Below are 57,349 nucleotides of genomic sequence, written 5' to 3'. Positions count from 1 at the left end.
GCCAACCTCAGGTACGGTGACACGATAGCTTGCGGTATAGGTGAGCTCTTTTTCTGCGGCACGCGCGTTTTGGTAGAGCGAAAGGGTGCGCTCTTCGATATCTTCCGAGCGCAGATGCACATTGGAGACCTCTGAGCTGGGCGGGACTAAGACAATGTTATTGATGTCCAACTCAGCTTGAACGTAGCGGGTAAGCGTGCCGTACTTATCGAAGCTGGTCAGTGACAACTGGTGTAGCTCTTCGGGTACTGTGTACTCGCCGCGCAGCTGAAAGCCACACGCAGTCAGCATGGAGGTCAGTAACACCACCAGCATAAGACGAAGAGAAGATAGGGACTTAGTTTGCATAGAGATCGCTCTGCTATCTTGTTGAGTGATTTATCCAAACAGACTGATCGCGCGCCATTTGGGTGGGGCGGTGGCTCATCGGGTTGATGAGATTAAATCTGCTTGGATAAATAATCAGGGTGACAAGTCACCCTGATTCAATTTTAGCCTGCTTTGGTGAGACAGACGATTAATTTGCTACGATATTCAACAGTTTGCCAGGTACGTAGATCACCTTACGAACCGTTTTGCCTTCAGTAAATTTCGTCACGTTTTCATCGTTTAGACCAAGTTCTTCCACTTGCTCTTTCGAGGCGTCAGCCGCCACAGTTAGCTTAGCGCGTAGCTTGCCGTTAACCTGAACAACGATCAGTTTCTCGTCTTCAACCAGCGCTTTCTCATCGTGCTGAGGCCACTGTGTGTTGTCGACATCTGATACGCCAAGTGCTGCGCCCATCTCAAATGAGATGTGTGGAGTGATAGGGTAAAGCATCACAACCACGGCTTTCAGTGCTTCATCAAGGATCGCACGGTCTTGCGCCGATTCTTGAGGTGCTTTGGCCAGCTTGTTCATCAGCTCCATGATGGCTGCAATCGCAGTGTTGAACGTTTGACGACGAGCGATATCGTCAGTCACTTTAGCGATGGTTTTGTGCACGTCACGGCGCAGGGCCTTTTGGTCGCTAGACAGGGCTGTTGTATCAACCGCTTCCGCTGCACCTTTCGCTGCGTGCTCATTAACCAGTTTCCATACACGCTTCAGGAAGCGGTTAGCGCCTTCAACGCCAGACTCTTGCCACTCAAGCGTCATATCTGCAGGTGATGCAAACATCATAAACAGACGCACCGTATCGGCGCCGTATTTATCCACCATCTCTTGAGGGTCGATACCGTTATTCTTCGACTTAGACATCTTGATCATGCCTGAGTGCGTCACGTCGCGGCCCTCGTTGTCTTTCGCTGAGGTGATGCGACCTTTGCCGTCACGCTCTACTGCAACGTCAGTAGGTGCAACCCACTCTTTACCGCCTTTGTCGTTCTCGTGGTAGAACGCATCAGCCAGTACCATACCTTGACATAGTAGCTGCTTGAACGGTTCATCAGAGGTTACGTAACCCGCGTCACGCAGCAGTTTGTGGAAGAAGCGTGAGTATAGAAGGTGCATACACGCGTGCTCGATACCACCGATGTACTGATCAACCGGAAGCCAGTAGTTGGCTTTCTCAGGGTCTAGAATATCATCCGCTTGTGGTGAGCAGTAACGTGCGTAGTACCAAGACGACTCCATAAAGGTATCGAAGGTGTCCGTTTCGCGCAGTGCTGGCTCGCCGTTGAAGGTGGTTTTTGCCCACTCTTTATCGGCTTTAATTGGGCTAGTTACCCCATCCATTACCACGTCTTCTGGCAGGATCACCGGCAGTTGGTCTGCAGGTACTGGGTGCACTTCACCGTCTTCAGTGGTCACCATTGGGATTGGTGCGCCCCAGTAACGCTGACGAGATACACCCCAGTCACGTAGACGGAAGTTAACCGTCTTAGTGCCTTTACCTTCTGCTTCAAGCTTCGCTGCGATCGCATCGAATGCCGCTTGGAAGTCTAGGCCATCAAACTCACCAGAATCGAATAGCACACCCTTCTCAGTGTACGCTTCTGCAGAGATATCTAGCTCGCTGTCGTCAGCTGGCTTGATCACAGGAACGATGTCTAGGCCGTATTTCGTGGCAAACTCGTAGTCGCGTTGGTCGTGCGCAGGCACAGCCATCACAGCGCCCGTACCGTAGTCCATTAGGACGAAGTTAGCCACGTAAACTGGCACTTCACGACCGTTCAATGGGTGAATCGCGGTAAGGCCAGTTGCCATACCCTTCTTCTCCATTGTCGCTAGCTCAGCTTCAGCTACTTTATTGTTCTTACACTCTTCAACGAAAGCCGCCAGCTCAGGGTTGTTCTCAGCGGCAATGGTCGCAAGAGGGTGGCCTGCAGCGATACCCACGTAAGTCACACCCATTAGCGTGTCTGGACGTGTAGTATACACCTCAAGGTCTTGTTGGCCTTTCACTTCAAACTTCAGCTCAACACCTTCAGAGCGGCCAATCCAGTTACGCTGCATGGTCTTAACCATCTCAGGCCAGCCGTCAAGGTTATCTAGGTCGTCCAATAGCTCTTGCGCGTATTCGGTGATCTTGATGAACCACTGTGGGATCTCTTTTTGCTCAACCGGAGTGTCACAGCGCCAGCAGCAGCCGTCTTCGACTTGCTCGTTAGCCAGAACGGTTTGGTCGTTTGGACACCAGTTAACTGAAGAGGTCTTCTTGTAAACTAGGCCCTTGTTGTACAGCTTAGTGAAGAACTCTTGTTCCCAGCGGTAGTACTCTGGCGTACAGGTAGCGAATTCGCGGTTCCAGTCGTAACCAAAGCCCAGCAGCTTAAGCTGGTTTTTCATGTACTCGATGTTCTCGTAGGTCCATGGTGCTGGTGCGGTGTTGTTTTTTACTGCCGCGTTCTCTGCAGGCAGACCGAATGCATCCCAACCGATTGGTTGCATAACGTTTTTACCTTGCAGGCGCTGGAAACGAGAAACCACATCACCGATGGTGTAGTTGCGCACGTGACCCATGTGCAGTCGACCACTTGGGTACGGGAACATAGATAGACAGTAGAATTTTTCTTTATTTGGGTCTTCACTTACAACAAAGGTCTTGTTGTCATCCCAGTGCTTTTGAACTTTTTGTTCAATATCTTGAGGATTGTATTGTTCTTGCATCGATGGCATCCGGTTAACTTGGAATTTGTGAGTTCGGTTAGAACAGACATTAATAGATCGTCATAGAATACCTAAAGGCAGAAGGTACAACAACCATTGTGTTGAGGGAGGTTCTCATGCCCAAACGAAAAGCAGGTTATGAAGAGATCATTGAGGACGTGATTGAGACCATCAAACACAGTCCCGAAGAGCTAAATCATGTTGTAGAGCAGTCAGGTAAAGTGGTTGATGCGGCGAATGATATGACCAAAGATGAACTTGCCCTCATCTCCGCCTACGTAAAATCCGACCTTAAAGAGTTTGCTGATAACTACGAAGAGAGTAAAGGCAGCCCTTTCTCATTGATGATTGCCAACTCGATATGGCAAGGGTTGCTTGAGATAACCGATAGAACCAAGGTTGAGTGGGTCGAGCTTGCCGCCGATCTGGACCGTCAAGGGCTGTATCAAGCCGGTGAAATGATAGGCCTTGGGGTGTTGATGTGTGAAAACTGCGGTCACAAGGTTCCGTACAACCACCCAACGGTGATCACGCCGTGTCCCAACTGTGGCAAAGGGGCTTTCAGTCGCCAACCGCTTAAACCCTAATCAATACCAACGCCCCAGCAGGGGCGTTGTTTTGTCGCGTTTACGACACCATTGATGTTAGCTGACTTGCTGCTTGCGGCGATTTAATCGCCAAGCCGCTGCGAGGCTCAATCCTGCCCAAAGATACAGAGGCCAACTACCAAAGCGATGGTAAGGGGTGCGTCCTTGAGTTGATACCACCTCGGCATCAAGGATGGCGGTCTCAAATTGGGGTACCTCAGCGACTATCGTGCCGCGGTAGTCGGTGATAGCCGTCACGCCATTATTGGTTGAGCGGATCACAGGCTTTCCGAGCTCAAGCGCACGCATGCGGGCAATCTCCATATGCTGCTGAGGTCCAATCGAGTCACCAAACCAAGCATCGTTAGATAGGGTGAGAATAAAGTCGGTCTCCTCGGTGACATTGCGTCGGATCAGTTCATTAAAGATGATCTCATAACACAGTGCGGCAGCGAGCAGGCGTCGATTCGCCAGCACATTCGGCTGAATATAATCCCCACGACTGAATGACGACATAGGCAGATTAAAGAATGGCGCCAGTGGGCGCAGGATATCCTCAAAAGGCACAAACTCACCAAATGGCAACAGGTGGTGCTTGTGATAGCGCTGCTCAGGGTTGTAGGTGTAATCGCCGCCATCGGTGTGGCCAATAGCGAGCACGCTGTTGTAGTAAAGACCAGAATCACTGCGGTTGATGATCCCGGTGATTAGCGAGCTTTCATATTCTTTGACTAGCGTGTCCAGATTTGCCAAGTAGGAGGCAATCTCATACTCAAACGCGGGGATTGCTGCCTCTGGCCAGATAATAATATCCGCATCCCAACTTTTTTTGGTTAGGTCGGTGTATTTGATGATGGTTGGCCAGCGCTCACTCGGCAGCCACTTTGACGCTTGGTCAATATTGCCTTGGATCAGGGCAAAACGAGTTTTGCTCTCAGGGTCTGGGGTCACCCAGTGAGCGGCGTTGAGACCAAAGCCAGTAGCAATAATCACCGCCGGGATCAGGCTGAGCATCGCACGGCGGCTAAGCAAGGCATAGGCGAGCAGCGAAGCGCTGATGACAACTGCAAAGGTCACCAACTCAACACCTCCAAGGGGCGCATAGTTGCCCAGCGGCGAGTCGATCTGGCTGTAGCCGAGCCATAGCCAAGGAAAGCCCGTCATGACCCAGCCTCGCAGCCAGTCAAACACCAGCCAGAGTGCGGGGATGACGATAGCATAGCGGCGCAGTTGCGAGTCTGGAAAAAAGCGATTGAGCGCAGCGGCAAAGAGTGCTGGGTAGATAGCCAGATAGCCAATCAGTAGCGCCATCAAAAACAGGCTTGCCACCTTGGGCATACCGCCGAAGGTGTCGATACTGACGTGTACCCAACTGATCCCCGTTGCAAAGCTCCCTAGCCCCCAAAGCCAGCCAAGCCAGGCTGACCATTTTACCGACCGCTTAGTGATCAGCAGTAGGAACACCAATACACTGATCAGCGCCGCTGGCCAGAGACCAAAGGGTGCAAATGCGAGAGTGGAAATAGCGCCGGCCAAAAGGGCAAGCATGCTGAGTAACAGGGGGTTATGTATCGCCACGGCCATGTATCTATCTTTGATTAGTCCATAAAACGATGGGCAAGCCGGGTCTCGGCTTGCCCATGATAGTGTTGCTTTACTTGGGTTTCGTCCACTGACGGCCCAAGTGTAGTTGCCAATGTTTGCAAGTTATTGAAGCGCCGGAGCGTTAGCTGTCAGACTCTTCAATTTGTGCCTCAGAGACCGGAATGGTCACCTGAAGTTGCATGATGCGGCGGTTGTCGGCGGCCATGACTTTAAACAGATAGCCCTCGATATCGACAATCTCTCCTCGAGAGGGAAGATGGCCAAATGCCGTCATTACTAAGCCACCAATGGTATCGACCTCTTCGGTACTAAAGCTGGCTGAAAACTCTTCGTTGAAGTCATCGATGGTGGTCAATGCCTTAACCGAGTAGGTGTGTTTACTTAACTTGCGAATGTCCAACTCATCCTCATCATCGAACTCATCTTCAATTTCGCCAACAATCTCTTCAAGAATGTCCTCAATCGTCACAAGACCCGACACACCGCCAAACTCATCAACGACAATCGCCATATGATAGCGCTCTTCACGGAACTCCTTGAGCAGTCGGTCAACCCGCTTGCTCTCAGGCACCACAACCGCGGGTCTCATTACCTGCTCCATGTCAAATGGGTCACTGTCTGAGCCAAGGTAGCGCAGCAGGTCTTTGGCAAGCAGTATGCCCTCAACGTGGTCTTTGTCTTCGCTGATCACCGGGTAGCGAGAGTGCTGAGCGTCGGTCATGAGGGTGACGATATCATCGAAGTTCTCATTACGCTCAATGGTGACGATTTGTGAGCGCGGGATCATGATATCACGCACACGTTGCTCTGAAATCTCCATCACGCCTTCGAGCATGTCGCGGGTGTCGTGATCGATCAAGTCGTTCTCTTCAGAGTCGCGGATCACATCAACGAGTTCTTGTCGGTCTTTGGGCTCACCTTGGAAAAGCTGCCCGATGCGTTCAAGCAGAGTCTTTCGACTCGGACCTTCAGATTTTTCTTTCTTGCTACTTTCGTTAGAAGAAGGAGGGTTATCTTCGTTCATTGTTTCTCAGTTAAGTAACGCTATCAAAGTGTGATAGCACACATCAGAGCTAGGCTGAGCCTAGCTCTGTTTCTCTGCAAGGTAAGGGTCTGTAAAGCCTAACTTTTGCATGATTTCGGTTTCGAGGGACTCCATCTCTTCGGCTTCGTCATCCTCGATATGATCATAACCTAGCAGATGCAAGCTGCCATGTACAACCATATGCGCCCAGTGTGCTTTCAAGGGCTTGTTTTGCTCAACCGCTTCACGCTCGACCACTTGTTTACAGATGATCAAGTCGCCAAGTAGGTCGAGCTCAATTCCCGGCGGCGCCTCGAAAGGGAAGGATAGTACATTGGTTGGTTTATCCTTGCCGCGATAGTCGAGGTTAAGCTGGTGACTCTCTGCTTCGTCTACCAAACGCACAGTGACTTCAGCCTGAGGCTGAAACGGCGTTATCGCCGAGTTGAGCCACAGTTGAATATCCTGCTCGCTTGGCAGGTGGATGCTATCTTCTACTGCGATTTGCAGGTCTAGTTCGATGCTCATGGCGTCTCTTAGGGCTTACTTCAAGGTTTAGTCACGTCAGCTTGTGTTGCCAGTTCTGCTTTCGCAGTTTCGAGCAGTTTCGCTTCGCGCTCCTCGCGGCGACGCTTCTCAAACTCTTTACGCTCTTTCTGATCCTGCGCTTCCCACTTCTCATACGCGTTGACGATACGTGCGACAACCGGGTGGCGAACCACGTCATCAGACTGGAAGAAGTTGAAGCTGATTTCATCGACCTCGTTGAGTACTTCAATTGCATGACGCAGGCCCGATTTCGCGCCGCGTGGCAGGTCAATCTGAGTCACGTCCCCGGTGATCACCGCACGCGAGTTAAAGCCGATACGGGTCAGGAACATCTTCATCTGTTCGACCGTGGTATTCTGGCTCTCATCTAGAATAATGAAGGCATCATTCAGGGTACGACCACGCATGTAAGCCAGTGGAGCGACTTCAATCACGTTACGCTCGATCAATTTCTCAACCCGTTCAAAGCCAAGCATCTCAAACAAGGCATCGTAAAGTGGGCGCAGGTATGGATCGACCTTTTGGCTCAAGTCACCAGGCAAAAAGCCGAGCTTCTCGCCAGCTTCAACCGCAGGGCGAGTGAGGAGAATACGGCGGATCTCTTGACGCTCTAATGCATCCACCGCAGCCGCGACAGCAAGGTAGGTCTTGCCGGTACCCGCAGGGCCAATACCAAAGCTGATATCATGCGTCACCATGTTGACCAAGTACTGAGCCTGGTTAGGCGTACGAGGTTTGATCACGCCCTTCTTGGTCTTGATAAAGACCTCTTTGCCATGCTCAATATTTGATTCGGTGTTCTGCTCTAAGATACCGGTCTCTTTGATCGCCAGATGGATCTCTTCAGGCTCGATATCAGGAATATTGCCGCGCACTGGGGCAGTATTAACGTAAAGCGTTTTGAGGATCTCAAGGGCTGCCGCAGAAGTGTGGGGCTTACCAACAATGGTAAAGAAGTTGCCACGGTAGCTAATTTCGACGCCGAGACGGCGTTCTAAGTGCTTGATATTATCATCAAAGGGACCGCAAAGGCTCGCAAGACGGCGGTTATCGGAAGGTTCTAGATCGATCTCTAGAGTCACAATTTTATTGCTCAAAGTTGCCTCTCATTTGTGGCGGTCCGATTTAGACCGGACCGCCTAAGATGTGTTTACCCTTCTAAGATGGTTACTCAGTCGGGTAATTTCAAGCTTAAGGCGTAAATGTCGCTACACCCAGCTCGTCTTCGCGCTTGGTTTTCGCCATCATTTGAGTTGGAGAGATCAGGCTGCGAAGGTCCATGTCTTGTTCAGTACGTACGATCTCACCACGCAGAGAGTTTGCAAATACGTCGGTAATTTTTACATCAACAAACTGGCCAATCAGGTCAGCACTGCCTTCAAAGTTCACCACGCGGTTGTTCTCGGTACGAGCACGCAGCTCCATCAGGTTCTTCTTCGATGGGCCTTCAACCAACACGCGCTGCTCGGTATCAAGCATTTGGCGCGAGTAGCGCATCGCTTGCGAGTTCACCACTTGTTGCAGCTCGTACAGGCGCTCTTTCTTGGTTTGCTCTGGCGTATCACACGGATAATCAGCAGCCGGAGTACCTGGGCGTGGTGAGAAGATAAAGCTAAAGCTCATATCAAAATCGACGTCTTTGATCAGTTTCATGGTGTCTTGGAAGTCTTTGTCCGTCTCACCTGGGAAACCAACGATAAAGTCAGAGCTGATGTGGATATCAGGACGCGCTTTACGCAGCTTACGGATGATTGACTTGTACTCAATCGCCGTGTGTGGGCGCTTCATTGCGGTCAGGATGCGATCGCTACCGCTTTGTACTGGCAGGTGCAGGAAGCTCACAAGCTCCGGCGTGTCTTCGTACACGGCGATGATGTCATCACCAAACTCCAGCGGGTGGCTGGTAGTGAAACGAATGCGGTCGATACCGTCGATAGACGCTACGAGACGTAGCAGCTCAGCGAAGCTGCAGATGTCGCCATCGTGCATTGGACCACGGTACGCGTTTACGTTTTGGCCCAGTAGGTTAACTTCACGTACGCCTTGCTCAGCTAGCTGGGCAATCTCAAACAGAACATCGTCCATAGGGCGGCTGACTTCCTCACCACGCGTGTATGGCACTACGCAGTAGGTACAGTATTTTGAGCAGCCTTCCATGATCGAGACAAACGCGGTTGCACCCTCAGCGCGTGGCTCAGGTAGGCGGTCAAACTTCTCAATCTCAGGGAAAGAGATGTCCATCACTGGCGCGTCATCATTTTGCGACTGCTTGATCATCTCTGGTAGGCGGTGCAGGGTTTGCGGGCCAAAAATCACGTCAACATACGGCGCGCGCTCACGAATGTGATCGCCTTCTTGAGTCGCTACACAGCCACCCACGCCAATCACAACGCCGGGTTTTTTCTCTTTGAGTGTTTTCCAGCGACCTAGCTGGTGAAATACCTTTTCTTGGGCCTTTTCACGGATAGAACAGGTGTTCAATAGCAGTACGTCTGCCTCTTCTGGGTCTTCGGTTAGCTCAAAGCCATTCGCCGCGTTAAGCAGGTCAGCCATTTTTGATGAATCGTATTCGTTCATCTGGCAGCCCCAGGTTTTGATTAGCAGTTTCTTACTCATCTTTGTTCGCTCGATCGTTAGTTTAAAATAAGGGAGCAAATCGCCCAGTGTCTATCCGCGCCCCCAGAGGGTAATCCTGTGGAAATTACAGGGGGTGTCGCGGCAAGCGGCGTATTGTACTGCTTTAGATAGCGCCATGCCAGTATTGATTTATGGTCGGTTTTAGCAAGGTTTGCCGGTCTTTTTTGCTTACTTTGCATGCGCGAAATCGTACAATTAAAAACGGATGTTAAATCAGCAAGATGAAGAACAGAAAATGAACAAATACGATATTGCCATTGTCGGTGGAGGCATGGTCGGCGCAGCCCTTGCTGTCGGCTTTGCCAAGCAAGGACGGCGCACCGCGCTGATTGAGGAGCATCGACCCAGTGCTTTTTCGTGCGAGCAGGCGATGGATATTCGCGTTTCTGCTATCTCGCAGGCATCGGTTGACCTGCTTGATTCTCTTGGTGCTTGGCAAAGCATCCAAGCGATGCGCGTCTGCCCTTATCGTCGTCTTGAAACCTGGGAGCACCCTCAGTGTCGGACCAAATTTTCAGCCGCCGAGTTGGGTCTTGAGCAGCTGGGTTATATCGTTGAGAATCGAGTGATCCAACTTGGCCTGTGGCAGCAGTTTGACCACTGGGAGTTTCTTGATCTGCTCTGTCCTGACAGCTTGGCTCGGCTTGAGTTTGGCGAGCAAGATAACACCTTGCACCTTAGCTCGGGCGAGCAGATTAGGGCCAGCTGGGTGATCGGTGCCGATGGCGCTCATTCTCGAGTGCGTGAGCAGGCAAAGATAGGCCTGACGGCCTGGGATTATCGCCATCACTGTATGCTGATCCATGTCGAAACAGAGCACGCGCAGCAAGACATCACCTGGCAGCAGTTTACTCCGCTGGGGCCGCGCTCGTTTCTCCCTCTGCCAGGCCAGCAAGGCTCACTGGTTTGGTATGACAGCCCTAAAAGGATCAGACAGTTGATGGCGATGAGTGCCGAGCAACTCGAGCAGCAGATTCACTTGGCGTTTCCCGCTGAGCTTGGCAAGGTCAAGGTAGTGCAAAAGGGCGCATTTCCTCTCACTCGCCGCCACGCTCAGCAGTACGTTGCCAACCGCTGTATCTTAGTCGGTGATGCTGCCCACACCATTAACCCGCTCGCAGGTCAAGGGGTTAACCTTGGCTTCAAAGACGCCGCTTGCCTGCTTGAAATCACCGACCAAGCCGAGCTGAGTGAGGCAACTCTTAAGCAATATATGTTGCGGCGTTATCCCGATAACCTGCTTATGCAGACTGGTATGGATGTGTTCTACAAGGGCTTTAGCAATAGCATTACCCCGCTGCAGTTGGCGCGAAATGCAGCGCTTAAGTTGGCGCAGCATTCCGGCCCGATTAAGCGCCAAGTACTCAAGTACGCTTTGGGTCTATGATCCCTCGGCCTGAAGCTCTGGCTTGGTGGCTACGCGAGTGCGTGGCTTACCACGAGTGAGGGTAAACAGCGCAGGGACCACATAGAAAGAGATCAGGGTGGTGAGCAAGGTACCACCCGCAATGGCCACCGCAAATGGAGGCCAGAAGCCGCCCCCGGCCAAGATCAGCGGCAGGAAGCCACCGATGGTCGTGATCGTCGTCGAGGTGATGTGGCGCGTACAGCTCATCACCCCAGCGATGATCGCCGATTTATTGCCCTGCATTGCTTGTGAGTCGGATTTAAGCTCAGCCAGAATCACGATCGCGGCATTGATCGCCAGACCAATCACCCCAAGCAGGCCGACAATCACGGTAAAGCCAAATGGGTAAGAGAACACCCATACCGATAGCAGACCCAGTCCTGCCGCCAGTCCCGCGACCAAGAAGATGATGCCACTGAGGCGAAAGGAGTTGAATGACAGCACAATCACCAACACCATCAAGGTAACGACCAGTGATAGGCTGCTCATTAGATTAGCAACCGACTCATCACGCTCTGCTGACTCGCCACCAAACTCAACCCAATAGCCACTTGGCAACTGAGCGATATAGTCATCGACGCTGGCCTTAAATTCATTCAGCGCGGTTTGTGGCAGGACGCCGGCCTTGACGAAGCCCTCTATGGTGTTGACGCGCTGGCCATCACGGCGAGTAATCGCGCCGCGGCTTGGGCGAAAACTGAACTCGGTCAGGGCGGACAGCGGCATCAGTTGGTTACTGCTATTGGTCATTGGTAAATTGGCCAGTTGAGACAAGCGCTCGCGCTCAGTATCCGCGACTTTCACTCTCACCGGAACCGATTCGGTGCCTTCGATGATACTTCCCTGGACCTGACCCATGAGTGTGCTGTCCAAGTTGCTGGCTAACTGAGAGAGGGTCATACCACTGAGTAGTGAGGACTGCTCATTCACATCGAGCCAGATTTTTGGCACCCCGGGTTGTAAGGTGGCGCGCGTCTGGGTGACATTGGTGGTTTGCGCCATGATCAGGCGGATCTCTTCACCAATTTGTTTGAGACGGTCAAGATTATGCCCGTAGAGGCGGATCTCAAGCGGTGCGTTAAACGGAGGACCTTGTTCAAGCTTGCGCACCAATACCTGCGCATTAGGCACCGCTCGATCAAGTGTCTGTTGTAACTCGGGTACATAGGCGTTAGCAGCGGTGAAGTCGCTCATCTTAACCATGGCTTGAGCAAAGTAGGGTGTGCCGCGTTGATTACTCAGCAGGTTGTAATAAAAAGAGGGAAAGTTAGTACCCACTAGCCAACTAACCGACTCAACATTGGGGTTTTGGCGAATCGTCTCTTCGACCAGTTCAGCGGTTTGCTCGGTTGCGTAGATACTCGCTTGGGGAGGCAGAAAAACCTGCACCTCAAACATGTCCCGATCTGAAGGTGGGAAGAACTGCTCAGTCAGTTGCCCTGCCGACCAAAAGCCAAACAAGGGTATTAGCCCAACCAATAGCGCGGCTTTGATTGGATGATGTACCGCTAATTGGACAGTCAAACGAAACAGCTTAGCCAAGCGCGGGGTTTGAATACCGTGCTGATACCAGTGTTGCGAGGAGCTGGTTTTGGGTAGTAAGCGCGCAGCAAAGCCCGCAACTAAGGTATGGGCAATCAGGTACGAGCCGACCAATGAGAAGCACACCGTGATGGCAATCGCCCCAACAAACTCGCCCGCGGGTCCCGGCATTAGGAAAATAGGAGCGAAAGATAGTACCGTCGTTAGGGTCGAGCCTAGCAGTGGGACCCATAAGTGCTTAATGGCTGCCACTGCAGAGGCGATGCGCTGGTGGCCTTTTGCACGGTAATTTTGGATGGTATCGACCATGACGATGGCATTGTCGACCATGATCCCAAGCGCTACGATCAACCCCGTTACAGACATCTGATTAATGGGAATACCGGTCGCCTTCATCAGGCTGAGCGTCAGCATCGCCGTCAGAGGCAGCGACAGAGCGACAATCCAAGCCGAACGCAGCCCGAGTGTGAGCAGCAGCACCGCGAGGATCAAGCTAAAGCCGATCACAAGGCTAGTGACTAGTTCAGATAACCGCGTTTGAGTATAGCTGTCTTGCTCGAACAGGAGCTCAACGTTTAGATGGCGCGGAAGCTGGGCTTGGAAACGTTCGACAAGCTCCTCGGCGCGTGGCGTCCAGCGGTCAACTCGAACCGAGGGCTGCATGCGCGCGGCGACAATAATGGCCGGCTGGCCATCAACGAGAGCGATTTGGGCAGGGGGAGTATTGTAGGTACGCTCAACGTTAGCCACATCCTCGAGCAGAACCACATAGCCTTGTTCATCCAGTGCAATCGGCACCTGCTTGATACGCTCCAGACTATCGAGAGACTGACTCATCTCAAGCGCGAAGCGGTTTTGTTGATTTACTAGCTCGCCTGCAGAGTTTTTGGCATCCGCCCCACCGATGGCCTGTGACAAAGACATCGCACTCGCGCCGAGTGAGGCAACAGCGCCTCGGTCAATCGAGACTAAAATCTCTTCACTGATGGTGCCGTACTCATCGACAAACTCAGTACCACTCATGGCTCGAAATTGCTGGGCCAGCTCTTTGGCATAGCGATTCATAACCGGCAAGTTGGGTGCCTCACGGCCCTGCCAAGTGATCGCAGTAATATAGGTAAAGGCGTAGGAGTGATCGCTGTCAAGATTTGGCTCTGAGCTTCCCGCAGGCAGCTTTGGGGTCACATCGCTAAGCTTGTCACGCACGCGTGACCAAACTGGCTCAGAGTCTGTGATCGAATCGAGTAGCTCAATACTGACCACGGAAATGCCGGCGCGTGAGCTCGAGGTGATAAGCTGGATCTCATCGAGCGTGCGCAGCTCTGTCTCGATTTTCTCGCTGATCAACGCCTCGACGCGCTCAGGTGTGGCACCGGGAAAATGGGTGGTGATCGCCGCATTTCGATTGGTGATCAACGGGTCCTCGGCGCGAGGCAAAGATTGCAACGCAGACAACCCGGACACGACCAAGAGCGCGGTAAGGAGAATAAGTAAGCGACTGTTACGTAAGATGGCTTGCATAAGGTTACTCTCCATCCATCGAGACAGTCTCGCTGTCGTTGCTGCTATCGACTAGCAGGGTTTCTACCCTCTGGCCCGGGATGATTCTATGCAGTCCAGAGGCCACAATGCGATCGTCGGGACTCAGCTCAGCGCGGATATACGCGGCGTCGTTATTGGCATAGATGAGCTCAACGTGTGCCCGCTGAACCTGATCATCGCGATCGACAACAAACACGTTCCAGGTGCCGCGTAATCCATCGGTCAGGGCTGAGAGTGGCAACCAGTATCCACTAGACTGACGCTGGTCATGGTATTGTAAGTAGCCAAGCTGGCCATCGAGCAGCTTGGCGGTTGGCGGTAGGGTAAAGCGCAGCTCAACGGTGCGAGACTGGGTATTGACCTGAGGACCCGGGTTTACCAGCATTGCAGGGAAGAGTTGATCATCGATGCGTATCTGCCACTGTGCTTGATCAACGATACGCTTGGCGTACTGCGCTGGGACGCCGATATGCACCTCAAGGCTCTCATCCGCGAGAAGGGTAAGGGTGGTGGCTCCCATTGTCACCACATCGCCTTGGCTAACTAGGCGCTGACTGATAATGCCGGAAAAGGGGGCCAATACTTGCGACTTTTCTTGTTGCAGGCGATTAGCCTCGATACTCGCCACCAGTTGCTGTCGATTGGCGAGCAGGACGTTTTTTTGGCTGGTGAGAGAGTCGATCTCGGCCTCGGCACTGAAGCCCTTGTTTTTCAGTGATAGTTGACGCTTGAGGTTGGTCTCAATCAAGCGAAGTTGGGCGCTGACCTCGGATTGTTGGGCTTTCAGTTGGCGCGCCTCGGTGATCAGCAGGCGTTTGTCGAGCGCGATCAATGGCTGACCTTGTTGGACATGGTCACCCACCTCAACCAGGATCTGCTCGACCTGACCGCTGAGCTCGAAGCCGAGCCTTGCTTGATCCTTTGCTCTGACAAACCCAACGTACTCTCTCTCTACATGGTAGCTTGATTCAAGGACGGGTTCGATGACCTCAGCGATAGGTTTGACAGTGTTTTCACTGATCGCTTCATCAGAATTCTGCAGCTGACAGCCAGCCATCAAAGCAAGCCCCAGCACCAAGCAGACCGCATTGCGGCCGTTGCCAAATTTGTTATCCATATCAAATTCCGTTCATTTGTTTAAATCAAACTAGACTGTCTAGTTTGATTTAAGTCCAGTTTGGCGCAATAATCAACACAGTATCGATGATAATTTGATGACGATCGCTATAACTAGACTGATCAGTCTAGTTATGTTTTTCGTCTAGGAGAGATTATGGTGTTATCACCACGAAGCGCAAAAAAGCGCGAGCAAATCCTGCAAGCCGCGGGCAAGCTATTTATCGAGGTCGGCTACGCCGTGAGTATGGATCAGATCGCTGAAGCGGCGCAGGTGTCGAAACAAACGGTTTACGCGCATTTTAAGACCAAGGATGATCTGTTTGAGACCTGTGTGAAATCGCGCTGTGAGTCTAATCGCCAGCATGGCCACTTAATCGATGACCCGCGCCCAATCCGCCAAGCATTGTTGGACTTTGCCCTAAAGTTTCATAGCATGATGCTCAGCCCTGGGGTTATGAGTACTTATCGCACCGCAGTGAGTCAGGTTGATAGCCATCCGGACCTCGGGCGTACCTACGTCAAGGCGGGGCCAGAGCCGACGACAAAGATGGTTCAAGAATATCTAGAGTTTAAGCAAAGCCAAGGGTTGTTTCCAAGCGATAAGAATATGCAGCATGCGGCGGTGCAGTTTATGCTGATGATCCATGGTCAGGCCGTCTATTGGCGCATGCTTGGGGTGGATCTCGGTCAGAGTGAAGAGGATTTGAACGCGTACATGGTCAGCGCCATCGAGGTGATGCTGCAAGGCTATTCGCATAAAGAGCGTTAAGCGAATAAAAAAACGCAGCCAGATGGCTGCGTTTTACTAAACGTTGTTGTATCGCAGGGTTTACTTAGTCACGCGTAGAACTGGCGTTTGACCTACTTCAACAGAGCCAGACAGCTTGCTTAGCTCTTTGATCTCGTCCATGTTCGAGATAACGACAGGCGTTAGGGTAGATTTTGCTTTTTCTTCTAGTACCGCTAGATCGAATTCGATGATAGTGTCGCCTGCTTTCACAGCTTGGCCTTCCTCAGCGATGCGAGTGAAGCCTTCGCCTTTCAGCTCAACAGTATCGATACCGAAGTGAACGAAAAGCTCAACACCGTCATCAGACTCGATAGAGAATGCATGGTTAGTTTCAAAGATCTTACCGATCGTACCGTTTACTGGAGCAACCATTTTGTTGCCAGCAGGTTTGATCGCGATGCCATCACCAACGATTTTTTCAGCGAAAACGACATCTGGCACATCTTCGATGTTCACGATCTCGCCAGATAGTGGTGCGATGATCTCGATTGCACCAGCGTCTGCACTGTCATCAGATACTAGCTTTTTAAGTTTATCAAACAGACCCATTGTGTCATGCTCCTAGGTTATTGTTTTATCCTGTTAATTTATACTATACCAATCTCTGATATTAGACGACTTTTTTTGCCGTCCAACATCAGCTTATCTTTGGATAGACAACTATTGGCTATTGTCAGCCATAAACTGCTCAACGCAGGCTTCAATTTCAGCTGCCGTCGGTAGAGAGAGGGCAGTTTCAGCCATTGCTTTAACTTTTTCAAAGCTTGCGTTACGAATAACCTTTTTAACCTTTGGAATTGAGATACCGCTCATAGAAAATTCATCTAGACCCATACCTAGTAGCAGCAGAGTCGCGCGCTCATCACCGGCAAGCTCACCACACATACCGGTCCACTTACCCTCAGCATGAGAGGCATCGATAACCTGCTTGATCACGGTAAGAACAGCCGGTGATAGTGGGTTGTAGAGGTGAGAGATCATCTCGTTACCACGGTCTACCGCCAAGGTGTATTGGGTTAGGTCGTTAGTACCGATAGAGAAGAACGCCACTTCTTTTGCTAGATGGTGTGCAATGGCTGCCGCGGCAGGTGTTTCCACCATCACGCCAATCTCAATCTCTTCATCAAACGCCAGGCCTTCTTCACGCAGCTCAGCTTTGTACTCCTCGATCGCTTGTTTAAGCTCGCGGATCTCCTCAACCGAGATGATCATCGGGAACATGATGCGAAGCTTACCATGTGCTGACGCGCGCAAGATACCACGCAGCTGGTCACGCAAGATTTCACGACGATCTAGGCTGATACGCACCGCACGCCAGCCAAGGAATGGGTTCATCTCTTTTGGCAGGTCCATGTACGGCAGGTCTTTATCACCACCGATGTCCATGGTGCGGATGATCACAGCCTCACCTTCCATCGACTCAGCGACTTCTTTGTACGCTTGGTACTGCTCTTCTTCAGTCGGCAGTGAGTCACGGTCCATAAATAGGAACTCGGTGCGGTATAGGCCAACGCCTTCACCACCGTTACGCAGGACACCTTCACAGTCTTTGACGGTACCAATGTTACCGCACACTTCGACGCGATGGCCGTCTGTGGTCTCTGCAGGTAGGTCTTTCAGTTTGGCCAACTCTTCTTTCTCGGCGGCGAAGGCAGCTTTTACTGCTTTCGCTTCTTCAAGCTCAGCATCAGAAGGGTTAATCACGATCTTGTTGTTCATTGCATCCAAGATCAGCATGTCACCATTGCTCACTTTTGCCGTGATGTCATTGGTGCCAACAATCGCTGGAAGCTCAAGCGAGCGCGCCATGATCGAGGTGTGTGAGGTACGACCGCCGATATCACAAGCGAAACCCAGCACGGCGTTAAGATTGATTTGCGCTGTCTCTGATGGCGTCAAATCGTAAGCGACAAGAATAACTTCCTCATCGATGTCACTCAGTGACACGATGTTGATACCTAGCGCGTTTTTAACGAATCGCGTACCAATGTCACGAATGTCGGTTGCACGCTCTTTAAGGTACTCGTCGTTAAGCGACTCAAGTGCCTTAGCTTGCTCTTCGATAACCGTGTGGATAGCGTTGTCTGCTGAAAGCTTATCGCCCTTGATCAGAGCGAGGATTTCTTCCTCAAGCTCTTCATCTTCAAGCAGCATAATGTGGCCTTCAAAGATCGCTTCTTTCTCTTCGCCGAAGGTTTCTAGCGCTTTTTGTTTGATCAGTTCAAGTTGAGCAGACGACTTGTTACGCGCATCAAAGAAGCGCTGCACTTCTGCATCGACTTGATCGTCTGTAATAGGATTGGTGTTGAGAACTATTTCATCTTCTTGCAGCAGTAGTGCTTTACCGATAGCAATACCCGGAGATGCTAGGATACCTGAAATCATAGCCTTACCTTAAACATGGTGGTAGTAAATGGGAGTGTCACCAACGATACCCAAAATTCAATCAAGCAGGCTGGGAGGCCTTGCCTGGTGTGGTATCGTAAATAGGCGTGTGCGAGTCTGGGGTATTTTGCCCAAGCGCGAACACACCTCAACTATCTTAGGTGTACAGCTAATACTAGAGTTAGTATTAGCGTAACTTAGCCTCTATTTCCAACAAAGCCACTTTGCTTTCACAAAATGGCTTTGGCGGGGAAGAGAGTATTAGTGTAGTTGGTCCATTAGAGCAACTAGGTGGTCAACGGCTTCTGTTGCCTGAGGACCCTCTGCTGAGATAGTCACGACCGTTCCTTTTACAAGACCAAGCGTTTGTAGCTTGAACAGGCTTTTTGCGCTTGCGCTTTTACCATTTGAAGTCACAGTGATGTCAGCCTCGAAAGATTTTGCTTCTTTCACAAATTGCGCCGCTGGGCGAGTGTGTAGGCCGTTTTCTGCAGTGATTTCTACTTGCTTCTCGTACATTGTATATACCCCAATTGATTTATTTTATCTGTTGCTGTCAGCTTGAGCTTTACCGTTTAAAGATAGAGCTTCTTGTCTCACCTCGGACTATTTTTTGTCTCTAAGGTGCGCTGACTTATAGTTTTTATGCTCTAAGCTTACAACCAGATCCGTCAAGTTGCATGCTCAGAGTGTAGATTCTAACTTCGCTTCTTTTTATTTTGAAGCTAAAAATAATACAGGGGTGATACTACCAAAGGCTGAGCGCGGGTCAATAAAAAAGCTCCATTAAGGAGCTTTTTTATTTGAAAAAGTTGATTTAGACACGTTTACTGCTGATTTTCTTTTTCAGTAAACAGGCCTGCAAACAGTGGAGAGCTTAGGTAACGCTCACCTGAGCTCGGTAGTACGGTGACAATCGTCTTACCCTCAAACTCGGGTAGCTCGGCGATGCGATTGGCTGCAACCACGGCTGCGCCAGAAGAGATGCCCGCTAGGATACCTTCTTCTTCCATTAGGCGACGCGCCATCTCGATGGCTTCATCAGAGGTGACGGTTTCAACGCGGTCGACCAGCTCAAGGTCTAGGTTGCCTGGGATAAAGCCAGCGCCAATACCTTGGATTTTGTGTGGTGCAGGTTTGACTTCTTCACCGGCCAATACTTGTGAAATCACAGGTGACTCTGCTGGCTCTACGGCAACAGAGGTGATGGCTTTGCCTTTTTCACCCTTGATGTAGCGGCTTGTACCAGTGATGGTACCGCCGGTACCTACGCCAGAGACCAACACGTCGATTTGACCCTCTGTCGCATCCCATAGCTCAGGACCTGTGGTCTTCTCGTGGATCGCTGGGTTGGCTGGGTTGTCGAACTGCTGAAGCAGTAGGTACTTTTCAGGGTTGCTAGCGACAATCTCTTCAGCTTTAGCGATAGCGCCTTTCATTCCCTTCGGTGCTTCGGTCAGCACTAGGTTAGCGCCCAGTGCTTTGAGTAGCTTACGACGCTCTAAACTCATTGACTCTGGCATTGTCAGGGTCAGTTTATAACCGCGAGCAGCAGCGACAAACGCCAGGGCGATACCTGTGTTACCACTGGTTGGTTCAACTAGCTCTACGTCTTTGGTGAGTGTTCCTGCCTTTTCCGCTTCCCAGATCATGTTTGCGCCGATACGACATTTCACGCTGAAGCTTGGGTTGCGTGCTTCTACTTTAGCAAGAACATTGCCTTTGCTGACCTTGTTAAGGCGAACGAGGGGGGTATTACCAATCGTAAGAGAGTTGTCTTCAAAAATTTTGCTCATGGTCATAGTCCTTTATCAGGTTGAGGGGCAAAGCGTGTCTTTGTCCTCATAACTGTTGTTTAAATGTATGGGTTACACAATAGGGTCACTTGGATATATAGCAGAATATGCGCTAAAACAGCGGCATAGAAGTACGAAAAAGTTATATCTTAGTTGAATGTGATTAGTTGCACAGACCGATCAGCGTGTCACATTGCCCTTAAACTCATGCACCCACATTGAGGTCGCACCACAGATGGCGACGGGCATAATAAATAGATTCAACACCGGGATAGCGGTGAATACGGAAACCAGCGCGCCAAACGTGTAGGCTTTGCCCTGTTTAGATTTAAGTGCTCCACGCATGGCGTTAAATGAAACCTTGTGGTTATCAAAGGGGTAGTCGCAGTATTGAACGGCTAAAATCCAAGCAGAGAAGGCGAACCACAGAATAGGTCCTAGGGTTTGTCCAAGTGCCGGGATCAAGAGAATCAAAAATAGCCCAAGCGCCTTGGGCACAATATAGATCAACTTGCGCCACTCGCGCGCCATGATCCTTGGCACATCCTTAACCATGGCCCAAAGGCCATCTTGGTTGATCGGCTCGCCGATCAAATAGCCCTCCACCTTTTCTGCCAAGAGACCATTGAAGGGAGCGGCGATTATATTGGCTAATGTGCTAAAGAAGTAGGAAAACGTGCCAATGATGGTCACAACCAATAGTGGCCACAGCAGATAGCTCAGCCAGGCCAAGAAATCAGGCAGTTGACCAATCATGGAGTTTATCCACAGCTCAAGATGACTGAACAGATACCACAACGCGCCGCCGACCAGAACGATGTTGGCGATGAGCGGCAGGAGCACAAACTTACGGATACCAGGAGAAAAGGCCAAGCTTAGGCCGTGAAAAAAATATCCCATTCCGGTGGAAGACTTTGAACTTTGGGGCATTTGACCGACTATCCTTGTAATTAAGTTGTTAAATGAGCCAGGGTCAGTATTTAACATTAACCTACTGGTAGCGTCAAACCACGGCAAAAATTAGCCGTGAAACGCCCACAATTACCATTAAAGTGTTCTAATAATAACAAGAACTTTGTTAAAGTAACGGATTAGATAGGGTCTGTGTGGTTGAGAACGCATGCTCACCAAGCAGATAACAAGCCGATTTGGGGATGCCTGGTTGAATAGCTCCCCTAGGCAGGTTGAAAAACTGATAGAGACGATAAAATGCAGGAATTGCGACTGGTATTAATCATCATCGGCGGACTCGCGATTGCCGCCTTGTTGGTTCACGGGTTATGGACAAGCAAACGAGAGGGTAAAGCCAAGTTTGGTGATAAACCCTTTGGTAAGATTGATATGGATTCTGCGGCCGAGCCTCATGGTAGCCATCACGACAGTGACGATGACTACCAAGTGGTCTCAAAATCGTCCTATAGTAAAGATTTTGCTGCCGATATCATGCCTGCGGATCTTGACCCCTTAATTGACAATCCCACTCAGCCTTTCGAGCCTGCTGCATCAGCCCAAGAGCAAGCACAGCCGCTGACAAATGTGGCACCTGATGATGACCCTATCCCATCGTTTAGTGCTATCGATGATGAGGAAATCGAGGCCGTGTCGCAGGTGTCGTTAGCGAACGCAGCGTCGATGACTCAAGAGACTGTGACTCAAGAGGCGGCTTCTCAGGAGACAGTCTCACAAGCAACGGCTTTTCAAGACACCGTAGAATCAGAGGTAGCACCTGTGGTGAACTCTGCGCCTCAACCAAGTGTCGAACAGGTCAAAGAGACCCCAGTGAGTGATGAACAATCTGAGCCTGAAGATGAACTTGAGGTGATTGTACTCAACGTCCACACCGCCAATGATCAGGCGCCGTTTGTTGGCACGAAACTGTTTGACAGTATGCAGCAAAACGGCCTGCTGTATGGTGAGATGGATATTTTCCACCGCCATGCAGACCTCTCCGGGACAGGGAGAGTGCTGTTTAGTGTGGCGAATATGATGCAGCCGGGAACCCTAAAACACGACGACCCGGCGCAGTTTTCCACCAAGGGCATCTCATTTTTTATGACCCTACCGTGTTTTGGGGATGCCGAGCAAAACTTTAAACTGATGCTGAAAACGGCTCAGCAGATCGCCGATGACCTCGGTGGTGAAGTTCAAGATGATAGTCGTAAGCTGATGACGCCGATGCGATTGGATCACTATCGCAAACAGATACAAGCTTTTAAAGCGAGAAAGACTGCCTGACACGCGTCAGCCAGCAGCAACCGCATAACCGAAAGGCTCCGTATGGAGCCTTTCTGCCCGATATAGATGGAAATAGATAGTCATGTCTCAAACCCCTACTCAACGCCTCGCCGAGCTGCGTGAAACACTCCATTACCACGCAGTAAAATACTATGTCGAAGACAGCCCGGAGCTGCCTGATGCCGAATATGATCGCCTGATGCGTGAATTGCTCGATATCGAGGCCGAGCACCCAGAGTTGGTGACGCTAGATTCTCCGAGCCAACGTGTTGGTGGTGCCCCATTGGCGGGCTTTGAATCGGTGGCTCATGAGCTGCCGATGCTATCACTGGACAATGCTTTTGATGATCAAGAGCTAAGTAGTTTTGATAAACGCGCGAATGATCGCTTGATTGGTGAGCGTGTTGAAAGCTATTGCTGCGAGCCCAAACTCGATGGATTGGCCGTCAGCTTGTTGTACGAGGATGGCATTTTGGTCCAGGCAGCCACCCGTGGCGATGGTACGACCGGTGAAAACATTACGGAAAACGTCCGTACCATCAGCGCAATCCCACTCAAACTTCGAGGCAGCAACTGGCCGAGCCGTATTGAGGTGCGTGGTGAGGTGTTTATGCCTAAAGCCGGGTTTGAGCGCCTAAATGCTCAAGCATTGAAAAAAGGTGACAAGGTGTTTGTTAACCCGCGCAACGCCGCGGCCGGCAGCCTGCGTCAACTTGACTCGCGTATCACGGCCACTCGACCGCTGAGCTTTTATGCTTACAGTGTCGGCATTGTTGAGGGTGCGACCCTTTCTTCTAGTCACTATCAGCGCTTTCTGGAGCTCAAAAGCTGGGGACTGCCAATGTGCCCAGAAACCAAGCTTGTTGATAGCCTTGAACAAGTTAAAGCTTACTATCAAGACATTTTGACTAAGCGTGACGATTTGCCGTACGAGATTGACGGCGTGGTGATCAAAGTCGATAGCGTAGCGCAGCAAGAGACTCTGGGTTTTGTCGCAAGGGCGCCCCGCTGGGCTATCGCGTATAAGTTTCCGGCACAAGAAGAGCTCACTAAGCTAAACGATGTAGAGTTTCAGGTCGGCCGTACTGGGGCGATCACGCCGGTGGCTAAGCTTGAGCCCGTGTTTGTCGGTGGTGTCACCGTGAGTAATGCGACGCTGCACAATGCTGACGAGATTGAGCGCCTGGGTGTGATGATTGGTGACTGTGTAGTGATCCGTCGCGCTGGTGATGTGATTCCACAAATTGTCTCTGTGGTCAGCGAGCGCAGACCTGAGGGTGCGAAGGCGATTGAGTTTCCAGCACGATGCCCAGTATGCCAATCCGAGGTCGAGCGCGTCGAGGGTGAGGCAGTGGCCCGCTGCTCAGGCGGTTTGGTTTGCCAAGCGCAACGTAAAGAAGCACTGAAACACTTTGTCTCGCGCAAGGCGCTTGATGTCGATGGCTTGGGTGACAAGGTCATAGAGCAGTTGGTTGACCGAGAAATGGTCGAGACCCCAGCAGATCTGTTTAAGCTTAGTGCTGGGGTGCTGACGGTGCTTGATCGTATGGGCCCCAAATCGGCACAGAACGTGGTCAACGCTCTACAGGCATCTAAGCAAACCACACTGCCACGCTTCCTATACTCATTGGGTATTCGTGAGGTGGGTGAGGCCACGGCAGCAAACTTGGCGCAACACTTCTTGACCCTGGAGGCAATTCAAGCGGCAAGCCATGAGCAACTGCTAGAGGTGAGCGATGTGGGCGCGATTGTGGCCAGCCATATTACGGCTTTCTTCAACCAAGAAAAAAATCAGCTGGTAATTGCTGATCTGATCGAACAGGGGATCCACTGGCCAGAGATCAAGCCGTTGGATGACGAGACGCCACAGCCACTTGCTGGGCTGACCGTGGTACTCACAGGTTCACTGTCTAAACTGACACGCAGTGATGCTAAAGCCGCGCTGCAAGGCCTTGGCGCTAAAGTCACCGGTAGTGTGTCGAAAAAGACCGACATTCTGTTTGTTGGTGAGAATGCTGGCTCTAAATTGGCTAAGGCACAAGAGCTTGGCATTGAGGTGCGTACTGAAGACGACCTCATCAATATGCTCTAAGCCAGCCGATTAAGCCAGCTTGTTTGATGAAAACCCTGCTTTAATAGCAGGGTTTTTTATTGGTGAAAAATAAGTGCGCCATATTTACTATTTTACGTCAATTTGAAAATGACGTGAAAACCTTTCATATGAGATCTGGGTCATTTTATATATAACCTGACTTAGTTTAATGTATTGTTAATTAAGGATTTTATTTCTGAAATGCCATTTTGACGTCAAAAATGAGACCCTAGTCACTGTAGCGCAAAAAGTTCGCCTTGGTTCATATTTTTCGACTTAAAAAATAAGTTTGAATTGATGTTTTTTATCGCAAAGTTAGTCTTAAGACATGGTTACACGTTCAGTGTCCTAAACAAAATTTCTCTTTGACTAGAGGATATTACATCACATTCTCTTTCACTTCGGCGGCCAACTAAAGCGAGAGAGTTTGATAAAAACAGCTATGTCCATTTTTAGGAGTTATTCCATGGAAACAATGTTCAAACGTACACTTATTGGTGCTGCAGTGGCACTCACGTCTACTGGAGCAATGGCGAAACAGGTTGGCGTCAACACCGACTTCAATGTTGAGGTTTATGGTGTAGCGGCGATCTCTATGGTCAATTACAACACCACTGACAACAACGATGCCAGCACTGGCTATGTGGTTGAAAACGAATCGCGGATTGGTTTTCGAGCCCATAAAGAGATGTTTGATAACTTCACAGTCACCATGCAGATCGAGTCCGGGTACGTCGATAGTTGGCAGGGTGGTAGCCTTGGCGCTCGTGATACCTACGTCGGCGCCTCGGGTGATTGGGGCAACGTACGCGTCGGTCGAGTCCTGACCCCTTTGTATGAAATCGTTGACTGGCCATTCTCTAACCCTGGCCTTGGTTCTGTATTTGACTGGGGCGGGATCTCAGCTCATTACGATCGCCAGTCGAACCAAGTCCGCTATGACTCGCCTAACTTTAGTGGCTTCTCCTTTGCCGCCTCTGTTGGACGTGATGCACCGGATGGCGTGAGTGGAGCGGCAACCCGCGATGCGAACTTTGTTGGGGGCAGTGCGCGCTACAGTTTTGAAAGCATCACTTTGATGGCGGGGGTTGAATCAGGTACACGTGTTATTGAAGAGTCAGGCGGTGACTGGAGCATTGGTGACGACGGCGTACCGGATCAGTCGCCAGTTGTTCCTGGATATGAAGAAGACGCCTTTGCTTATATTGTCGGCTTTGAGGCCGCCCTGCCGGCAGGCTTTGGAATAGCGGCAGCCTACAAATACGAAGAGCTTGATAACTATAAGGGCAGTCGCCAGAAGATAGAGCAGAGCTCTTACTCAGTGATCGGTCAGTACTGGAATGGCCCGCTTGGAATCAAAGTGGGTTATGCTGAAAACCTCGATGCAGAACAGGGCGGTAGCAAAGTCGGGATGGACAGCAATACCCTCTCAGGTCAGGTTATGGGTGTGATTAACGGTTTCGTGCCTTACCTGCGAGTTGCGGGGCGCACCGTGGGTGATGCCGATACCGATATCGTGACGCGCGTGGGTATTGAATACGGTTTTTAATCGTATCACGTTGCAGTAAGCAAAACACGCTGACAGCCGTCAGCGTGTTTTGTCATGTTATACAACAGAAGCAACGCTAAGTTTGTCTTTGGTATAGATAGGATGATGCGTGAGGAGTGCAGGATGATAAATAGATTAATGGTTGGGTTATTGCTCATCGGATTGTCGGCATGTTCAACGCTGGACTCTAGCAGCGATTTCAGTCAAGCCATTGAGCAGGTTTTGGATCGAGGTAGTCATTATCAGATCACAGGGCAAGCTTACTCGCCAGATTTCAATACTCTGCGCGGGGCTGATGTGATCAAAGCAACGTTAAGCTTGGAGGCTAATTTCGCCAAGCCACAGCGTCAAGCGCCGAAGAGTGTCATTTTCCTAACGCTCAATTACTTTCGTACCTTCGACACCTATCAAACCGTGACCATTGATGGTCAAACGATGCCGCTGCACACCACACAGCCACCATCGTCGATGTGTAATGAACACTGCACTATCACGCAACACCTCGCTTTTAACCTCGAGCCTGCGGCGCTCGAGCGTGGTCGCCAGCAGGGGCTGAGTTTTACACTCTCTTCTGCGGGTAAATCTGCGGTTAGTGAGTTTTTTATTCCAGCCGGTTACATCGACGCTATTGCTCGTGAGGCGCTCGCCAAAAGCGAAGGCAGCCAAGCCGAAGCTGTCGATTCTCCAGAGCAGGGGCAAGAGGTTACGGCGTTATCAATGACGCAGTACTGGTATCCCAAGGCAAGTCTGGATGAACGGCATCAATTTGAGGGTTGGGCGCTGCGCAATCGTGACGGGGATGTTGAGTCTTTGGGCTTAACCTCAACCGGTGGATCTATGTTGGAGTACTGGTATCAACAAGCGACGCCCAGTGAGCGTAAGCAAATTCTCGCCTGGCTAATCACTCAGTGAGCTTAGCCCAAGTCGCGTAAGCCAAACCTACGCGACTCAGCAAGGCAGTTAAAGTACCTGGCCACCACTGTGCTTGCAGATAACGATGGGAATGTACTTAACTTGGCCGTCGATCTGGCAATCAACCAGTGGCCCGGAGGTGGAGTTTCCGTTGGAGTAGGCGAAGGCTTGTGAGCCGAGTAACAGCGCAAAAAGTACAAGTGTGAGTCGTTTCATCATGTGTTCTCCTTTATCCCTGTATCTCCCGTCGAGATACGCTTGGATAGAGAGAATTTTAGGTCTCTGATCACGTTTCGTGTTAAAAAATAAGCGTCATTCGCTCAAATGGCAGCGATTTGTATCGAATATTAAACAGTTTGCGCGACGTTAACTTTCTTAGCAGGCAAAATAAAGAGCGCCTTGGCGCTCTTTATTGCTATTGGCAGAATCAATCTCAGGTTAGCGTTTTCGGTTCACGCCTTCCTGAATGCAGACTGAGTAAGGGAGCTGCTTGGTTTGTGCGCCGATTTTACACTCGACCAACTCGGTTTTCGCTGAATAAGCGCTTGCAGAAAATGCCACGACCATTAACGCAGTGAATAGCGTCTTCATTGGAACCCCTCCTGATTGAATTGAAGCTGCACACTAAGTGTAAGCAAAAAAAACGAAAGGGATCACAATGTTTAGCGTTTTTCTTCAATGGTTAGGGTTATGCCTTTCATATCGACAACGATGACCACAGTGCCTTTGGTTAGCGGCTTATCACAATAGGCCGACCAAGTGGTATCTCCGAGGCGCAGGCGATTGACGCCAACCTGCGTGTCTTGCTCCAGAGTTAGCACGGTGCCAATCATTTGCTTGTGCTTCTGATTAAGATCGCGTTGGTCGTCGGCGAGCTTGTCATTACTCAACTGTCGCCGCCACCATAACCATGCAGTTACTAATGCAAAGACCGCAAAGGCGACCCATTGCAGTTGCCAACTCATTGGTATAAAGGTCAACAGGATGCCGACTAACATGGCTGACAGCCCAATCCATAGGAAGTACCCCGCTGTGCCGAGCAGTTCAACCGCCAGCAAGAGTAAGCCCAAAGCAAGCCAATGCCAATGATTCATGTTCTCTAGAAGTGTGATCACATCCATTCCTTTAGACTGACACTTAACCGTTATCTGTCTTGCTGTGTTTAAACATCTCAGCAATTCCGGCCACTGAGCCCATCAGGCCAGAAGCCTCAAGTGGCAACATAATGATCTTACCGTTCTCCGCTTGACCGATACTCTTTATCGCCTCAGTGTACCCCTGAGCGACGAAGTAGTTGATCGCCTGGACATCACCTTTGGCTATTGCCTCTGATACCATATGGGTCGCTTTCGCTTCAGCCTCAGCGGCACGCTCACGTGCCTCGGCTTGTAAGATGGCCGCCTGCTTATCACCCTCGGCCTTAAGGATTTCGGCCTGTTTTTGACCCTCAGCCTTGAGGATCTCTGCTTGACGAACCCCCTCTGCCTCAAGGATATCGGCACGCTTATTACGCTCAGCTTTCATCTGTGCGTTCATTGCTGCTGTCAGATCGGCTGGGGGTTGGACGTCTTTTATCTCGATACGAGTGACTTTGACGCCCCATGGATTGGTGGCTTCGTCAACGATGGACAGCAGCTTGGTATTGATCATATCACGCTGGCTGAGCATTTCATCGAGCTCCATCGAGCCTAAAACGGTACGGATGTTGGTCAGCGTCAGGTTGCGAATTGCATGCTCAAGGTCATTGACCTCATAGGCGGCCTGTGGCGCTTGAATTACCTGAACAAAACATACCGCGTCGATGACCACATTGGCATTGTCCTTTGAGATCACCTCTTGGGCTGGAATATCGAGCACACGCTCCATCATATTGATGCGATGACCAACACGATCGATGAATGGGATAATTAAATTAAGACCAGGCTTTAGGGTGTGGGTATAGCGCCCAAAACGCTCAACGGTCCAGTTGTTCCCTTGTGGCACGGTTTTGATCCCGGCAGCAATAAAAATAACCACCACCGCGACAAAGATGGCGATAGTGACCAGAGAATCAACAGGCATAGCAGTACTCCTTTGGCTTTTTAATAGATGAAATGCGGCTGTTCGCTCATTGCCGCCTGTGCAGCAATCAAGCAAGTTATACCAACCATTGCATAACCACGAATATTAGGGAAGAGATAAGGTGATTTATGCGATCTTGACGCAGGTAATATATTCAAGTTACCCCTAGGTGACGTTTCAGCGAGTGTTGCTAGGGTATAGGTCAATAAAAACCGCCACTAACATGGTGGCGGTCGGTGTGGTTTGCGCTGTGGTGCGATCAGTAGAGCATAGAGTACAGCTGACGACGATATTGGCCAGCCACAGGATTGCCTTGCCCAAGGGCAGACAAGATATCCATAAACACTTTTTTCAGTTCACCATCGAGGCTGTTGAGGTCACGCGCAAGGAATTGCCATAGTAGGGAAAGTGCCTCTTCGTCGCGGTTGACTTGATGATACTGGCGAGCGAGATCGCAGGCGATTTGCATGTTATCAGGCTGCTGTTCTAGCGCGTTTTCCAGTGCTTGAATTTCTGGGCTGTCCGCGGCTTGCTTGTGCAGATCAAGCTTGGCCAATAAGCCTTTGTAGTAGTTGTCTTGATACTCCAAAGGGATTTGGCTGAGCAACTGCTCGGCTTGGTCAAACTGCTGAGTCTCAAGTAAGCAGTCTGCCTTAGCCAGTTTCACATCGCCCTTGCTTACGCGTGGCTCGCTAATTTGGTCGAGCAGCGTGAGGGCTTGGGTATGCTGGCCTTGTTCAATCAGCTTGGCTGCCTTTTGTAAGGTTAGTTCGTCTCTGCTTGGCAGGTGCTTAGCCAGCATATTCTCAATTTCTTGGATCGGCTGTGGGCCTCCGAGGCCATCGACGGGTTGGCCGTTGATAAATAGCGCTATCGTTGGCAGAGCCTGAATGCCAAATTGGCCTGCAATGGCTTGCTGTTGCTCGCAGTCAACCAGTGCCAGAGTGAGGGCGCCATCGTATTCTTGGGTCAGAGTTTGAATTGCAGGGATCAGGTCCAGGCTCTCTTGGCTGACTGATGCATAAAAGTGCAACAGCACTGGGGTTTGCATAGAGCCTTCGAGGACTTGGCGGAAGTTTTGCTCTGTGAGCTCGACGATGTAAGGGGATTGCATAGAGAGATCCAAAAATAATGACTAATAATCATTATTTTGGGGAGAGTTAGGCTATTTTCAAGTTAAATTAGTATTGCGAGCAGATAAAAAAACGGTGATTGTCAAATCACCGTTTTTTACCAAAATAATAACACTGTTAAAGTGACTCCTAGCGTCAGCCAGTTGAGCTGATTCAGTGACATAGTCCTTGCCCTTTCGTTGGTTGGTAATAACTTGAGAGCGTAGAATTTAACAACTGAATGTGACGCTTTAATTACAGATGACGAATTTTTCTGCTAGTTGATGAGATTGTTATTTAATCGTCTATGCGGCACGACTGAGAATCGCATCGAGCCAGCGCGTTGGTAGTAAGCGTTTTAGTAGCGCAAACACTTTGGTTGGCGTGGTGATTCGATAGCGATGACGTGGCTTTTGGCTACCTAGCGCGTGCAGAACGGGTTCAATACAAGCACTTGCTGGCAGGACAAACCGATTGCCAGATTGTTCTTTCTCAAGGCGCAGGATCTGACTTTGGTACTCGCGCGCGTGACGACTGTTTTCTGGGCTAATCCAGCACAAAAAGGCCGCGAGCGCATTGGCGCGAAATCGAGTGTCGATCGGTCCTGGCTCAATCAGAGCGACTCGAATATTGGTATCGCTCAGCTCAAGGCGTAGCGTATCAGTGTAGCCCTCGAGAGCAAACTTGGAGGCGTTATATGCCCCGCGGTATTTCATCGCGGCAAACCCGAGCACCGAGCTGTTTTGCACGATCCGCCCGTGGCCATTGCTGTGCATCAGTGGCAGCAGTCGGGTGGTGAGATCATGCCAACCAAATAAGTTGGTACTAAATTGAGCTTTTAATGCGGCAACCGGTAAGTCCTCAATTGCCCCGGGTTGCCCATAGGCGGCATTGTTGAACAGCCCATAAAGCTTGCCTTCGGTGAGGGTGGCGATCTCCTCAGCACAGAGGGCTATCGACTGAGAGTCATCAAGGTCGAGTTGCAGGCAGGTGAATCCCTCGGCTTGCAGCGCCTCAACATCGAGTGTTTTTCGGCAGGTGGCGATCACCTTATAGCCTGCTTGCTTGAGTGGCTTGAGACAGGCACGACCGATGCCAGATGAACACCCAGTAACAACAACCCATTGATTCACAAAGCTCTCCTTGATGCTTGAATACCAAGCAGAGCATGACGGATCAGTTGGCGTGTTGCAATAGATTTCTCAATGCGGGCTCGAGACGTGAATAGCTAAACACAAAGCCAAGCTCGGTCAGCTTTTTGGGTTTCGCGCGCAAGCTATCAAATAAGAGACAGGCACTCTCACCCATGGCAGCCGACAGCGCCCACTTAGGCGTGAACAAGAAGTGCGGGCGCTTTAGGGTTTTAGCGAGTTGGCGACTGAAATGGGTGTTAGGAACAGGATGTGGCGAGGAGAGATTGAATGGTCCGTGAGCATGCTCTGTTTCCAGTAGGAACACAATCGCTCGGATCATGTCGAGCATATGGATCCAAGGCATGTATTGCTCCCCACTGCCGATAGGCCCGCCGAGGCCAAGTTTGTATGGCAGCAGCATCTTTTTCAACGCCCCTCCATTTGGGGCTAAGACTATCCCGGTGCGCAGTAGCACCACGCGCGTATTTTCCGATTGTGCTTTACCGGCAAGCTCTTCCCACTGCCTGCAAACATGGTGGGTAAAGTCGTGTCGGTTAACTTTGAGGCACTCGTCGAAGGGATGCGCCTGCTGATCACCGTAATAGCCTACAGCGCTGCCGCTGATAAAGGTGTGTGGAGGCTCGGTTGAGGCGTGGATCAGGGCCACCAATTGCTCGGTAATGTCCCAGCGACTGCGACAGATGAGCGCCTTTTGCTCCTCTGTCCAGCGTTTATCAGCGATGGGCTCACCGGCAAGGTTAATAATGGCGTCAAACTGATTGAGATCATCAAAATCATCGAGAGTGCTGACGTATTCGATGCTTTTGGCGTTTAGATACGCCAGAGATTGCTTGGCGCGACCGACATCCCTGGTGAGGATCACCAAAGAGTGAGTGCATAACGCTTTAAGCAACTCTTGACCAATAAACCCGGTCCCACCGGTGAGTAGTATTTTCATAATCCCTCCTAGAATGACAAGTATAGCCAAGTAAGCGGTAAGCGCTTCGCGTGTGATGGCTTAAGATTGACCGTTGATTTGAGAAGAAATGCCGATTGCACATAGAGGATGGAATCTTGCTCACACCGAGGCAGGGTTCTGTTTGCCATAGTTGAATCAATAGAGCTTTACCGCCGCGAAACTCACCACTGGATTGGAGTGTACCTTGCGTCCGCTGAAAGAGCTACTGCTGGCCTGTGCGAGCAGTTTCAAAGACTTATTGCCGATTATTCTCGTGGTTGCCTTTTTCCAACTCGTTGTGTTGCAGCGCCCGTTGCCCTACTTGCTCGAGGTGACAGTGGGTTTGGTGCTGGTCGTGCTGGGTTTGACTCTGTTTGTCTTTGGTCTCGAACTTGGTCTGTTTCCTATCGGTGAGTCAATGGCTCAGGCCTTTGCACAAAAGGGCTCGGTTGGCTGGCTATTATTGTTCTCGTTTTGTTTGGGTTTTGGTACCACCGTTGCTGAGCCCGCGCTCACGGCAGTCAGTAATGAGGCTTCGTTAGTCGCAGCAAAAGGGGGCATGATAGAGAATAGCGAGCAGCAACGTAGTAGCTACGCCTTTTGGCTCAAGATAACAGTGGCGATCTCTGTCGGCAGTGCATTGGTGGTGGGCGTGCTTAGGATACTCAAGGGTTGGTCGATTCAGTGGATGATCATTGGCGGTTACGTGCTGGTGGTGGTATTAACCTTTTTTGCCCCACAAGAAATCATTGGCATTGCGTATGACTCAGGTGGCGTAACCACGTCGACGATTACCGTGCCATTGGTGACGGCACTTGGGGTTGGGCTGTCGTCTTCAATCAAAGGCCGCAGCCCGCTGGTGGATGGGTTCGGCCTGATTGCCTTTGCTTCACTGGTGCCGATGATGTTTGTGATGGTGTTTGGCATGTGGGTCAACAGCCAGGGGGCGGTATGGTGACCCTGGTTATGCTCGGCGAAACGTTTGTCTCGACGCTTAGAGATACCCTGCCGATCGTCTCGGTTTTATTTGCCTTTCAATTTTTTGTCTTAAGAAGAGCCGTGCCCAGGTTGACTCGGGTCGTGATTGGCTTCGTATATGTGGTTATTGGTTTAACGCTATTTTTAATGGGGCTCGAGGCTGCACTGTTCCCGCTCGGCGATATGATGGCGATTCAGCTCACCTCGGTGAACTTTCTTGAGCACAGTCGGCTCAGCGCCTTTGGGCCATTGCAATGGTTTGATTACTACTGGGTCTATCTGTTCGCCGCCTCGATTGGGTTCAGTACAACGATTGCAGAGCCATCGTTGATTGCCGTCGCAATTAAAGCCAATCAGGTTTCAGCGGGGGCAATCAGTGTCAATGGTTTGCGTATCGCTGTCGCGATTGGGGTCGCCTGTGGCATTGCGCTTGGGTGCTATCGTATCGTGGTGGGGGATCCCATCCAGTATTACATCATCAGTGGTTATATCGTGGTGGTGATACAAACTCGATTTGCTCCGGCGATGATCGTGCCGCTTGCGTATGACTCCGGTGGCGTGACGACCTCGACAGTGACCGTGCCTTTGGTCGCTGCACTAGGACTTGGACTGGCTTCGACGGTTCCGGGCCGCAGCCCGTTGCTTGATGGTTTTGGCTTAATCGCTTTTGCGAGTTTGTTTCCAATGATTTCGGTTATGGGGTATGCGCAAATGACGCAATGGCTGGCACACAGGGAGAGGGAACAAAGATGAGATTTAAATTGTTATTGGCGTTTGTTGAAGACAGTCGAACTGAGGCAGTACTTGATGCGGCGCGTCAATCTGGCGCAACAGGGGCGACCGTGATCAACAATGCGCGAGGTGAGGGGTTGAGCCAAAGGCGCACCTTCTTTGGGCTGACACTGGAGTCGCAAAAAGATGTGTTGTTGTTTGTCGTCGAGGAGCATTTATCGCGCCACATTCTGGAAAAAATCGCCGAAGTAGGGGAGTTTGATGTCGAATCTGGTCAAGGGATCGCGATTCAGATCGATGTTGAGGATGCCGTTGGGGTCAGTCACCAAGTGGCATCACTGAGTAAAATTGTGGAGGACGAGTTATGAGCAATGGCGTGAAAGCAATACGGGTGAGTGATGTCATGTCAAACAACTATGTGATGATCGACGGCCTGGCGACGGTGCAAGATGGGATCAACCTCGCTCGAGAGCATCGGGTCAAGGCGCTGATTGTGGCGAAACGCAACGCCGGTGATGAGTACGGTATTGTGTTGATGAATGACATTGCAAAAAAAGTCTTGGCGCAAAATCGCTCGCCGGAGCGCACCAACATCTATGAAGTTATGACTAAGCCTGCGCTGTCGGTGTCTTCGACTATGAACGTCAAATACTGCGCGCGTTTGTTTGAGCGTTTTGGTATCAGCCGCGCGCCGGTGATCGATGATCAACAAGTGGTGGGGATGGTGAGCTACAACAATATCGTCATCAACGGGATGGCGACCCAAGCCTAGGGCTTTTGTCAGACAAAAAAATCGGTAGAATAGCGGCAAAGACGATGGAGAACGACAATGAAACTCTTTTTTGCCTCTGATCTACACGGCTCACTGCCCGCGACTGAGACTGCTATTGAACTATTCAACGCCTCGGGGGCGGACACCTTAGTATTGCTTGGTGATGTGCTCAACCATGGACCAAGAAACGCGATCCCTGAAGGTTATAATCCGCCAGCCGTGGCTGAGCTGTTAAACCAGTATGCGACGCAGATCATTGCCGTGCGAGGTAATTGTGACAGTGAGGTCGATCAGATGCTGCTTGCGTTCCCAATGATGTCTGATTACGCATGGCTTATGTTGCCGTCGGGTCAGCGCATGTTCTTAACCCATGGTCATCTGTACAATGCCGAGCAACGCCCTGCTTTGCGAGAGGGGGATATCATCGCCCATGGTCACACGCATATTCCTGTTGCGGAAAAGCAGGGGGAGCAGTTTATTTTCAATCCTGGCTCAGTGACGATTCCACGCAATCAATACCCAGCCAGCTACGGGCTCCTCGATGGTGAACGTCTTGAGGTACTCAGCCTTGAGGGGCAGGTGCTCAAACAGGTCGCTATCGCTTGATGAGTGTCGGTGTTCTGACGAGAGCCGTTCGCGGTACTCGTTAGAACAACAATTTCAATCCAACCAGTAGGGTTAAAATTTCAAAACAGTTCTTGATAAACTGATTGCTCTTTTTGACCGCAATCATTGCGCCTAACCCCCCGCCAATAAACGAAGCGAGCAAAAGGATTGGCAGCCAAGGCCAGTAAATGGGCGCACCGGCTTGAACCACTGCGACCCCGCCCAAACCGTTCCAAAATAGTCCCACACAAATCATGGTCAGCGCCACTGCTTGCTTGTAGCTATAGCCAAACCACTGAACCAAAAACAAGGTCACGAGTAACCCTGAGCCGGCGGTCAGTGAGCCATTGATAACACCGATTCCAGCCAATCCGAGACCACCAACAAGGTAACCCAATGGGTGACGATTCTTTTCTAAGTTACTCTGGCCCAATTGTGGTTTAAAACGTGAGTACACACCAAGTGCAATAATCATGACACCGAGCATCAACTCAGCGACTCTATCGGGGATTTGCACCACCAGATAGGCACCTGCAACCACGCCTAAGCTACCCGCCAAGATGACGTATATCATCGTGATTGTGCTGCAAGTTTTGGCTTTGAGGTGGGTATAAGCGGCGCCTAGGCCCAGTGCAACAGTGGCGACTTTATGGGTGGCTAACGCTTGTGAGAAGGGTAAGCCAAGAAAGATCAGCAAGGGGAACTGTAGCAAGCCCGCGCCACCACCAGACATGGAGGCGAGGGTATTGGCTAGCAGAGAGCCGATAAAAAGTAGCGATGCATCTAACCAATCCATGGTTTTAGCGGTCTCTTATTCTCGCGGTTGTTAATGAGAAAACAACACGGTTGAGCCGTGGTTAAGGCTGGTGAGTAGCAGCGACTTCTCATTGACAATATCAATGCGGCGGCTAGCTTGGGCATTCATCTTAAAGATCTGCTTTAAGATCTCGAGCTGTTGTTCAGTAAAATCGGTCACATTGGGTGTCGTGACGTTTTTGAACTCGGTCGGGGAGATAAGCAGGTAATTATCGCTGATATCCCAAAAACCGGACTCGGTAATATTCATCACCACGACACTATCATCAGAGTGACTGAATAGGCGCACTGTTGCGGCGCGAATATAGCCGCCATTGGGCAGATATTTGACGTTGGCGGTCATTTCCGCGCGGGCGAGAGGCCCATAGCTCTGGAGATCGAAATCCTCAGAAATCAGCGATACGCTGTGTGATTGCCACTCTTTCGAGGTGAGCAACTTTTCGATTTTGTTGTCACCTGACGTCACTAACCAAGCACTGAGGGCTAGTGAGAGTATAAGCAGGAGCGTTGCATGGATCTGTTTCATCATTCTCCGTCCTTATTCGCAGATCTTGGTTAAAGTATTGGGCTCAGAGATCAGTTGTTGAGAGTAGCTTGAGCCAGAGTCTTCAACTGGGTGGATGTAGTTGAGTACCACTAGGTTGTTTTGTCCTCCGGTGGCGATCACCTCGATAGGCGCACTCAGTTGCTGATCACTACGCTTTTCCATATAGCGCGTGACACACTGCTCAATCGATGGCAGCCAGACACTCAAATCTGGGTGGTTGATCGGAGCTAGGACGGGTGTCTCTTGTAGCAGGCTCAGCTGGCGGAACTGCTGCTCTTCAGGTTGAGAGTGAAATAGCGAAAGTACCGGTAAGAGTATGGCGACTGCCAGTGTCACCATCGTCATCCACTTTGAGGCCGGGCGTGTTTGCGGCTTGCTTTCGACAGATGGGCTCTCATCCACCAATGGCTGGCTTGCAGGCACAGGCGCTTCAACTGGGGTTTGAGTCTCTAACGGCGCAGTGTTGAGTTTCGCTTCCAGCGTTTCCACAGCGCTCTCCTCATCTTGAGTTGGCGTGGTGAAGACGGGGGCAGACTCAACGGGACAGATCAATTGATAGCCACGCTTGGGCACAGTTTTGACAAATTGGGGATTCTTGGTCGAGTCATTGAGCATCTTGCGCAGCGTCGAGATAGCTTGGGTCAAACTTGAGTCATCGACCTCAAAGCCTTGCTCGCGCCAGACGAACTCGTGCAGCTCAGCGCGAGTGACGATTTCATTCGGACGCTGGGCCAGCAACAGTAAGATGCGGCTCTCATTACTGCCCAGACGAATCGTCTGTTCATCAACCTGATCAAACAGAGAGTTGTTATTAGGATCGAATAGAAACTTGTCAGCGAGTATATATTTGTCACCGAAATTACTCATAAACGTTTACTACACCTCAGTCGACCGCTGAGCGGCCTAAAAATTATATCGAAGCAGTGGAAATGTTGACCAAAATCTAAAACTCTTCACTGCTCATTGCGCGCGTTGCATTCAAGGGTCACGATGGTAAGAATGTGACATTTTTATGTCAAGTGACGATTTGTTGATGCGTGCTTGGCCCATTGGGGCTTGTGTTGCGGGCGAAAACCTCAAGCTGTATTTAGCTTATTTGAGGATTTTTCGGCGCATAGGATAAACAAAATAGATAAAAAAAACACGCCATTTACAGTTTTTGACCTTGAATTTGCTTAATTGAACCTTATCTACAAAGCATCACATGGTATCTGTCATACAGCAGTACCCCAATCAAACAGTAGGACGTTTTGGAGTCACTATGAGCGAAACCGTTACCAACAACAAAGAAACACGCGGATTTCAATCAGAAGTTAAACAGCTTCTTCATCTAATGATCCACTCTTTGTACTCAAACAAAGAGATCTTTTTGCGTGAATTAATCTCTAATGCTTCGGATGCATCAGACAAACTGCGCTTCCAAGCTTTATCCAACCCAGACCTGTACCAAGGTGATGCTGACTTGGGTGTGAAACTGTCTTTTGATGAGCAAGCGAACACACTGACCATCTCAGATAACGGCATCGGCATGAGTCGTGATGACGTGATTGAGCACCTTGGCACGATTGCCAAATCAGGCACGGCAGAATTTTTCTCTAAGCTCTCTGAAGATCAAAGCAAGGACTCTCAACTGATTGGTCAGTTTGGTGTTGGCTTCTACTCAGCGTTTATTGTTGCTGATGCGGTCACAGTGCGCACGCGCGCAGCAGGTGTTGCAGCGGAAGAGGCGGTTCAGTGGCACTCAGCCGGTGAGGGTGAGTACACAATTGAAACCATCAATAAAGAGCGTCGCGGCACGGACATCGTCCTACACATGCGCGAAGAGGGCAAAGAGTTCCTTAATGAGTGGCGCTTGCGTGAGGTGATCAGCAAGTATTCGGATCATATCGGGATCCCGGTATCGATTCATACTGCGGAGCGTGACGAAGAAGGCAAAGAGACTGGCGAGAAGAAGTGGGAGCAGATCAACAAAGCACAAGCACTGTGGACGCGCAATAAGTCAGACATCTCTGATGAAGAGTACCAAGAATTCTACAAACACGTATCACACGATTTTGCCGATCCATTGGTGTGGAGCCACAACCGCGTGGAAGGCAAGAACGACTATACTAGCCTGCTGTACATCCCGGCAAAAGCGCCTTGGGATATGATGAATCGCGACCATAAATCAGGTCTTAAGCTTTACGTACAGCGCGTGTTCATTATGGACGATGCCGAGCAATTTATGCCGTCTTACCTGCGCTTTGTGCGTGGCTTGATAGACTCGAATGATCTGCCATTGAACGTCTCGCGTGAGATCCTACAAGACAACAAGGTCACCCAATCTCTGCGTAATGCGTGTACCAAGCGCGTGCTGACTATGCTTGAGCGCATGGCGAAGAACGATGAAGAGAAATACCAATCGTTCTGGAAAGAGTTTGGCCTAGTGATGAAAGAAGGCCCAGCTGAGGACATGAGCAACAAAGAGAAGGTTGCCGGTCTGCTGCGCTTTGCATCGACAGAGTCAGACTCGTCTGAGCAAACCGTGGGCCTAGCTGCTTACGTTGAGCGAATGAAGGAAGAGCAGGATAAGATCTACTACCTCACGGCCGACAGTTACGCAGCGGCTAAGAACAGCCCTCACCTAGAGCAGTTTAAGGCTAAAGGCATCGAGGTTATCTTGATGTACGATCGCATTGATGAGTGGCTGATGAACTATCTCACTGAGTTTGATGGCAAGCAGTTCCAGTCAATTACAAAAGCTGGGCTGGATCTGAGCAAATTTGAAGACGAAGCTGAGAAAGAAAAGCAGAAAGAGACGGAACAAGAGTTCCAATCTGTGGTTGAACGTACTAAGGAATACCTTGGTGATCGCGTGAAAGAGGTGCGCACCACCTTTAAGCTGGCTTCTACCCCAGCAGTCGTGGTGACGGATGACTTTGAGATGGGCACGCAGATGGCCAAGTTGCTTGAGGCGGCAGGCCAAGCGGCGCCAGAGGTCAAATACATCTTTGAGATCAATCCAGAGCACGAAATGGTCAAGCGCATGGCGGATGAGTCTGATGAGCTGGCCTTTGGTCGCTGGGTTGAGGTACTGCTGGGTCAGGCGATGCTTGCTGAACGAGGCTCACTTGAAGACCCATCGCAATTCTTGGGCGCGGTGAACACACTGTTGATTAAATAATCAATCGTAAAGCCTGTAATAGTGAGGCACTCGAGGCTAAAGCTCGCGAGTGCCTTATTCTTTCGTCGTAGCTGGGCGAAAACCCCTTTTTTTGTGTTAGACTACGGCACACATTTACGCTGCGGTTAATTTTTAGTCAAGGCGAACATCTACTTATACCGAAACTTATCGTTGCTCGTCGACATCGAGGCAGTGAGCTTCGGTATAAATCGTTTGTAAATACAAGAGGATTCAACATGCGCATCATTCTTCTAGGTGCTCCAGGTGCAGGTAAAGGCACACAGGCTCAATTCATCATGGAGAAGTATGGTATTCCACAGATCTCTACTGGTGACATGCTACGTGCTGCAATCAAAGCAGGTACTGAGCTTGGTAAACAAGCAAAGGCTGTGATCGATGCTGGTCAACTAGTTTCTGATGAAATCATCCTTGGTCTAATCAAAGAGCGCATCGCTCAAGACGATTGTGAAAAAGGTTTCCTACTTGACGGCTTCCCACGCACAATCCCTCAGGCTGATGGCCTTAAAGAGATGGGTGTTGACGTTGATTACGTGATCGAGTTTGACGTTGCTGATGACGTTATCGTTGAGCGTATGGCGGGTCGTCGTGCTCACCTAGCGTCTGGTCGTACTTACCACGTTGTTTACAACCCACCAAAGGTTGAAGGCAAAGACGACATCACAGGTGAAGACCTAGTGGTTCGTGATGACGACAAAGAAGAAACCGTTCGTGCGCGTCTAGGTGTGTACCACGAGCAGACTGCACCTCTTATCGAGTACTACGGTAAAGAAGCGCAAGCGGGCAACACCAAGTACCTAAAATTTGATGGTACGAAGCAAGTTGCTGAGGTAAGCGCAGAGCTAGAAAAAGCACTGTCTTAATCTCTGGTGAGATCTGATATAGTGAAGCGACCTCTTTTAGGTCGCTTTTTTTGTCTCTTTTTCATGGAATTAGCGTATCGAATACTGTTAAAGTCAATCAGGTCGGAATATGATGGAAGCGAAAAAACAGGGTGTTTTACTGGTTAATTTAGGCACGCCGGAGGCGGCAACGCCTAAAGCGGTGAAGGCTTTTCTCAGTGAGTTCTTACACGATCATCGCGTCGTGGATATGACTCGCTGGCTTTGGTGCCCCTTGCTGCATGGGGTGATACTGCCGATTCGTTCTCCCAAGGTGGCTAAGCTGTACCAATCGGTATGGATGGAACAAGGATCGCCTTTGATGGTGTATTCTCAGCGGCAAAAAGCCCTTCTCGAGCAGGCGTTGGGATTGCCGGTTGAACTGGGTATGACCTATGGTACCCCGAGCCTTCTGGCCGGTATTGAGACGTTGCAGCAGCGGGGTGTGGAAGAGTTGCTGGTGTTGCCTTTGTACCCACAGTATTCAGCAACCACCACGGCCGCGGTGAGCGATGGTTTGATCAAAGCCCTAGGTAAGCTAACGCGAGTACCCCAGTACCATCTCGTGACCGATTACTATAGCCACCCGCTGTATATTAAGGCGCTGGCTGAGAGAGTGCGTGAAAGCTGGCAGCACAAAGGGCAGGGCGACTACTTGTTGTGTTCATACCATGGCATCCCACAGCGCTATGCAGACAATGGTGATGTTTATCCACAGCACTGTGTAGAGACCACGCGTTTGCTGGCCCGCGAGCTTGGCGTGTCGGATGAGCAGATTGGCATGTCCTATCAATCTCGTTTTGGTCGCGAGCCATGGCTGCAGCCGTATACCGATGAGACGCTAAAAACACTCGCCCAAAATGGGATTAAAAAACTTGACATTATCACGCCCGCTTTTGCCTCGGACTGCCTAGAAACGCTTGAGGAAATTTCGGTAGAATGTCACGAAATCTTTACCCATTCTGGTGGAGAAAAATTTCAATATATTCCATGCTTAAACGATAGCGAGGCACACATTGCCCTGCTCGCTGATATTGTAAAACGTCAGCTTCCTTGCCTTGCAGGAGAAGCAGTAGCGTCGTAACAACAAGATAAATAAAAAATAAATTGGTGGTAGTTCTATGAAACGTTGGTACGTGCTGTATTGTAAGCGCGGAGATCAAGAGAGGGCGGCACTACATCTCGATAACCAAGGTGTCGAGTGTTATTACCCTAAGGTCAAGGTTGAGAAAATTATCCGTGGCAAGCGACAAGTCAAGTTGGAGCCACTTTTTCCCTCGTATATGTTCGTGTATTTCGACTTTGAGGTCGGCCCTACGTTCACCACGATTCGCTCAACGCGTGGTGTCGCCGATTTCGTTCGCCAGGGTGCTTATCCGCAGGAGGTTCAAGCTGAGCTCGTCGCCAGCCTTAAACAGCTTGAAAACCTAAATGAAGAGCCACAAAACTCTGAGCTACCCAAGCAAGGTCAGTCTGTGACCATTAAATCGGGTCAATTTGCCGGGGTGGAGGCTATCTATCAAGAGCCTGATGGTGAAATGCGCTCTATCATGTTGGTCAAAATGCTCAACCAGATGGTGGCCGTCAAGGTGGACAATAGTGACCTTGAGTTGTCTTAGTGACTGGTTAGCTTAAAACAAAAACGCCCCTATCTAGGGGCGTTTTGCTATCAAGTCGATATCTATCTATCGATTAAGCAGTTTCATAGGCATCGTTGTGCACGGTTTGTACTGCACGGCCTGATGGGTCAACGCAGTTTTGGAATGATTCATCCCATTCAACCGCTTTGGCTGAAGAGCACGCCACCGATGGGCCACCAGGTACACACTCAGCGGCACTTGGTAGTGGGAACAACTCTTCGAAGATCTCGCGGTACACATAACCTTCTTTTGTGGTTGGTGTGTTGTACGGGAAGCGATATTCTGCGGTTGCCATCTGCTGATCCGTTACCTTCGCTTCCGCCACTTCTTTCAATGTATCAATCCAGTTGTAGCCAACCCCGTCAGAGAACTGCTCTTTCTGGCGCCAAGCCACCGATTCTGGCAGGTAGTGCTCGAAACATTCGCGCAGAATGTGTTTTTCCATCTTGCCGTTGCCACACATCTTATCTTGTGGGTTAAGGCGCATAGCTACATCGATAAACTCTTTATCAAGGAAAGGTACACGACCCTCTACGCCCCAAGCGGCGAGCGACTTGTTGGCACGAGCACAGTCAAACATGTTCAGCGCTAGGAGTTTACGCACGGTCTCCTCGTGAAACTCTTGCGCATTTGGTGCCTTGTGGAAATACAAGTAACCGCCAAAGATCTCATCAGCCCCTTCACCAGACAGCACCATCTTGATCCCCATTGCCTTAATTTTACGGCCCATCAAGAACATCGGGGTTGAGGCGCGAATAGTGGTCACGTCATAGGTTTCAATGTGGTAAATCACATCGCGAATTGCATCCAAGCCCTCTTGGATGGTGTAGGTCATCTCATGGTGAACCGTACCAATTTCCTCTGCAACCTCACGCGCGGCTTTAAGATCGGGCGCTCCCTCAAGACCAATAGCAAAAGAGTGTAGCTGAGGCCACCAAGCTTCTGATTGGCCATCATCTTCAATTCGTAGCGCGGCAAAACGCTTAGCAACCGCAGAGGTGATAGATGAATCAAGACCACCTGATAGCAGCACGCCATAAGGCACGTCAGTCATCAACTGACGTTTTACTGCAGCTTCTAGAGCCTCGGTAAGCTCTTCTTTGCTAGTGGTGTTGCCCTGTACCGCAGCGTACTCATTCCAGTCGCGGGTGTAGTAGCGTTGAGGCTCGCTGTCGCTTGAGCCATAGTAGCTACCAGGAGGGAATTCGCTCACCGTCTTACAAACAGGTACCAATGCCTTCATCTCTGAGGCGACATAGTAGTTACCGTGCTCATCAAAGCCTTGGTACAGTGGAATGATACCGATGTGGTCACGGCCAACGAGGTAGAGGTCTTTTTCTTCATCGTAAAGCACAAACGCAAAGATACCGTTGAGCTCTTCAAGTAGGTCGGCACCGTACTCTTGGTAAAGCGCGAGGATAACCTCACAGTCAGATTCTGTTTGGAATTCGTATTTGCCTTCGTAGCGCGCACGGATCTCTTTGTGGTTGTAGATCTCGCCGTTGACCGCTAGAACCAGTTTTCCATCCGGGCTATACAGTGGCTGGGCACCGCTGTTGAGGTCGACGATTGCCAAGCGCTCATGCGCTAGGATTGCTCGATCAGAAGAGTAAATACCAGACCAGTCCGGTCCACGGTGGCGCAGCTTTTTCGACATCTCAAGTGCAACCGGTCTTAATGCAGCTGCATCACTTTTTATGTCTAAAATGCCAAATACAGAACACATACAACATCCTTATCTACAAACAATTTTTGTGAGTTATGTTTCCAATTTGCCAGTTTGATTAAAAAATGCAACCTAATAAAAGAAACAAAACAACATTAGTGCACTTGGATTAAAAAATATTTAATAAAAAAGTTAAAAATATAGATATTGTTTAGTGTGTGGTGCTTTTGTAATCAAAAAAGGACCGTTAAGGTCCTTTTTCGTGTCTACTCGAGTGGTTTATCGTTACCACAGCAATCGTTAAGAGCGCTTGGTTCCCTCAAACTCCGGGTTGAGCTGCTCGCATACATGGCGGGCAAAGCCGCTCCCCGCCTCTTGGTAGATATTAAAGGCCGCATCAACGCCATTCTCTAGTAGGCCCTCGAGCTGATCTGAATACTCGGCAATCGCGGCAATCTGCCCTTGATAGTTTTTACGCTGGAGCTGCTCTAATGCCGTCTGATTACCCAGGTGGTGAGGCATCGCCAGTAGCACCAATTTGACATTAGCGGTGTCTAAGATCCGTTCCCAAAAATCCGAGTCGGTTGCATCGCCAACAATCACATTCCGTCCCAGAGTACGGTGAGCCGCGGCGGCTTCCTCACGCACCTCAACCCCAAGGATCAGGTTGCCATAACGCTGATGCAGCTCATCATAAGCACCGCAACCGATACGGCCCATACCTAGAATCAGCACCTGGGCGCTGCCGGGATCAATCAATTGATCGCGCTGGTTGAGCTTTTCAGCCGCATGCTCTTTTAGCCAGCGTCCAACACGTAAATAAAGGCTGTGGGCGTGGTTATTGATTGGGGCAGAGACGACGAACGACATTGAAACCGCTAGCGCAATGGCAACCAGCATATCGCCACTCATCCAGCCGAGTTTATAGGCAAGGCCGGCCACAATCAGACCAAATTCACTAAAGTTAAACAGGGTCAATGAGGCAAACAGCGAGGTCCGCACGCGAAACTTAAAGTGATTGATGATAAAGAAGTAGAACAGTCCTTTGATTGGCAAAAGAAGCATGAAGAGCAGTGCCAGACCGAGCCCCTGCAAGCTTGGCTCTGCTGATAGGCCGATGTTGAGAAAGAAGCACACCAGAAACAGCTCTTTTAGATTAAACAGCGACTTGGATAGCTCCGAGGCTTTATGGTGGCTGGCAAGCAGCATACCCAGGATCAAGGCACCCAAATCAGGCTTCATGCCAACGGCTTCAAACAGACCCGCGCCACAGACCAGGGCAAGGAAAATCCCCATCAATACCAGCATCTCACCGTGACCAACACCATCAAGCAGCTTGAAAAATACAGGGCGCAAAAGAGGCAGGGCAAATAAGCCTAGTGCGTACCATTCAGGGATCTTACCGGTGGACACAGTCAAAAACAGTACGGCAAAGATATCTTGCATGATCAAGATACCGATGGCGAGATTACCGTAAGTGGCATTCATCTCGCCTTTTTCCTGCAGTGTTTTGACGGCAAAAACCGTGCTTGAGAACGACAGAGCAAAGCCAAGCAGCAGCAGGTGAGAGACCTCTAGCGATGCCAAGCTCGGAATGCCCAGCAGTTTAAGTAGACCCAAAGCGACTGTAAAAAACAGTGTTGATAGCAGGTTATGTAAGGTGGCGCCTGCCCAGATCTCTTTTGCCAGCAGAGAGCGAACGTCGAGCTTGAGACCGATGGTAAACAGCAGCAAGGTCACGCCGAGATCAGACAGCGTCTCAATGACGTTGTTGGTTTGATAACCAAAATGGTGTAGAACAAAGCCAGCGAGCAAGAAGCCGACCAGTGGTGGTAGTTTGCATTTGAGCGCCACGACGCCGGAGATAAATGCAGCACTTATTAGTATGATATCCATGTGCAATATGATTCTTTATGAAAAAGGCTGTAAAAACAGCCTTTGATTCTAATTGGAATTTTGTTCCTCTTCGAGCAGTTTCTGCAACAGCACTCCGTTAAGCATGGCTCTTTTTATCATTGCAAAGGCTCCCATCGTAGGCTTATCACCGAGCTCGGCGGCAATGATGGGCAGGTCGTTGTGAAAGGTGGTCAGCGATTGATTCTCGACGTTGCGCTGAATAGCGGGAAATAGAATCTCGCCGCTCTTGGTTATATCCCCGGCAATCAGGACTTTTTGCGGGTTGAAGAGGTTAATCGTGATCGCGATGGCTTTACCTAATTGGTTACCCACCCGCACCAGGCTCTGTCTAGCCAGCTCGTCACCGAGATTGGCATGCTGGCAGACATCGTCAACTGTGATGCTGTCGAGTGTGGCGAGACTGGACTGATAGCCCTGATGAATCAGTTTGCGCACTCGCTCTACAATCGCTGGATTAGCCGCGACCGTTTCCAAGCAACCAAAATTACCACAGTGGCACTGCTCGCCAAGGGGGTCTATCTGGATATGACCAATCTCTCCCACGTTGCGATTGAAGCCTAAAAAGACCTGACCATTGACGATGATTCCTGCACCGGTGCCGCGGTGAACACTGACTAGAATCGAGTCTTGGCAGTCCTGGCTCGCGCCAAAGTAGTGCTCAGCCAGCGCCATGCTGCGCACATCGTTGCCGACGAAACACTGAACCGAGAATGTCTGCTCAATAATCGCAGACAGTTCTAAGTTATCGATGTCCATATTGGGCATGTACTCAACCACCCCGCTCTCGGGGTTGACCAACCCTGGCAGGATGACACCGATGGCGATCAGCTGTTCAATATGCGCCGCGTACTCGGCGATAAAGTGACGGATAAAACCGATCACGCCGTCCATCATTTCGTCTTGCTCAGTGTAATAGAACTCATGGTGCGTATCGGCGAGCAGGGCACCACCGAGATCAAACAAACTCAGGTGAACGTAATCTCGGCCAATACGGACCGCAATTGAGTGGAAATGAGCGACTTCTGTTTGTAGAGAGATGGCTCTTCGCCCACCAGTCGAGGCTTGCTGTGCGACCTCTTTGATCAAGCCCCGCTCGATCAGCTGGCGCGTGATTTTAGTGACGCTGGCTGGTGCAAGTTGACTGATTTCAGCCACTTGGATACGAGAGATCGGGCCTTGTTGGTCAATCAGCCGATACACTGCGGCGCTATTAAGCTGTTTTACTAAGTCTACGTTACCTATCTGTGCGCCATTCATGCTCATATTTGCTCGTATTTTCCATTAACTATATTGGCTTGGATACAAAAGTGGTCATCAAACACGGTCAAATTAGCCACCATGCCCTGCTTGATTTGACCAAGCTGGTTGTCGACATTGATTGCTCGAGCGGGATAGAGTGTGGCCATGCGCAGAGCCTCGTCTAGCGCAATACCAACCCGCTCAACCGTGTTTTTCACCGCTTCTATCATAGTGAGGGCCGAGCCCCCGAGTGTGCCATTCTCATCCACACACATACCATCTCGGTAATATACTTTCTTGCCGACAAAAATAAAGTGATCCATCTCTGTGCCTGCAGGAGCTGTGGCGTCGGTCACTAATACCAACTTGTCAGTCTTGATTTTGTGCGCGATGCGTATGTTGGCATAATCGACATGGAAGCCATCCGCTATCACACCCGCATAGACCTCTGGCGAGTCATAGATGGCACCGACCACACCTGGCTCACGACCGGTCATTGGTGTCATGGCGTTGAAAAGATGAGTAGCGAAGGAAATACCGTTAGCAAAACTGTCCATCGCCTCGCGATAGGTGGCGTTGGTATGGCCTATCGCGACAACGATACCTGCCTGATTTAGGCGCTTAATATGCTCAGCGTTATTGTGTTCGGGCGCGAGGGTGACCTTACGTACTATATCGGCGTTATCGCAGATGTAATCGATCATCGCGTCGTTAGAGGGGCGAATAAAGTCAACATTATGAATGCCTTTCTTGGCCACATTCAGATACGGCCCCTCGAGATGCAAACCAAGGGAGTGATTTTGATGCTGATTGTGGTAATCTCGCGCGGCAGCGACGGCTTGGCGCATGTCCTGATCTGACGAGGTGATCAGCGTCGGCAGGAAACTGGTGCAGCCTGATTTGAGATTGGCTTGGTGCATGATGTGCAGCGTCTCAGGGGTGATTTGATCATTGAACATCACCCCACCACAGCCATTAAGTTGTAAGTCGATAAAGCCGGGGCTGAGGTTCGCACCGTCGAGGTCGACACAAGGCGTGTCGGCTGGTATGTCGTATTGTAAGCATAGCCCTGCGATGCGATCCCCCTCGACAAGCACTGCGTGGTGGGTCAAGACGTCAGTACCCGTGAAGATTTTACAGTTGGTGAGCGCGTACATGAGTAAATCCTTTGTTTAATCAGCGAGTGAGCGAGGGACGTTGGCAAGTGCAGACTGCTTTAGATTGGTATTAGCAGATGGTTATCAGCGATAAAGCAACTTTACTCACGCAACAAATTATGTCTGTTAGCCAGCGAGGCGCCTAAGCGCTATCGGGCAGTGTATAGGTTTTGCTAAGATCATCAAACGTAATCTTAGCTTAATTCATCTATGCCTATATTATTCAGTGGTTTAATAATAGATGCCATCTGACTATATTGACTACTATACGCAAAACTTTGCGTTAATTTGCATCTTAAAATAAGTTTTATGATCTGGCTAGCAGAAACCCGATATTTCACCTTTTACAGGTGATTGTGATCACATTTGGCACGGTTTTAATTTGCGGAGCGAATTTATCGCCGTAAACTGAAATGGACTAAATTGAGCGACTAAAAAAAGTCCTTCAAACGGAATACGATAATTTGACAGGGGGAACAGACGGTGAACATTCTCGGATATTTTCAAAAGGTAGGTAAGGCACTGATGGTGCCAGTGGCAACCCTGCCTGCAGCGGCGATACTTATGGGTATCGGTTATTGGATTGATCCTCAGGGTTGGGGGGCGAACAGCGCTTTGGCCGCCTTTTTGATTAAGGCGGGCGCCGCGATCATCGACAATATGTCGGTATTGTTTGCTGTCGGTGTGGCGTATGGAATGTCAAAAGACAAAGACGGCGCGGCGGCGCTGGCGGGCTTTGTTGGTTTCTTGGTTGTGACGACCTTGCTCTCTCCTGGAGCGGTTGCTCAGATCCAGGGCATTGACCCATCACAAGTACCAGCGGCGTTCTCTAAGATTGAGAACCAGTTTGTCGGTATCCTGGTTGGTATTATCTCCGCCGAGATTTACAACCGCTTTTCTACTGTCGAGTTACACAAAGCCCTGGCCTTCTTCTCTGGTAAGCGCTTGGTGCCTATCCTGACCTCTTTCGCTGGTATTCTGATAGCGTTCGTTTTGATGTACGTCTGGCCAACGATTTACGGCGGTTTGGTTAACTTTGGTGAATCGATCCAGAGCATGGGCTCAGTGGGGGCGGGTATCTATGCCTTCTTTAACCGCTTGTTGATCCCAGTTGGTCTGCACCACGCATTGAACTCGGTATTCTGGTTTGACGTAGCGGGTATTAATGACATCCCTAACTTCCTTGGCGGTGCAAAATCTCTTGCCGAAGGCACGGCGGTTGTCGGTGTGACCGGTATGTATCAGGCTGGCTTCTTCCCGATTATGATGTTTGGTTTGCCGGGCGCAGCGCTGGCCATCTACCACACATCAAAGGCGGAGAATAAAAACAAAGTTGCCTCTATTATGTTAGCGGCGGGTTTTGCTTCCTTCTTTACTGGTGTTACTGAGCCGCTTGAGTTCTCATTTATGTTCCTTGCGCCAGTGCTTTATGTTCTGCACGCATTGCTCACCGGCGTGTCGGTGTTTATCGCCGCCTCAATGCAGTGGATTGCCGGTTTTGGTTTCTCGGCCGGTTTGGTGGATATGGTGCTATCAACGCGTAACCCTCTTGCGGTCAATTGGTATATGTTGATTATCCAAGGCCTAGTGTTCTTTGGTGTCTACTATGCAGTGTTCCGTACTGTAATCTTGAAGTTTGGTCTAAAGACGCCTGGACGTGAAGATGAAGAGGACTCTGCCGAGACGGGTTCTGAAAATGCCTCTGAGCTTGCAAAGCAATACCTCAAGGCACTGGGTGGTCATCAAAACGTACAGGGCATTGATGCGTGTATTACCCGTCTGCGCTTGACCATCAAAGATACCAGCGTGATTAATGAGAAGACACTCAAAGATCTGGGTGCGATGGGCGTGGTGAAATTAGGTGCCAACAACGTTCAGGTTATCTTGGGCCCCCTAGCTGAGATTGTCGCCGGTGAAATGAAGAACATTCCGGTTGATGAAGACCTGTCGGTAGTGCCTCTGCCACAGTAATCTGTGAGTTTCCTTTTAGCGATGGGCCCCTTTAGGGGCTCATTTTGTTTTTGAAGCGGCATTCTGAGGTTACTCGGGTATGCGTTGAAACTACATCTTAGGGTTACTTGGGTATATTAGGTTGTGTTTGGCTGCAGAATCATGGATTATTAGCAGATACGCCCTGAGAAAGGGGCTTGAGAAGATAATTAAAAGATTGAGGTACTCTTGATGAGTGAAACTGAAACTCGTCCATCGAATTTCATTCGCCAAATCATTGATAAAGATCTGGCCGACGGAACACATAATCATGTTCATACGCGTTTCCCACCGGAGCCAAACGGCTACCTGCACATTGGTCACGCGAAATCGATTTGCTTGAATTTCGGAATTGCTCAGGACTACCAAGGTCAGTGTAACCTTCGCTTTGATGATACCAACCCAGAAAAAGAAGACGTGGAATACGTTGAGTCGATCAAAAACGACGTGAGCTGGTTGGGCTTTGATTGGTCGGGCGACATCTGTTACTCATCAAACTACTTTGACAAGCTCTACGGTTACGCGGTTGAGCTGATCGAAAAGGGTCTGGCTTATGTTGAAGAGCTAACGCCAGATGAGATCCGCGAATATCGTGGTACGCTGACTGCACCGGGTAAGCCAAGTCCTTATCGCGATCGCAGCGTTGAAGAGAACCTTGCGCTATTTGAAAAGATGCGTGATGGCGGCTTCGAGGAAGGTAAGGCGTGTCTACGTGCCAAGATCGACATGGGCTCATCGTTCATGGTGATGCGCGATCCAGTGCTTTACCGCGTTCGCTTTGCTCACCACCACCAAACGGGTGATAAGTGGTGTATCTACCCAATGTACGACTTCACGCACTGTATCTCAGATGCGCTGGAAGGTATCACTCACTCACTGTGTACGCTTGAGTTCCAAGACAACCGTCGTCTATACGACTGGGTATTGGAAAACATCACGATCGACTGCCAGCCGCGTCAATACGAGTTCAGCCGCCTGAACCTTGAATACACGGTTATGTCGAAGCGTAAGCTGAGCCAGTTGGTCACCGAGAACCTGGTATCAGGCTGGGATGATCCGCGTATGCCGACCATTTCTGGTCTGCGTCGCCGTGGCTTTACCGCTGCGTCAATTCGTGAGTTCTGTAAGCGTATTGGCGTGACCAAGCAAGAGAATATGATTGAGTTTGGCTCGCTTGAGTCTTGTATTCGTGATGATCTTAACGAGAACGCGCCACGTGCAATGGCGGTGTTGGACCCAATTAAGATCGTTATTGAGAACTACGACCAAGGTAAAGTGGAAGAGCTGACGGTAGCCAATCACCCGAACAAGCCTGAAATGGGTGAGCGCACTGTGCCGTTCACACGTGAGGTGTGGATTGAGCGCGATGACTTCCGCGAAGAAGCCAACAAAAAGTACAAGCGCTTGGTGCTAGGCAAAGAAGTTCGCCTACGTGGAGCTTACGTGATCAAGGCTGAGCGCATTGAAAAAGATGAGCAGGGCAACATCACGACGATTTTCTGTAGCTATGATGCTGACACGCTAGGTAAAAACCCAGCCGATGGTCGTAAGGTGAAAGGTGTGATCCACTGGGTATCGGCAGACAAGGCCCTACCTGCTGAGATCCGTCTCTACGATCGCCTGTTTACCGTTGCAAACCCAGCCGCGGCAGATAACTTTGCTGAGACGATTAACCCAGAGTCACTGGTGAAGGTAAATGGTTTTGTCGAGCCAAGCCTAGCAACTGCTGCCGCTGAAGCGGGCTTCCAGTTTGAGCGTACCGGTTACTTCTGCGTTGATTCTAAGGACTCGACTCCAGAGTCATTGGTATTCAACCGCACGGTTGGCCTGCGTGATACTTGGGCTAAGATCGAGTCGAAGTAAGCTTTAAGCTACTCTGTTGAATAGAAGGTCAGCCTAGCGCTGACCTTTTTCTTTTCACCTAGTAATGAAAACTAAGGTAATAAAAAACCAGCCACAGAGGCTGGTTACTTTAAGAAGCGTGAGCTTACTTCTTTTTATGTGCGTCAGGATTGGTTTTACACGCACCATCAACGCTTTTGCCGTAGAGATATAGACTGTGGTTTGTCAGAGTCATACCGTAGCTTTGCGCGATCTCATTTTGGCGCTGCTCTATAACCTCGTCAGAGAACTCTATTACAGTACCACAGTCGAGGCATACTAAGTGATCATGGTGATGTTGAGTCGCGAGTTCAAACACTGACTTACCGCCCTCAAAGTGGTGACGAGTCACTATGCCCGCGTCATCAAATTGGTTCAAAACTCGATAGACGGTCGCAAGACCAATCTCTTCACCAAGATCAATGAGCTTTTTATACAAATCTTCAGCACTGATATGCTGACAATCTGGTTGTTGGAGTAGTTCTAAAATCTTTAACCTTGGTAAGGTGACTTTAAGGCCAGCGTCCTTTAAGGCTTTATTGTTGTCCGGCATATACGTTCCTGTTGGCGATCTGCGGCTTCTATAATCTAATTATCCCCTGATTATAGGGCAAGCGAGCACAACATTAAACCTTGATGTTCAAAGGATAATTAAAACCACAGTGGCGAGAATCGAGAATCGAGAATCGAGGGGGGCATCACGCGCGGTGTATTCCTCGATACTCGGAACGAAGTGTAACCCGAACCCCGCACCCTTAAAGCAAAAACCCAAGCATATAAGCCTGGGTTTGTGGGAAAGTTTACAGTGAGCTCAGGTTAGTCAGCGAGCTCAGACAAGCACATTTCTTCGAAGATTTGTTTGCACCAGTTGTTGACGCGCTCTTCGGTTAGCTCTGGTTGACGGTCTTCGTCGATGCACAGGCCGACAAACTGAGAGTCGTCACCTTCAACTAGGGCTTTTGATGCTTCAAACTCGTAACCTTCGGTTGGCGTGTAGCCAAGGATGGTGCCGCCTTTTGCTTCAACGATGTCGCGGATGGTGCCCATCGCATCGCAGAAGTACTCGGCGTAATCTTCTTGGTCACCACAACCGAAGATAGCAACTAGCTTAGTAGAGAAGTCGATCTGCTCAAGCTCAGGGAAGAAGTCATCCCAATCACACTGCGCTTCACCGTAGTACCATGTAGGGATACCGAGTAGCAGCAGGTCAAAGTTATCGATGTCTTCTTTGCTACTCTTCGCGATATCTTGTACTTGGATCAGTTGTTTACCTAGTTGCTTTTGAATCATTTTAGCAACAGCTTCAGTGTTACCTGTGTCGCTGCCGAAAAAGATACCTACACTTGCCATAGATTCTCTACCTTTGTTTGTTTAGTGTTGGCAAAAAAGAGGAGCAGTGGTTATTCCGCTGGTTCTCCTGGCTATAATCCCGTGCCTTCCCAACTGATCTGAATTATGCCCTTGGCAATAAATCCAGCGCAGCCGAGAAACAGCACCAACCATACGATGCGACGACCAAATGGTGGAACCTTGGCTTGGTTGAGAACATCTTTGATGGCCATGCCGATCATAAAAAAGATCGCGGCAAACAACAGATCCAACCCAATCGATTCCAATACGTTCATGTAGTCGTATAGCATACTGTCCCTTGATGCCAAATTGCTTGCGCGCACTATAACACTGTTATAGATAGATGTTAATGATTGTCGTTTGACTATCTGTGAGTGTTCTCAGTTCGGTGCGACACACCCGAGTGCTCACTCAGATTGTAAGAATCGGCGCAGCACTCGGATCACATCCTGAGGTTTTTCAGCGTGCAGCCAATGACCGGTATTGGCAACGATATGCGCCTTCGCTTGTGGGAATTGACGGGCGATGGCACTTTGGTGCTCAGCCAAGATATAGTCAGAGTTGGCGCCTTTCATAAACAGGGTTGGCTGCTCAAATGGCTCCCCAGGCTGCCAGCCGACAATAGAGGAATACTGGTCAAGCAGGGTGGCAACATTAAAGCGCCAACGAATAATCCCCTCATCGCTAAACATCGACTTGGATAGGAACTGACGCACGCCTTCCATCTCAATGCTGTTAGCAAGTAGGGCCATTGCCTCCTTGCGAGAGGTGGGCTGGTGGCTGATCACCGACTTGAGTCCGGCAAAGACGTTGTCATGATTGTGTGTGGTGTAGGCAACGGGGGCCATATCCATCACGGTGAGCTTTTCCACGCGCTGCGGGGCAAGGCTGGCGATCTTCATTGCTACCTTACCGCCCATAGAGTGACCGACGAGTGAGCAACGTTGCAGATCAAGGTGATCAAGTAGAGCCAGCACATCTTGCGCTTGCTCTTGATAGGTGTGAGTGTTGTGATGGAAAGATCGTCCATGATTGCGCAGATCTAGGCTGATCACTTGATAGTGTTCTTCCAGTCCACGCGCGACGAGTCCAAGGTTATCAAGGCTACCAAACAGGCCGTGGATCAACACAACCGGCTGACCCGATCCCTGAATTTTATAATTGAGCAATTCTGACATAGTTGGTTTTAATAATTGTGCTACTCAGGCGTAGTTATTTACAGGATGATCCCTAGCATCTTAGGATGACTTGGGTATAATTCCTCAGAGTTTAAACATTGAGATTGTGAAAAGCGAATGAAAACAATTGAGGTTGATGAGGATCTTTACCGCTACATTGCTAGCCAAACCCAGCATATCGGCGAGAGTGCATCAGACATTCTACGTCGCCTGCTAAAGGTTGATCGAAACGGTCAGGCGGCACCAACACAAGGTGTACCCGCGATGGGTATACCTGCAGCGGCAAATCTTGCAGCGCAGGAGCCACAAGGCATTGTAGTGAGCAAAGATGCGGGTCGCATTAACGGCGTAGATAGTGTTAAAGAGATGCGATCGCTATTGATCTCAGATGAGTTCGCGGGACTGAAAAAGGCGATTGATCGCTTTATGTTGGTGCTTTCGACTCTGTACACACTGAGCCCAGAAGACTTCGCGGAAGCGATGCAGGTTAAGGGCCGCAAGCGCGTTTACTTTGCGGACAATGAGCAGACACTGCTTGAGGGTGGCAAGACAACTAAGCCAAAAGCGATCCCAAATACACCGTTTTGGGTGATCACCAATAACAACACCAGCCGCAAACGTCAGATGGTCGAGCAGCTTATGGCTCGAATGAGCTTTCCGGCTGATTTGATTGAAAAAGTCACACTGTCAATTTAGAAAAATTGGATGTAAACCTCATAATGCTGGGATCAAAATCAGTATTATGAGGTTTTTTTTATTTTTGTAATTTAGAAAGGATGTCGTCATGGCTATGCACCCACGTGCGGGACAAAAAGCGCAACAGCAAGACCTGCATAATATTCCAGCCCTAGTGTCTAACTACTACCTACTGCAACCACAGGCCGCAAACCCTGAGCATAAAGTTCAGTTCGGTACTTCTGGCCACCGCGGTACGGCGGATAAAACCTCTTTTAATGAGCACCACATTGTTGCCATTGCCCAAGCAGTTGCTGAAGTGCGCGCAGAAAAGGGCACAACCGGCCCTATCTTTGTCGGTAAAGATACCCACGCTCTCTCTGAGCCAGCGTTTGCCAGCGTGATTGAGGTGTTGGTTGCGAATGGTGTTCAGGTGATCGCTCAGGCGAACAATGGTTACACGCCAACGCCGGGTGTATCACACGCGATCCTGACTTATAACCAAGCGAATGAAGCGAAAGCCGATGGTATCGTGATCACACCATCACACAACCCACCGCAAGACGGCGGTATCAAGTACAACCCAACCCACGGTGGTCCAGCAGAGGGTGAACTCACTCAAGCGATCGAAGACCGTGCCAATGCACTGATCGCTAATGGGCTAGAGGGCGTTAAGCGCATGCCTTTGGCGCAAGCAAAAGCTTCTGATCTGTTTGTAGAGCAAGACCTGATCACGCCGTACGTGAATGACTTGACCAATGTGATTGATATTGAAGCGATTCAAAAAGCCAAGCTAAATATCGGTGTTGATCCACTGGGTGGCAGCGGTATTGATTACTGGCGTCAAATTGCCGAGACCTACAATCTAAACCTGACCTTGGTCAGCGAAGCGATCGACCCAAGCTTCCAGTTTATGTCGCTAGATAAAGATGGCGTAGTTCGCATGGACTGCTCATCACCTTACGCGATGGCGGGTCTATTGGCGTTGAAAGATCAGTACGACCTTGCATTTGGTAATGACCCAGATTACGACCGCCACGGTATCGTGACACCAAAAGGCCTAATGAACCCTAACCACTTCCTAGCGGTATGTATTGATTACCTTTACCGTCACCGTGAAGGCTGGGCACAAGATGTTGCTGTGGGTAAAACGCTAGTATCAAGCGCACTGATCGACCGTGTCGTGGCTGACCTTGGTCGTGAGCTGTGTGAGGTGCCTGTTGGCTTTAAGTGGTTTGTTGACGGACTCTACTCAGGAAAGTTCGGCTTTGGCGGTGAAGAGAGTGCGGGTGCGTCTTTCTTGCGCAAAGACGGCACGCCATGGGCAACAGACAAAGATGGCATCATCTTGTGTCTACTTGCCGCTGAGATCACCGCTGTGACGGGCAAGAACCCACAAGAGTACTACGAAGAGCTAGCCGCTAAGCACGGCGAGTCTCAGTACAACCGTATCCAAGCCGTCGCAAACGGTCCACAAAAAGACATTCTGAAGAAGATGTCTGCCGAAATGGTCACCGCTGATACGCTAGCTGGTGATGCCATCACTGCCCGCCTAACACATGCTCCAGGCAACGGCGCAGCCATCGGCGGCCTAAAAGTCACCACAGACAACGGCTGGTTCGCCGCTCGCCCATCAGGCACAGAAGACATCTACAAGATCTACTGTGAGAGCTTCAAAGGCGAAGAGCACCTAAAACAGATCGAAGCGGAAGCGCAGGAGATTGTTAACCAAGTGTTTGCTAACGCTGGCCTTTAGGTTTCAGTTTTGGCATTAGTGTGAGGGGTTGGCTTGGCCGGCCCCTTTTTGGTTAAGAGGCGAGAGTCGAGATCGGGCTTTGCCCTGCGAGTACGCTGCGCTCGAGGTGGTGAAATACTTGACAGCAGTGATCAGGGTTGAAAAAATTTCTCGCTTCTCGCTTCTCGCTTCTCGCTTCTCGCTTCTCGCTTCTCGCTTCTCGCTTCTCGCTTCTCGCTTCTCGCTTCTCGCTTCTCGCTTCTCGCTTCTCGCTTCTCGCTT

Annotated in this window: 52 protein-coding genes (1 of these 52 cut by a window edge); 20 read left to right on the top strand and 32 right to left on the bottom strand. The window is 50.2% G+C overall.

The genetic code is table 11. The annotated features are described in order from the left end of the window. Together ACSTTG_RS17190 and leuS are read right to left on the bottom strand one after the other, a co-directional pair. Window positions 1-348: the 5' portion of an LPS-assembly lipoprotein LptE gene (locus ACSTTG_RS17190; protein ID WP_438475679.1), read on the bottom strand. It extends 234 nt beyond the left edge of the window; only the first 348 of its 582 coding nucleotides appear in the window; its start codon is at window positions 346-348; the stop codon falls past the left edge of the window. Window positions 349-517: 169 nt separating this feature from the next. Further along, entirely contained in the window at window positions 518-3,091 is a 2,574-nt protein-coding gene (leuS, locus tag ACSTTG_RS17185; RefSeq protein WP_438460365.1) for a leucine--tRNA ligase, read from the bottom strand. Window positions 3,092-3,207: 116 nt separating this feature from the next. On the opposite strand from leuS, the gene ACSTTG_RS17180 reads away from it, so the two are divergent. Next, window positions 3,208-3,678: a zinc ribbon-containing protein gene (locus tag ACSTTG_RS17180; protein ID WP_438460366.1), complete on the top strand. Its 471-nt coding sequence runs from the start codon at window positions 3,208-3,210 to the stop codon at window positions 3,676-3,678. Between the two features lie 57 nt (window positions 3,679-3,735). Here ACSTTG_RS17180 and lnt read toward each other — a convergent pair whose 3' ends face one another. From lnt to miaB, 5 genes are all read right to left on the bottom strand, one after another. Beyond that, window positions 3,736-5,262, bottom strand: a complete 1,527-nt coding sequence (gene lnt / locus ACSTTG_RS17175; RefSeq protein ID WP_438475678.1) for an apolipoprotein N-acyltransferase — start codon at window positions 5,260-5,262, stop codon at window positions 3,736-3,738. Between the two features lie 142 nt (window positions 5,263-5,404). Further along, the gene (gene corC / locus ACSTTG_RS17170; protein ID WP_438460368.1) at window positions 5,405-6,307 is read right to left on the bottom strand and encodes a CNNM family magnesium/cobalt transport protein CorC; all 903 of its coding nucleotides are present in this window, start codon (window positions 6,305-6,307) and stop codon (window positions 5,405-5,407) included. Window positions 6,308-6,367: 60 nt separating this feature from the next. Then, complete coding sequence (ybeY, locus tag ACSTTG_RS17165) at window positions 6,368-6,835, bottom strand: rRNA maturation RNase YbeY (RefSeq protein WP_438475677.1); 468 nt, start codon at window positions 6,833-6,835, stop codon at window positions 6,368-6,370. A gap of 20 nt (window positions 6,836-6,855) precedes the next feature. After that, a complete protein-coding gene (locus ACSTTG_RS17160; protein ID WP_438460370.1) occupies window positions 6,856-7,953 on the bottom strand; it encodes a PhoH family protein in 1,098 nt (365 codons plus the stop codon). Window positions 7,954-8,047: 94 nt separating this feature from the next. Continuing rightward, a complete protein-coding gene (gene miaB, locus ACSTTG_RS17155; RefSeq protein WP_438460371.1) occupies window positions 8,048-9,472 on the bottom strand; it encodes a tRNA (N6-isopentenyl adenosine(37)-C2)-methylthiotransferase MiaB in 1,425 nt (474 codons plus the stop codon). 256 nt (window positions 9,473-9,728) lie between these two features. On the opposite strand from miaB, the gene ACSTTG_RS17150 reads away from it, so the two are divergent. Beyond that, window positions 9,729-10,880, top strand: coding sequence for a 2-octaprenyl-3-methyl-6-methoxy-1,4-benzoquinol hydroxylase (locus ACSTTG_RS17150; RefSeq protein WP_438475676.1), 1,152 nt, complete (start codon window positions 9,729-9,731; stop codon window positions 10,878-10,880). Here the strand turns inward: ACSTTG_RS17150 and ACSTTG_RS17145 are convergent. Then, the gene (locus tag ACSTTG_RS17145; protein ID WP_438475675.1) at window positions 10,875-13,964 is read right to left on the bottom strand and encodes an efflux RND transporter permease subunit; all 3,090 of its coding nucleotides are present in this window, start codon (window positions 13,962-13,964) and stop codon (window positions 10,875-10,877) included. The genes ACSTTG_RS17150 and ACSTTG_RS17145 overlap by 6 nt on opposite strands. Before the next feature lie 4 nt (window positions 13,965-13,968). Further along, entirely contained in the window at window positions 13,969-15,102 is a 1,134-nt protein-coding gene (locus ACSTTG_RS17140; protein WP_438475674.1) for an efflux RND transporter periplasmic adaptor subunit, read from the bottom strand. A gap of 156 nt (window positions 15,103-15,258) precedes the next feature. On the opposite strand from ACSTTG_RS17140, the gene ACSTTG_RS17135 reads away from it, so the two are divergent. Next, window positions 15,259-15,873: a TetR/AcrR family transcriptional regulator gene (locus ACSTTG_RS17135; RefSeq protein ID WP_438475673.1), complete on the top strand. Its 615-nt coding sequence runs from the start codon at window positions 15,259-15,261 to the stop codon at window positions 15,871-15,873. 60 nt (window positions 15,874-15,933) lie between these two features. On the opposite strand, the gene crr is transcribed toward ACSTTG_RS17135, so the two are convergent. The 5 genes from crr to cysZ form a co-directional block, all read right to left on the bottom strand. After that, complete coding sequence (gene crr, locus ACSTTG_RS17130; RefSeq protein WP_438460376.1) at window positions 15,934-16,443, bottom strand: PTS glucose transporter subunit IIA; 510 nt, start codon at window positions 16,441-16,443, stop codon at window positions 15,934-15,936. A gap of 111 nt (window positions 16,444-16,554) precedes the next feature. Further along, window positions 16,555-18,279, bottom strand: a complete 1,725-nt coding sequence (gene ptsI / locus ACSTTG_RS17125) for a phosphoenolpyruvate-protein phosphotransferase PtsI (protein ID WP_438460377.1) — start codon at window positions 18,277-18,279, stop codon at window positions 16,555-16,557. Between the two features lie 261 nt (window positions 18,280-18,540). After that, a complete protein-coding gene (locus tag ACSTTG_RS17120) occupies window positions 18,541-18,798 on the bottom strand; it encodes an HPr family phosphocarrier protein (RefSeq protein WP_438460378.1) in 258 nt (85 codons plus the stop codon). Between the two features lie 308 nt (window positions 18,799-19,106). Further along, window positions 19,107-20,075 carry a cysteine synthase A gene (cysK, locus tag ACSTTG_RS17115; RefSeq protein WP_438460379.1) on the bottom strand — a complete coding sequence of 323 codons (969 nt, stop codon included), beginning with the start codon at window positions 20,073-20,075 and terminating at the stop codon, window positions 19,107-19,109. Window positions 20,076-20,255: 180 nt separating this feature from the next. Beyond that, window positions 20,256-21,005: a sulfate transporter CysZ gene (gene cysZ / locus ACSTTG_RS17110; protein ID WP_438460380.1), complete on the bottom strand. Its 750-nt coding sequence runs from the start codon at window positions 21,003-21,005 to the stop codon at window positions 20,256-20,258. Between the two features lie 279 nt (window positions 21,006-21,284). Between cysZ and zipA the strand changes: the two genes are divergently transcribed. From zipA to ACSTTG_RS17090, 4 genes are all read left to right on the top strand, one after another. Then, window positions 21,285-22,310: a cell division protein ZipA gene (gene zipA / locus ACSTTG_RS17105; protein WP_438460381.1), complete on the top strand. Its 1,026-nt coding sequence runs from the start codon at window positions 21,285-21,287 to the stop codon at window positions 22,308-22,310. An 82-nt stretch (window positions 22,311-22,392) separates the two neighbouring features. Then, window positions 22,393-24,402, top strand: a complete 2,010-nt coding sequence (ligA, locus tag ACSTTG_RS17100; RefSeq protein ID WP_438460382.1) for an NAD-dependent DNA ligase LigA — start codon at window positions 22,393-22,395, stop codon at window positions 24,400-24,402. A 466-nt stretch (window positions 24,403-24,868) separates the two neighbouring features. Continuing rightward, the gene (locus ACSTTG_RS17095; protein ID WP_438460383.1) at window positions 24,869-25,951 is read left to right on the top strand and encodes a porin; all 1,083 of its coding nucleotides are present in this window, start codon (window positions 24,869-24,871) and stop codon (window positions 25,949-25,951) included. A 123-nt stretch (window positions 25,952-26,074) separates the two neighbouring features. Next, complete coding sequence (locus ACSTTG_RS17090; RefSeq protein WP_438460384.1) at window positions 26,075-26,863, top strand: hypothetical protein; 789 nt, start codon at window positions 26,075-26,077, stop codon at window positions 26,861-26,863. A gap of 48 nt (window positions 26,864-26,911) precedes the next feature. Here the strand turns inward: ACSTTG_RS17090 and ACSTTG_RS17085 are convergent, their stop codons facing one another. The 7 genes from ACSTTG_RS17085 to ACSTTG_RS17055 all read right to left on the bottom strand — a co-directional run bounded on the left by ACSTTG_RS17085 (window position 26,912) and on the right by ACSTTG_RS17055 (window position 32,127). Continuing rightward, entirely contained in the window at window positions 26,912-27,082 is a 171-nt protein-coding gene (locus ACSTTG_RS17085) for a hypothetical protein (RefSeq protein WP_438460385.1), read from the bottom strand. 219 nt (window positions 27,083-27,301) lie between these two features. Then, window positions 27,302-27,454 (bottom strand): hypothetical protein, encoded by a 153-nt coding sequence (locus ACSTTG_RS17080; RefSeq protein WP_438475672.1) that lies wholly within the window; start codon window positions 27,452-27,454, stop codon window positions 27,302-27,304. A 71-nt stretch (window positions 27,455-27,525) separates the two neighbouring features. After that, window positions 27,526-27,984 (bottom strand): NfeD family protein, encoded by a 459-nt coding sequence (locus ACSTTG_RS17075; RefSeq protein ID WP_438460387.1) that lies wholly within the window; start codon window positions 27,982-27,984, stop codon window positions 27,526-27,528. 16 nt (window positions 27,985-28,000) lie between these two features. Beyond that, window positions 28,001-28,924, bottom strand: a complete 924-nt coding sequence (locus tag ACSTTG_RS17070; protein ID WP_438460388.1) for an SPFH domain-containing protein — start codon at window positions 28,922-28,924, stop codon at window positions 28,001-28,003. Between the two features lie 259 nt (window positions 28,925-29,183). Further along, window positions 29,184-30,038 carry a tetratricopeptide repeat protein gene (locus ACSTTG_RS17065; RefSeq protein ID WP_438460389.1) on the bottom strand — a complete coding sequence of 285 codons (855 nt, stop codon included), beginning with the start codon at window positions 30,036-30,038 and terminating at the stop codon, window positions 29,184-29,186. Between the two features lie 303 nt (window positions 30,039-30,341). Continuing rightward, window positions 30,342-31,169 (bottom strand): SDR family oxidoreductase, encoded by an 828-nt coding sequence (locus ACSTTG_RS17060; protein ID WP_438460390.1) that lies wholly within the window; start codon window positions 31,167-31,169, stop codon window positions 30,342-30,344. A gap of 43 nt (window positions 31,170-31,212) precedes the next feature. After that, window positions 31,213-32,127, bottom strand: a complete 915-nt coding sequence (locus ACSTTG_RS17055; protein WP_438475671.1) for a TIGR01777 family oxidoreductase — start codon at window positions 32,125-32,127, stop codon at window positions 31,213-31,215. A 205-nt stretch (window positions 32,128-32,332) separates the two neighbouring features. On the opposite strand from ACSTTG_RS17055, the gene ACSTTG_RS17050 reads away from it, so the two are divergent. From ACSTTG_RS17050 to yfcE, 5 genes are read left to right on the top strand one after another with little or no spacing between them, the layout of a single operon-like run. After that, on the top strand, window positions 32,333-33,085 hold the full coding sequence (locus ACSTTG_RS17050) for a DUF1538 family protein (RefSeq protein ID WP_438475670.1): 753 nt from the start codon (window positions 32,333-32,335) through the stop codon (window positions 33,083-33,085). Continuing rightward, window positions 33,079-33,858, top strand: coding sequence for a DUF1538 domain-containing protein (locus ACSTTG_RS17045; protein ID WP_438460420.1), 780 nt, complete (start codon window positions 33,079-33,081; stop codon window positions 33,856-33,858). Before ACSTTG_RS17050 ends, ACSTTG_RS17045 begins: the two co-directional genes overlap by 7 nt. Beyond that, on the top strand, window positions 33,855-34,205 hold the full coding sequence (locus tag ACSTTG_RS17040) for a P-II family nitrogen regulator (protein WP_438460393.1): 351 nt from the start codon (window positions 33,855-33,857) through the stop codon (window positions 34,203-34,205). The genes ACSTTG_RS17045 and ACSTTG_RS17040 overlap by 4 nt, the downstream gene beginning before the upstream one ends. Continuing rightward, window positions 34,202-34,609, top strand: a complete 408-nt coding sequence (locus ACSTTG_RS17035) for a CBS domain-containing protein (protein ID WP_438475669.1) — start codon at window positions 34,202-34,204, stop codon at window positions 34,607-34,609. The genes ACSTTG_RS17040 and ACSTTG_RS17035 overlap by 4 nt, the downstream gene beginning before the upstream one ends. 57 nt (window positions 34,610-34,666) lie before the next feature. Beyond that, a complete protein-coding gene (yfcE, locus tag ACSTTG_RS17030) occupies window positions 34,667-35,215 on the top strand; it encodes a phosphodiesterase (protein ID WP_438460395.1) in 549 nt (182 codons plus the stop codon). A 40-nt stretch (window positions 35,216-35,255) separates the two neighbouring features. Here yfcE and ACSTTG_RS17025 read toward each other — a convergent pair whose 3' ends face one another. From ACSTTG_RS17025 to ACSTTG_RS17015, 3 genes are read right to left on the bottom strand one after another with little or no spacing between them, the layout of a single operon-like run. Further along, window positions 35,256-36,011 (bottom strand): sulfite exporter TauE/SafE family protein, encoded by a 756-nt coding sequence (locus ACSTTG_RS17025; RefSeq protein ID WP_438475668.1) that lies wholly within the window; start codon window positions 36,009-36,011, stop codon window positions 35,256-35,258. Window positions 36,012-36,041: 30 nt separating this feature from the next. Continuing rightward, window positions 36,042-36,557, bottom strand: a complete 516-nt coding sequence (locus tag ACSTTG_RS17020; RefSeq protein WP_438460421.1) for a regulatory protein ToxS — start codon at window positions 36,555-36,557, stop codon at window positions 36,042-36,044. Window positions 36,558-36,569: 12 nt separating this feature from the next. Then, complete coding sequence (locus tag ACSTTG_RS17015) at window positions 36,570-37,445, bottom strand: winged helix-turn-helix domain-containing protein (RefSeq protein WP_438460397.1); 876 nt, start codon at window positions 37,443-37,445, stop codon at window positions 36,570-36,572. 394 nt (window positions 37,446-37,839) lie between these two features. On the opposite strand from ACSTTG_RS17015, the gene htpG reads away from it, so the two are divergent. The 4 genes from htpG to rfaH all read left to right on the top strand — a co-directional run bounded on the left by htpG (window position 37,840) and on the right by rfaH (window position 42,259). Beyond that, window positions 37,840-39,741 carry a molecular chaperone HtpG gene (gene htpG, locus ACSTTG_RS17010; protein WP_438460398.1) on the top strand — a complete coding sequence of 634 codons (1,902 nt, stop codon included), beginning with the start codon at window positions 37,840-37,842 and terminating at the stop codon, window positions 39,739-39,741. Between the two features lie 236 nt (window positions 39,742-39,977). Next, the gene (gene adk / locus ACSTTG_RS17005; protein ID WP_438460399.1) at window positions 39,978-40,622 is read left to right on the top strand and encodes an adenylate kinase; all 645 of its coding nucleotides are present in this window, start codon (window positions 39,978-39,980) and stop codon (window positions 40,620-40,622) included. A gap of 109 nt (window positions 40,623-40,731) precedes the next feature. Then, window positions 40,732-41,724, top strand: coding sequence for a ferrochelatase (gene hemH / locus ACSTTG_RS17000; RefSeq protein ID WP_438475667.1), 993 nt, complete (start codon window positions 40,732-40,734; stop codon window positions 41,722-41,724). Between the two features lie 37 nt (window positions 41,725-41,761). Beyond that, window positions 41,762-42,259 carry a transcription/translation regulatory transformer protein RfaH gene (rfaH, locus tag ACSTTG_RS16995; protein ID WP_438460401.1) on the top strand — a complete coding sequence of 166 codons (498 nt, stop codon included), beginning with the start codon at window positions 41,762-41,764 and terminating at the stop codon, window positions 42,257-42,259. Window positions 42,260-42,332: 73 nt separating this feature from the next. Here the strand turns inward: rfaH and asnB are convergent, their stop codons facing one another. From asnB to nagA, 4 genes are all read right to left on the bottom strand, one after another. Next, window positions 42,333-44,006 (bottom strand): asparagine synthase B, encoded by a 1,674-nt coding sequence (asnB, locus tag ACSTTG_RS16990; protein WP_438460402.1) that lies wholly within the window; start codon window positions 44,004-44,006, stop codon window positions 42,333-42,335. 240 nt (window positions 44,007-44,246) lie between these two features. Then, on the bottom strand, window positions 44,247-45,842 hold the full coding sequence (locus tag ACSTTG_RS16985) for a cation:proton antiporter domain-containing protein (RefSeq protein WP_438475666.1): 1,596 nt from the start codon (window positions 45,840-45,842) through the stop codon (window positions 44,247-44,249). A gap of 48 nt (window positions 45,843-45,890) precedes the next feature. Next, a complete protein-coding gene (nagC, locus tag ACSTTG_RS16980) occupies window positions 45,891-47,120 on the bottom strand; it encodes a DNA-binding transcriptional regulator NagC (protein ID WP_438475761.1) in 1,230 nt (409 codons plus the stop codon). Between the two features lie 2 nt (window positions 47,121-47,122). After that, window positions 47,123-48,259 (bottom strand): N-acetylglucosamine-6-phosphate deacetylase, encoded by a 1,137-nt coding sequence (gene nagA / locus ACSTTG_RS16975; protein WP_438475665.1) that lies wholly within the window; start codon window positions 48,257-48,259, stop codon window positions 47,123-47,125. 483 nt (window positions 48,260-48,742) lie between these two features. On the opposite strand from nagA, the gene nagE reads away from it, so the two are divergent. Beyond that, window positions 48,743-50,230 (top strand): N-acetylglucosamine-specific PTS transporter subunit IIBC, encoded by a 1,488-nt coding sequence (nagE, locus tag ACSTTG_RS16970; protein WP_438475664.1) that lies wholly within the window; start codon window positions 48,743-48,745, stop codon window positions 50,228-50,230. A gap of 210 nt (window positions 50,231-50,440) precedes the next feature. Then, window positions 50,441-52,111 (top strand): glutamine--tRNA ligase, encoded by a 1,671-nt coding sequence (gene glnS, locus ACSTTG_RS16965; protein ID WP_438460406.1) that lies wholly within the window; start codon window positions 50,441-50,443, stop codon window positions 52,109-52,111. 124 nt (window positions 52,112-52,235) lie between these two features. Here glnS and fcrX read toward each other — a convergent pair whose 3' ends face one another. The 4 genes from fcrX to ACSTTG_RS16945 all read right to left on the bottom strand — a co-directional run bounded on the left by fcrX (window position 52,236) and on the right by ACSTTG_RS16945 (window position 54,657). Beyond that, window positions 52,236-52,682 carry a ferric iron uptake transcriptional regulator FcrX gene (gene fcrX, locus ACSTTG_RS16960; RefSeq protein WP_438460407.1) on the bottom strand — a complete coding sequence of 149 codons (447 nt, stop codon included), beginning with the start codon at window positions 52,680-52,682 and terminating at the stop codon, window positions 52,236-52,238. Between the two features lie 263 nt (window positions 52,683-52,945). Further along, window positions 52,946-53,479 (bottom strand): flavodoxin FldA, encoded by a 534-nt coding sequence (gene fldA / locus ACSTTG_RS16955; protein ID WP_438475663.1) that lies wholly within the window; start codon window positions 53,477-53,479, stop codon window positions 52,946-52,948. Window positions 53,480-53,550: 71 nt separating this feature from the next. Then, on the bottom strand, window positions 53,551-53,769 hold the full coding sequence (locus tag ACSTTG_RS16950; RefSeq protein ID WP_438475662.1) for a DUF2788 domain-containing protein: 219 nt from the start codon (window positions 53,767-53,769) through the stop codon (window positions 53,551-53,553). A gap of 117 nt (window positions 53,770-53,886) precedes the next feature. After that, the gene (locus ACSTTG_RS16945) at window positions 53,887-54,657 is read right to left on the bottom strand and encodes an alpha/beta fold hydrolase (protein ID WP_438460411.1); all 771 of its coding nucleotides are present in this window, start codon (window positions 54,655-54,657) and stop codon (window positions 53,887-53,889) included. Between the two features lie 117 nt (window positions 54,658-54,774). Between ACSTTG_RS16945 and seqA the strand changes: the two genes are divergently transcribed. Together seqA and pgm are read left to right on the top strand one after the other, a co-directional pair. Then, entirely contained in the window at window positions 54,775-55,353 is a 579-nt protein-coding gene (seqA, locus tag ACSTTG_RS16940) for a replication initiation negative regulator SeqA (protein WP_438460412.1), read from the top strand. Between the two features lie 88 nt (window positions 55,354-55,441). Continuing rightward, window positions 55,442-57,088, top strand: a complete 1,647-nt coding sequence (gene pgm / locus ACSTTG_RS16935) for a phosphoglucomutase (alpha-D-glucose-1,6-bisphosphate-dependent) (protein ID WP_438475661.1) — start codon at window positions 55,442-55,444, stop codon at window positions 57,086-57,088. Window positions 57,089-57,349: the final 261 nt, after the last annotated feature.

Origin of the sequence: Vibrio glycogenivorans (assembly GCF_051660965.1) — a bacterium.
Taxonomy (GTDB): domain Bacteria; phylum Pseudomonadota; class Gammaproteobacteria; order Enterobacterales; family Vibrionaceae; genus Vibrio.
The sequence above is the reverse complement of the archived record's forward strand: the minus strand, read 5'-3'. Positions and strand labels throughout refer to the sequence as shown.

What these genes read in the sequence shown, in the direction of transcription:
- leuS (WP_438460365.1), bottom strand. Translation starts at nt 3,091, where the DNA reads ATGCAAGAACAATACAATCCTCAAGATATTGAACAAAAAGTTCAAAAG.
- ACSTTG_RS17180 (WP_438460366.1), top strand. Translation starts at nt 3,208, where the DNA reads ATGCCCAAACGAAAAGCAGGTTATGAAGAGATCATTGAGGACGTGATT.
- lnt (WP_438475678.1), bottom strand. Translation starts at nt 5,262, where the DNA reads ATGGCCGTGGCGATACATAACCCCCTGTTACTCAGCATGCTTGCCCTT.
- corC (WP_438460368.1), bottom strand. Translation starts at nt 6,307, where the DNA reads ATGAACGAAGATAACCCTCCTTCTTCTAACGAAAGTAGCAAGAAAGAA.
- ybeY (WP_438475677.1), bottom strand. Translation starts at nt 6,835, where the DNA reads ATGAGCATCGAACTAGACCTGCAAATCGCAGTAGAAGATAGCATCCAC.
- miaB (WP_438460371.1), bottom strand. Translation starts at nt 9,472, where the DNA reads ATGAGTAAGAAACTGCTAATCAAAACCTGGGGCTGCCAGATGAACGAA.
- ACSTTG_RS17150 (WP_438475676.1), top strand. Translation starts at nt 9,729, where the DNA reads ATGAACAAATACGATATTGCCATTGTCGGTGGAGGCATGGTCGGCGCA.
- ACSTTG_RS17145 (WP_438475675.1), bottom strand. Translation starts at nt 13,964, where the DNA reads ATGCAAGCCATCTTACGTAACAGTCGCTTACTTATTCTCCTTACCGCG.
- ACSTTG_RS17140 (WP_438475674.1), bottom strand. Translation starts at nt 15,102, where the DNA reads ATGGATAACAAATTTGGCAACGGCCGCAATGCGGTCTGCTTGGTGCTG.
- ACSTTG_RS17135 (WP_438475673.1), top strand. Translation starts at nt 15,259, where the DNA reads ATGGTGTTATCACCACGAAGCGCAAAAAAGCGCGAGCAAATCCTGCAA.
- crr (WP_438460376.1), bottom strand. Translation starts at nt 16,443, where the DNA reads ATGGGTCTGTTTGATAAACTTAAAAAGCTAGTATCTGATGACAGTGCA.
- ptsI (WP_438460377.1), bottom strand. Translation starts at nt 18,279, where the DNA reads ATGATTTCAGGTATCCTAGCATCTCCGGGTATTGCTATCGGTAAAGCA.
- ACSTTG_RS17120 (WP_438460378.1), bottom strand. Translation starts at nt 18,798, where the DNA reads ATGTACGAGAAGCAAGTAGAAATCACTGCAGAAAACGGCCTACACACT.
- cysK (WP_438460379.1), bottom strand. Translation starts at nt 20,075, where the DNA reads ATGAGCAAAATTTTTGAAGACAACTCTCTTACGATTGGTAATACCCCC.
- cysZ (WP_438460380.1), bottom strand. Translation starts at nt 21,005, where the DNA reads ATGCCCCAAAGTTCAAAGTCTTCCACCGGAATGGGATATTTTTTTCAC.
- zipA (WP_438460381.1), top strand. Translation starts at nt 21,285, where the DNA reads ATGCAGGAATTGCGACTGGTATTAATCATCATCGGCGGACTCGCGATT.
- ligA (WP_438460382.1), top strand. Translation starts at nt 22,393, where the DNA reads ATGTCTCAAACCCCTACTCAACGCCTCGCCGAGCTGCGTGAAACACTC.
- ACSTTG_RS17095 (WP_438460383.1), top strand. Translation starts at nt 24,869, where the DNA reads ATGGAAACAATGTTCAAACGTACACTTATTGGTGCTGCAGTGGCACTC.
- ACSTTG_RS17090 (WP_438460384.1), top strand. Translation starts at nt 26,075, where the DNA reads ATGATAAATAGATTAATGGTTGGGTTATTGCTCATCGGATTGTCGGCA.
- ACSTTG_RS17085 (WP_438460385.1), bottom strand. Translation starts at nt 27,082, where the DNA reads ATGATGAAACGACTCACACTTGTACTTTTTGCGCTGTTACTCGGCTCA.
- ACSTTG_RS17080 (WP_438475672.1), bottom strand. Translation starts at nt 27,454, where the DNA reads ATGAAGACGCTATTCACTGCGTTAATGGTCGTGGCATTTTCTGCAAGC.
- ACSTTG_RS17075 (WP_438460387.1), bottom strand. Translation starts at nt 27,984, where the DNA reads ATGGATGTGATCACACTTCTAGAGAACATGAATCATTGGCATTGGCTT.
- ACSTTG_RS17070 (WP_438460388.1), bottom strand. Translation starts at nt 28,924, where the DNA reads ATGCCTGTTGATTCTCTGGTCACTATCGCCATCTTTGTCGCGGTGGTG.
- ACSTTG_RS17065 (WP_438460389.1), bottom strand. Translation starts at nt 30,038, where the DNA reads ATGCAATCCCCTTACATCGTCGAGCTCACAGAGCAAAACTTCCGCCAA.
- ACSTTG_RS17055 (WP_438475671.1), bottom strand. Translation starts at nt 32,127, where the DNA reads ATGAAAATACTACTCACCGGTGGGACCGGGTTTATTGGTCAAGAGTTG.
- ACSTTG_RS17045 (WP_438460420.1), top strand. Translation starts at nt 33,079, where the DNA reads ATGGTGACCCTGGTTATGCTCGGCGAAACGTTTGTCTCGACGCTTAGA.
- ACSTTG_RS17040 (WP_438460393.1), top strand. Translation starts at nt 33,855, where the DNA reads ATGAGATTTAAATTGTTATTGGCGTTTGTTGAAGACAGTCGAACTGAG.
- ACSTTG_RS17035 (WP_438475669.1), top strand. Translation starts at nt 34,202, where the DNA reads ATGAGCAATGGCGTGAAAGCAATACGGGTGAGTGATGTCATGTCAAAC.
- yfcE (WP_438460395.1), top strand. Translation starts at nt 34,667, where the DNA reads ATGAAACTCTTTTTTGCCTCTGATCTACACGGCTCACTGCCCGCGACT.
- ACSTTG_RS17025 (WP_438475668.1), bottom strand. Translation starts at nt 36,011, where the DNA reads ATGGATTGGTTAGATGCATCGCTACTTTTTATCGGCTCTCTGCTAGCC.
- ACSTTG_RS17020 (WP_438460421.1), bottom strand. Translation starts at nt 36,557, where the DNA reads ATGAAACAGATCCATGCAACGCTCCTGCTTATACTCTCACTAGCCCTC.
- ACSTTG_RS17015 (WP_438460397.1), bottom strand. Translation starts at nt 37,445, where the DNA reads ATGAGTAATTTCGGTGACAAATATATACTCGCTGACAAGTTTCTATTC.
- htpG (WP_438460398.1), top strand. Translation starts at nt 37,840, where the DNA reads ATGAGCGAAACCGTTACCAACAACAAAGAAACACGCGGATTTCAATCA.
- adk (WP_438460399.1), top strand. Translation starts at nt 39,978, where the DNA reads ATGCGCATCATTCTTCTAGGTGCTCCAGGTGCAGGTAAAGGCACACAG.
- hemH (WP_438475667.1), top strand. Translation starts at nt 40,732, where the DNA reads ATGATGGAAGCGAAAAAACAGGGTGTTTTACTGGTTAATTTAGGCACG.
- rfaH (WP_438460401.1), top strand. Translation starts at nt 41,762, where the DNA reads ATGAAACGTTGGTACGTGCTGTATTGTAAGCGCGGAGATCAAGAGAGG.
- asnB (WP_438460402.1), bottom strand. Translation starts at nt 44,006, where the DNA reads ATGTGTTCTGTATTTGGCATTTTAGACATAAAAAGTGATGCAGCTGCA.
- ACSTTG_RS16985 (WP_438475666.1), bottom strand. Translation starts at nt 45,842, where the DNA reads ATGGATATCATACTAATAAGTGCTGCATTTATCTCCGGCGTCGTGGCG.
- nagC (WP_438475761.1), bottom strand. Translation starts at nt 47,120, where the DNA reads ATGAATGGCGCACAGATAGGTAACGTAGACTTAGTAAAACAGCTTAAT.
- nagA (WP_438475665.1), bottom strand. Translation starts at nt 48,259, where the DNA reads ATGTACGCGCTCACCAACTGTAAAATCTTCACGGGTACTGACGTCTTG.
- glnS (WP_438460406.1), top strand. Translation starts at nt 50,441, where the DNA reads ATGAGTGAAACTGAAACTCGTCCATCGAATTTCATTCGCCAAATCATT.
- fcrX (WP_438460407.1), bottom strand. Translation starts at nt 52,682, where the DNA reads ATGCCGGACAACAATAAAGCCTTAAAGGACGCTGGCCTTAAAGTCACC.
- fldA (WP_438475663.1), bottom strand. Translation starts at nt 53,479, where the DNA reads ATGGCAAGTGTAGGTATCTTTTTCGGCAGCGACACAGGTAACACTGAA.
- ACSTTG_RS16950 (WP_438475662.1), bottom strand. Translation starts at nt 53,769, where the DNA reads ATGCTATACGACTACATGAACGTATTGGAATCGATTGGGTTGGATCTG.
- ACSTTG_RS16945 (WP_438460411.1), bottom strand. Translation starts at nt 54,657, where the DNA reads ATGTCAGAATTGCTCAATTATAAAATTCAGGGATCGGGTCAGCCGGTT.
- seqA (WP_438460412.1), top strand. Translation starts at nt 54,775, where the DNA reads ATGAAAACAATTGAGGTTGATGAGGATCTTTACCGCTACATTGCTAGC.
- pgm (WP_438475661.1), top strand. Translation starts at nt 55,442, where the DNA reads ATGGCTATGCACCCACGTGCGGGACAAAAAGCGCAACAGCAAGACCTG.